The organism is bacterium (assembly GCA_004322275.1).
Lineage (GTDB): Bacteria > Desulfobacterota > Deferrisomatia > Deferrisomatales > BM512 > SCTA01.
Map to the genome: position 1 here is coordinate 1 of SCTA01000023.1, position 47,207 is coordinate 47,207.

At 59.4% G+C, this 47,207-nt stretch carries 42 protein-coding genes; 35 read left to right on the forward strand and 7 right to left on the reverse strand.

All coding sequences use genetic code 11. The features are described from left to right. Both EPN96_07530 and EPN96_07535 read left to right on the forward strand, forming a co-directional pair. Nucleotides 1-101 (forward strand): IS1595 family transposase (locus EPN96_07530; protein ID TAL16854.1); only part of this gene is annotated, 101 nt, incomplete at its 5' end. A 249-nt stretch (nucleotides 102-350) separates the two neighbouring features. Beyond that, nucleotides 351-809: a hypothetical protein gene (locus EPN96_07535; GenBank protein TAL16855.1), complete on the forward strand. Its 459-nt coding sequence runs from the start codon at nucleotides 351-353 to the stop codon at nucleotides 807-809. A gap of 89 nt (nucleotides 810-898) precedes the next feature. Here EPN96_07535 and EPN96_07540 read toward each other — a convergent pair whose 3' ends face one another. Continuing rightward, nucleotides 899-1,324, reverse strand: coding sequence for a DUF4079 family protein (locus EPN96_07540; GenBank protein ID TAL16856.1), 426 nt, complete (start codon nucleotides 1,322-1,324; stop codon nucleotides 899-901). A 337-nt stretch (nucleotides 1,325-1,661) separates the two neighbouring features. On the opposite strand from EPN96_07540, the gene EPN96_07545 reads away from it, so the two are divergent. The 7 genes from EPN96_07545 (at nucleotide 1,662) to EPN96_07575 (ending at nucleotide 11,720) form a co-directional block, all read left to right on the forward strand. Next, the gene (locus EPN96_07545; protein ID TAL16857.1) at nucleotides 1,662-2,333 is read left to right on the forward strand and encodes a transposase; all 672 of its coding nucleotides are present in this window, start codon (nucleotides 1,662-1,664) and stop codon (nucleotides 2,331-2,333) included. Between the two features lie 133 nt (nucleotides 2,334-2,466). After that, the gene (locus EPN96_07550; GenBank protein ID TAL16858.1) at nucleotides 2,467-2,748 is read left to right on the forward strand and encodes a hypothetical protein; all 282 of its coding nucleotides are present in this window, start codon (nucleotides 2,467-2,469) and stop codon (nucleotides 2,746-2,748) included. Between the two features lie 81 nt (nucleotides 2,749-2,829). Continuing rightward, the gene (locus tag EPN96_07555) at nucleotides 2,830-3,243 is read left to right on the forward strand and encodes a PaaI family thioesterase (protein ID TAL16859.1); all 414 of its coding nucleotides are present in this window, start codon (nucleotides 2,830-2,832) and stop codon (nucleotides 3,241-3,243) included. Then, the gene (locus tag EPN96_07560) at nucleotides 3,240-3,728 is read left to right on the forward strand and encodes a DUF805 domain-containing protein (GenBank protein TAL16860.1); all 489 of its coding nucleotides are present in this window, start codon (nucleotides 3,240-3,242) and stop codon (nucleotides 3,726-3,728) included. Before EPN96_07555 ends, EPN96_07560 begins: the two co-directional genes overlap by 4 nt. A 517-nt stretch (nucleotides 3,729-4,245) precedes the next feature. Further along, complete coding sequence (locus tag EPN96_07565; protein ID TAL16861.1) at nucleotides 4,246-6,171, forward strand: hypothetical protein; 1,926 nt, start codon at nucleotides 4,246-4,248, stop codon at nucleotides 6,169-6,171. Nucleotides 6,172-6,296: 125 nt separating this feature from the next. Then, the gene (locus EPN96_07570; protein TAL16862.1) at nucleotides 6,297-11,075 is read left to right on the forward strand and encodes a hypothetical protein; all 4,779 of its coding nucleotides are present in this window, start codon (nucleotides 6,297-6,299) and stop codon (nucleotides 11,073-11,075) included. A gap of 84 nt (nucleotides 11,076-11,159) precedes the next feature. Next, on the forward strand, nucleotides 11,160-11,720 hold the full coding sequence (locus tag EPN96_07575; GenBank protein TAL16863.1) for a hypothetical protein: 561 nt from the start codon (nucleotides 11,160-11,162) through the stop codon (nucleotides 11,718-11,720). Between the two features lie 279 nt (nucleotides 11,721-11,999). On the opposite strand, the gene EPN96_07580 is transcribed toward EPN96_07575, so the two are convergent. Continuing rightward, entirely contained in the window at nucleotides 12,000-13,400 is a 1,401-nt protein-coding gene (locus tag EPN96_07580; protein TAL16864.1) for a sigma-54-dependent Fis family transcriptional regulator, read from the reverse strand. Nucleotides 13,401-13,792: 392 nt separating this feature from the next. Here EPN96_07580 and EPN96_07585 point away from each other — a divergent pair, with 392 nt between their 5' ends. Further along, nucleotides 13,793-14,278, forward strand: a complete 486-nt coding sequence (locus EPN96_07585) for a PaaI family thioesterase (GenBank protein TAL16865.1) — start codon at nucleotides 13,793-13,795, stop codon at nucleotides 14,276-14,278. A 76-nt stretch (nucleotides 14,279-14,354) separates the two neighbouring features. On the opposite strand, the gene EPN96_07590 is transcribed toward EPN96_07585, so the two are convergent. Further along, a complete protein-coding gene (locus EPN96_07590; protein TAL16866.1) occupies nucleotides 14,355-15,233 on the reverse strand; it encodes a hypothetical protein in 879 nt (292 codons plus the stop codon). Nucleotides 15,234-15,930: 697 nt separating this feature from the next. Here EPN96_07590 and queA point away from each other — a divergent pair. The 7 genes from queA to EPN96_07625 all read left to right on the forward strand — a co-directional run bounded on the left by queA (nucleotide 15,931) and on the right by EPN96_07625 (nucleotide 24,274). Beyond that, complete coding sequence (gene queA / locus EPN96_07595) at nucleotides 15,931-16,962, forward strand: tRNA preQ1(34) S-adenosylmethionine ribosyltransferase-isomerase QueA (protein TAL16867.1); 1,032 nt, start codon at nucleotides 15,931-15,933, stop codon at nucleotides 16,960-16,962. A gap of 11 nt (nucleotides 16,963-16,973) precedes the next feature. Then, a complete protein-coding gene (locus tag EPN96_07600) occupies nucleotides 16,974-18,116 on the forward strand; it encodes a tRNA guanosine(34) transglycosylase Tgt (GenBank protein ID TAL16868.1) in 1,143 nt (380 codons plus the stop codon). A gap of 189 nt (nucleotides 18,117-18,305) precedes the next feature. Further along, on the forward strand, nucleotides 18,306-18,650 hold the full coding sequence (gene yajC / locus EPN96_07605; GenBank protein ID TAL16869.1) for a preprotein translocase subunit YajC: 345 nt from the start codon (nucleotides 18,306-18,308) through the stop codon (nucleotides 18,648-18,650). A gap of 87 nt (nucleotides 18,651-18,737) precedes the next feature. Further along, a complete protein-coding gene (gene secD / locus EPN96_07610) occupies nucleotides 18,738-20,567 on the forward strand; it encodes a protein translocase subunit SecD (GenBank protein ID TAL16870.1) in 1,830 nt (609 codons plus the stop codon). Between the two features lie 18 nt (nucleotides 20,568-20,585). Then, a complete protein-coding gene (secF, locus tag EPN96_07615; protein ID TAL16893.1) occupies nucleotides 20,586-21,506 on the forward strand; it encodes a protein translocase subunit SecF in 921 nt (306 codons plus the stop codon). A gap of 267 nt (nucleotides 21,507-21,773) precedes the next feature. Further along, a complete protein-coding gene (gene recJ / locus EPN96_07620) occupies nucleotides 21,774-23,507 on the forward strand; it encodes a single-stranded-DNA-specific exonuclease RecJ (protein ID TAL16871.1) in 1,734 nt (577 codons plus the stop codon). Nucleotides 23,508-23,701: 194 nt separating this feature from the next. Further along, nucleotides 23,702-24,274: a hypothetical protein gene (locus tag EPN96_07625; protein ID TAL16872.1), complete on the forward strand. Its 573-nt coding sequence runs from the start codon at nucleotides 23,702-23,704 to the stop codon at nucleotides 24,272-24,274. A gap of 52 nt (nucleotides 24,275-24,326) precedes the next feature. Here the strand turns inward: EPN96_07625 and EPN96_07630 are convergent, their stop codons facing one another. Beyond that, nucleotides 24,327-24,716, reverse strand: a complete 390-nt coding sequence (locus EPN96_07630) for an osmotically inducible protein OsmC (GenBank protein ID TAL16894.1) — start codon at nucleotides 24,714-24,716, stop codon at nucleotides 24,327-24,329. 225 nt (nucleotides 24,717-24,941) lie between these two features. Here EPN96_07630 and EPN96_07635 point away from each other — a divergent pair, with 225 nt between their 5' ends. Together EPN96_07635 and EPN96_07640 are read left to right on the forward strand one after the other, a co-directional pair. Then, entirely contained in the window at nucleotides 24,942-25,907 is a 966-nt protein-coding gene (locus tag EPN96_07635; GenBank protein TAL16873.1) for a DUF1722 domain-containing protein, read from the forward strand. A gap of 274 nt (nucleotides 25,908-26,181) precedes the next feature. Then, nucleotides 26,182-28,050, forward strand: coding sequence for a response regulator (locus EPN96_07640; protein TAL16874.1), 1,869 nt, complete (start codon nucleotides 26,182-26,184; stop codon nucleotides 28,048-28,050). A 280-nt stretch (nucleotides 28,051-28,330) separates the two neighbouring features. Here EPN96_07640 and EPN96_07645 read toward each other — a convergent pair whose 3' ends face one another. Together EPN96_07645 and EPN96_07650 are read right to left on the reverse strand one after the other, a co-directional pair. Next, a complete protein-coding gene (locus EPN96_07645) occupies nucleotides 28,331-28,615 on the reverse strand; it encodes a hypothetical protein (GenBank protein ID TAL16875.1) in 285 nt (94 codons plus the stop codon). Between the two features lie 43 nt (nucleotides 28,616-28,658). Next, nucleotides 28,659-29,228: a class I SAM-dependent methyltransferase gene (locus tag EPN96_07650; protein ID TAL16876.1), complete on the reverse strand. Its 570-nt coding sequence runs from the start codon at nucleotides 29,226-29,228 to the stop codon at nucleotides 28,659-28,661. Nucleotides 29,229-29,494: 266 nt separating this feature from the next. Between EPN96_07650 and EPN96_07655 the strand changes: the two genes are divergently transcribed. The 16 genes from EPN96_07655 to EPN96_07730 all read left to right on the forward strand — a co-directional run bounded on the left by EPN96_07655 (nucleotide 29,495) and on the right by EPN96_07730 (nucleotide 45,244). Then, on the forward strand, nucleotides 29,495-29,953 hold the full coding sequence (locus tag EPN96_07655; protein ID TAL16877.1) for a hypothetical protein: 459 nt from the start codon (nucleotides 29,495-29,497) through the stop codon (nucleotides 29,951-29,953). Between the two features lie 112 nt (nucleotides 29,954-30,065). Next, a complete protein-coding gene (locus EPN96_07660; GenBank protein TAL16878.1) occupies nucleotides 30,066-30,623 on the forward strand; it encodes a DUF2318 domain-containing protein in 558 nt (185 codons plus the stop codon). A 9-nt stretch (nucleotides 30,624-30,632) separates the two neighbouring features. Beyond that, nucleotides 30,633-31,790 (forward strand): ABC transporter permease, encoded by a 1,158-nt coding sequence (locus EPN96_07665; GenBank protein TAL16879.1) that lies wholly within the window; start codon nucleotides 30,633-30,635, stop codon nucleotides 31,788-31,790. Between the two features lie 13 nt (nucleotides 31,791-31,803). Continuing rightward, on the forward strand, nucleotides 31,804-32,478 hold the full coding sequence (locus EPN96_07670; protein ID TAL16880.1) for an ABC transporter ATP-binding protein: 675 nt from the start codon (nucleotides 31,804-31,806) through the stop codon (nucleotides 32,476-32,478). 198 nt (nucleotides 32,479-32,676) lie between these two features. Further along, nucleotides 32,677-34,647, forward strand: coding sequence for a response regulator (locus EPN96_07675; GenBank protein TAL16881.1), 1,971 nt, complete (start codon nucleotides 32,677-32,679; stop codon nucleotides 34,645-34,647). Nucleotides 34,648-34,914: 267 nt separating this feature from the next. Beyond that, entirely contained in the window at nucleotides 34,915-35,622 is a 708-nt protein-coding gene (locus EPN96_07680; protein ID TAL16882.1) for an MgtC/SapB family protein, read from the forward strand. Nucleotides 35,623-35,744: 122 nt separating this feature from the next. After that, nucleotides 35,745-36,626: an AAA family ATPase gene (locus tag EPN96_07685; protein ID TAL16883.1), complete on the forward strand. Its 882-nt coding sequence runs from the start codon at nucleotides 35,745-35,747 to the stop codon at nucleotides 36,624-36,626. After that, entirely contained in the window at nucleotides 36,598-37,050 is a 453-nt protein-coding gene (locus EPN96_07690) for a hypothetical protein (GenBank protein ID TAL16884.1), read from the forward strand. Before EPN96_07685 ends, EPN96_07690 begins: the two co-directional genes overlap by 29 nt. Continuing rightward, the gene (locus tag EPN96_07695; protein ID TAL16885.1) at nucleotides 37,050-38,000 is read left to right on the forward strand and encodes a hypothetical protein; all 951 of its coding nucleotides are present in this window, start codon (nucleotides 37,050-37,052) and stop codon (nucleotides 37,998-38,000) included. The genes EPN96_07690 and EPN96_07695 overlap by 1 nt, the downstream gene beginning before the upstream one ends. Nucleotides 38,001-38,071: 71 nt before the next feature. Further along, nucleotides 38,072-39,535, forward strand: a complete 1,464-nt coding sequence (locus tag EPN96_07700; GenBank protein TAL16886.1) for a CRTAC1 family protein — start codon at nucleotides 38,072-38,074, stop codon at nucleotides 39,533-39,535. Nucleotides 39,536-39,659: 124 nt separating this feature from the next. Continuing rightward, nucleotides 39,660-40,634: a hypothetical protein gene (locus tag EPN96_07705; protein ID TAL16887.1), complete on the forward strand. Its 975-nt coding sequence runs from the start codon at nucleotides 39,660-39,662 to the stop codon at nucleotides 40,632-40,634. After that, on the forward strand, nucleotides 40,631-42,442 hold the full coding sequence (locus EPN96_07710; protein TAL16888.1) for a hypothetical protein: 1,812 nt from the start codon (nucleotides 40,631-40,633) through the stop codon (nucleotides 42,440-42,442). Before EPN96_07705 ends, EPN96_07710 begins: the two co-directional genes overlap by 4 nt. 40 nt (nucleotides 42,443-42,482) lie before the next feature. Further along, nucleotides 42,483-43,046, forward strand: a complete 564-nt coding sequence (locus EPN96_07715) for a hypothetical protein (GenBank protein ID TAL16889.1) — start codon at nucleotides 42,483-42,485, stop codon at nucleotides 43,044-43,046. A gap of 138 nt (nucleotides 43,047-43,184) precedes the next feature. After that, the gene (locus EPN96_07720) at nucleotides 43,185-44,336 is read left to right on the forward strand and encodes an RNA methyltransferase (GenBank protein TAL16890.1); all 1,152 of its coding nucleotides are present in this window, start codon (nucleotides 43,185-43,187) and stop codon (nucleotides 44,334-44,336) included. A 10-nt stretch (nucleotides 44,337-44,346) separates the two neighbouring features. Further along, on the forward strand, nucleotides 44,347-44,658 hold the full coding sequence (locus EPN96_07725) for a hypothetical protein (GenBank protein TAL16891.1): 312 nt from the start codon (nucleotides 44,347-44,349) through the stop codon (nucleotides 44,656-44,658). 376 nt (nucleotides 44,659-45,034) lie between these two features. Beyond that, nucleotides 45,035-45,244, forward strand: coding sequence for a hypothetical protein (locus EPN96_07730; protein TAL16892.1), 210 nt, complete (start codon nucleotides 45,035-45,037; stop codon nucleotides 45,242-45,244). A 57-nt stretch (nucleotides 45,245-45,301) separates the two neighbouring features. Here EPN96_07730 and EPN96_07735 read toward each other — a convergent pair whose 3' ends face one another. Next, nucleotides 45,302-46,387, reverse strand: coding sequence for a PQQ-dependent sugar dehydrogenase (locus EPN96_07735; protein TAL16895.1), 1,086 nt, complete (start codon nucleotides 46,385-46,387; stop codon nucleotides 45,302-45,304). Nucleotides 46,388-47,207: the final 820 nt, after the last annotated feature.

Below are 47,207 nucleotides of genomic sequence, written 5' to 3' on the forward strand. Positions count from 1 at the left end.
TTCACCTGTTTTTGAAGGAATGCGAATGGCGTTTCAATAACCCTGACCCAAAAGTTCAATTAGCTCAGGTAAAACAACTGGTTAGAGACTATTTAGGCTGATTATCTAGGACAGCCCCAAATATTTTTCTTCCCCCCTGCCTTGCTCACCTGCGTTTGGAGAGATAGATTTTAGGTGTGGGTATTGTCCCGCAACGCACGACGAGAGAAATATGACAGCAAGCGTTTTTTCTCGAACCCACGCCGCCACGAATCTTTCGCCAAGTCCCGCCCAAAACGTCACGACAGTGCTTTGCGCCGTCCTCAGGGACTCGGCGCGGGCGCTTTTTACGGTCACTCCAAGGAGCTCAAATGGATAAGAAGGTAGGAGTCTGGCTCGACCACGAAAAGGCTTTCCTCGTTGCTATCGACGGAAAAAAGGAGACCCGCACTATGTTTCCCTCGGACGTGGAGAACAAAACCAAGTCCCACGGGGGGTACAAGTACCCCGGCGTCGCGGGCGGCTTTGAAATCGTCTCGGAGCAGAAGATCGAGAGAAAGCGAAGGGAACACCTCAAGAGCTGGTACAGGGAGCTTATCGCCGAGCTCGGTAAGGCCGACAGGATATTCCTTCTCGGCCCCGGCAGCGCGAAGACGGAGTTTTTGCACGAGATAGAGAACAACAGGGATCTGGCCGACAAGGTCGTCGCCGTCGAGCCCGCCGAGGGGAAGATGACCGAAAACCAGATAGCCGCCGCGGTGAAGACTTTCTTCGGGAACAGCAAGGCGGGGGAGGCCGTCCCGCAGTACCGCAAGGCGCCCGGAACGTAATATTTACGGCTGCGAAACCCCGTATTCGGCGGCGCGACGCCCTGAATACGGGGTTTTCCGTTTCATTTCCCGATTGCTGTCCAAGAGAATTACCCCGCCCTCATGGCCAGCAGCAGTTCGAGCCCCGTGCGTATCTGAAAGACGCACATGCCGAGGGTGAGGGCGTTTAAACCGCCGTGAATCTTTGGCAGGTGCGGGTGTTTAACAAAATTGCGTTCGAGAATTCCCCCGGTGACTATGCCCGTAACAAGCAGCGGCGCGATGGCGACGCCCAGCGTGCCGTGGAGACCCGTGACGAGAACCTGGCCGTAAAGCCCGTAAACGTAGCCGAGCCCGATTATGATCCCCAAAAGCAGCCCGGCTGTGGAGATCTTTCCGGCGAGTATGTGGCGCTTGCGGTTGAAGGCGAAGGAGGAGCCGGGCTTTTGCGGGCGATGCCTGCCCATGCCGGTTATCCACCCGTAGATCATCACCAGCGTTAAAATTCCCTGAAAATATGGGTGAAAATAAAGCATCCGTTCAAGACCTCCCGCTTGAAATTCCAACCAGCCCAAATGATATCCATTGAACTTGGCAAATGACAGCGCGAAGTTGCCCCGCTTTTCACCGCGTGACGGAGGAGGGAGCGGGGGACCCGATTAAAACCCCATTTGATGAGGCAAATAGTCAAATAGTGGGGACCGGCCTTAAAAAAATAGCAATTGCCCTCAATTTGTGTTTTTCCTATTTCCGCTAGGTCAACGGAGGGATGTCAAGGGTTCACTATTTATATTTTAATATTTTCGCGTGATTTTTAAGGTTTTTTTTGAATTTTTTTCTTCACAATTTAGATTTTTGCGGCATATTTCTTACATGGTTAGAATAGCAAGAATAGTTGTACCCGGATTACCGCATTACGTCGCCCAGAGGGGTTACGAAGGCCAACAGGCGTTTTTTGGGCCTGAGGACTACGCCCTCTACCTTCGCCTCGCTTCCGAGGCACTCGACGAGAACAAGGTGAAAGCCTTGGCCTGGTCGCTTTTATTCAACCGCGTCAGCCTTCTCGTCGTTCCTTCGAGCGAGGAGGGGCTGGCAAGAGCTCTCGGTGAGGTTCACCGGCGTTACTCAAGGGAGGTCAACGCCCGTCTCGGGCGTGAAGGCCGCCTCTGGCACGCCCGGTTCAACTCCTTTACCATTGAGGAGCCCCTCATTGCCGAGACAGCCAAGTACGTAGAGCTACAGCCGGTGAGAACCGGGCTTGTGCTCACCCCGGCGGCGTATCCGTGGTCCTCGGCCACCGCGAGGCTGGCAAAGACCGCCGATCCTCTCGGCGCTCCTGCGACGCTCCCCGGAGTCCCGGACTGGTCGAGTTACATAACGGAACCCGTTTCAAAGGATTTCGCCAAGAAACTCGCCCAGCACGAGTCTACGGGACGCCCGATGGGGACCGAACCTTTCATCCTCGGACTCGAAGGCAAGCTCGGCAAGCGACTTCGCCCGAGAAAGAGGGGAAGAAAGCCAAAGATTCCGCGCATAGAGGACTAGTCCTCTATGCGCCCAGGTGGTAACATGCCCCTGGAAGGACTCAAAAGGTTCTTCCGGGGGCTTTTTATTTCCTGAAAACCCGCTTCCCTCGCGCCCCCCGCGCGTAGCGGAACAAACCGGAATTGAGGTCAAGATGAGAAAACTCCTGATACTTGTTTCCCTCGCGGTGCTTTTTGTCTCTCCGGCGCTGGCGCTCGATTCTTCCGCGATACGGGATATCGAACGGGCCGATTCCATGAAGGAACTCATCTCCGAGGCCGAGGATATCGCCAAGGACGCCACCTTCAAGACTCCCGCCGACGCCGAGGAGGCCAAACTCATAGCCATCGAGTTTCAGGCCTATATGTCCTACATAGCGGTGAGGCAAAACGCCCTTATGGCGCTGGAACTTGAAAAGCAAAAAGCCGCGAAGTAGATTTCATAAGTCCGCAGAAAACATTCTGAATACGGCTTCTTCGAGGGCGGTCGAACCGGCGGGCAAGGGGTATTGTGGAAGATGAAAGAAAACGAGATGTACCAAAATGCCCTCAATATCTTCTCTACCGTGGGGCTGGCGCGATTCTTGGGGATGGAGCTTGTCGCCGTCGCCGACGACGAGTGCGAGCTCTCGATGCCTGTTGACGAAAGGCACTCCAACTATATAGGCGGGCTCCACGGCGGCGCGGCGGCGGCCCTGCTCGATACCGCCGCTTTTTTCCCCGGCTCTCTTCTGCCCTCCGGCATAAAACTGGCGACGGAGGGCATAGAGGTCCACCTCTTCCGGCCTGTGCCGCTGGGCGAGAAGGTTTTCGCCCAGGCGAAGATACTGCGAAGCGGCAGAAGGATAGTCACCGTGGAGCTGACCCTGAGGATGTCCGGAGGTAAACAGGCCGCCCACGCGATAGCCACTCTGGTGGACATAGGCGAATGAGCCGCGTAAAGCGCCTTTCGTTTAGCGGTTGCCAAACCTTCCCTGTAACCTTAAAATCGTCCGGATTGAAAACTGACGTTTTTAAGCTATCGGGCAAAATTGAGGGTTTGATGTTCAACCGCACGGGCACGATAAAATTCATGAACTTTCAGGGAAGGATCAACCGTTTCCAGTTCCTGATAGCTTCTGTCGGCCTCTACGTCCTCATGGGGGCTTTCATCTACTTCGCGATGGAAACATGGGGGTTCTTCGAGAAGTTTTACCTCGTCTTTCTCTTTCGCGTGCTCGCGATTTTTCTCGTCTCCATCTTCTCCCTCTCCTTCCTTTCAATCATGGTGAGAAGGTTTCACGACATCGGAAAGCGGTGGTTCTTCACACCCCTGATAATCGTCCCGATCTACAACGTATACCTCTTCGTCATCCTCTATGTGAGGGAGGGGGAGGGGGAGTTGAACGAGTTTGGACCGCCGGTGGGAGCGGCCTGACGCGCGATGTCCGGCGCATCCTTTCCGTCCCCGGCGGCGTCATGTCCTCGCTCAAGGTCGCGCCGTAGCGCTGCTACCGCCTCGCCCTTTCGCTGCGGGATTCCTTGCCGGGAGCGGAAAGCCGCGCCGCCCATTTTATTGCGTCATTCCCGCGCACGCGGGAATCCAGAGGTTCCGGACTTCCCGCCTTCGCGGGAGTGACGGGTTGCTGGATCCCCTCTCGTTTCGGGATTCCTCGCCTACCCCTCCACCCCCTGGAGATATCGTCTTGCCCCCAAGGTGCACGGCCTTTGGACGGCGTCAAAAAATCCTCTTGACGCATAGGGAAAAGTTTCTCAAGGGAAGTCCGTCTTTTTAGCTTCAGGTAATTTCATAATCTGCCGATGCTCTAATTTTGGACAAAGAACTTGCTTTGGGAGCATAATTACGCCTGTATTCCAGGAGCACGGATTCTTTTGTGAAGCGGCGAAAGGTTTTTCGCCGGGGCAATGGTCAGCCGACCTGCGGGCGGAGCAAAATGAACAGATTCATAGCGATTAAGGCCTTTATCGCCGTTTTCCTGCTTTCCACAGTTCTATGCACGGTTTCCCCGGCGCGTGAGCCATCCACCTTCGAGAGGATAAACTCCGCTCAGGCGAGGGGAGAGGTCACGAGGGGCAGGGCCGAGCTTGAAAAACTGCGGGATATGTTCGCTCCCGAAAGGGTTTCGCCCTTCTTTCGCAGCCTCGGCGAGAGAAAAAGAAGTCTCTGTGCGACGATGGCCCTCCGGGGGGCGATAGATGCCCTGCCGCTCATGGACCCCGCCGAACAGGAGGAGGCGCGCTCGTATCTCCTTCCCCGCACCGCCGCAGCCCTCCCTTCACTCCCCAACGCCTACAACACCCTGCACTTTTCCATCCAGTGGGGCGACGACTTTCCCCTTACCGACATAGACGGCACGGTGCCCGCGCCGGACGCGAACGAAAACGGCGACCCGGACGTGATAGAGCGCTGGGCCAACTACCTCGAATACTCTTACACCACCCTCAGCGAGAATTACGGCTTCCCGGTGAACGTCCTTTCCGGAAGGGTGAAGGTGGTAATCGCAAACACCTCCGACCTCTCGGTTTACCGCCTTTCGGCCGGTTTTTTCGGGCTGGCTACGGACGCCTCGCCCCAGCCGTGGCTGATGGTCAACAACACCTTCAACTGGCCGGGTTTCACCATCGAGAACGACGACCCGGATAATCCCTACTGGGGAGCGATGAAGGTTACGGGCGTCCACGAATTCTTCCACGTCCTCCAGATGCTCTACACCCCCTCCGCCTGGATTGGCACCTACGACGACTGGTTCCTGGAGGCCTCCTCGGTCTGGAGCGAGGACAAGGTCTTCGACGAGGTTAACGACTATTACAGCTTCTGGAATAACAGCTCCGACCAGTGGATAAAAAATCCCGAGTCGGGCCTCCAGATAAGCCGCCCCTACGGCGACGGCGTCTACGAGCGCGGCATTTTCTGCTTCTACCTCGACGAGCACACCGGCGGGCCGGATTCGATGGCCCGCGTCTGGGAGCTGATAAAGAGCGGAAAGCGGATTCTCTATTCCAATTCCTCAAACAACGCGGTCACTAACGGCGCGCTGGAACTGTTCGCCCTCGAAAAGGCGCTTGACGGCGTGGACGAGCTTTACCTCGGCTTCGCCTCGGCGAATTCCATAATGGATTACGAGGAGGGCGCTTTCTATCCAAGGCCGAACCTTCGCTCGACTTCGAGCATCGAAGTGGTCGCTAGTACTCTGTCACCGGACTATCTCGGGGCGTCCTACCGCAGGGAGAACGGGACCAACGGACCCGTGAGGGCCACAGTCACAGGCGCTCCCGCCGACAACTGGGGGATAACGGGGGTAATCCAGAGGGGGTCGCCCGCCTACGCGCTCTGCCTCGCCTCAAAGGGAACCGCCGGCTTCGCCTCCTTCCAGTTCGACGAGGCCCAGTCCTCCGACCTTCTCTTCGCCGCTCCCGCCTACCTTAAACCGGCGGGGGTTTCCCAATCTTTCAGCGTCGAAAAGCCCACGCCCAGCCCGGTACAGGGCACCGTCCCACCCGCTCTCACCTCGGCGGATGTCTCTTCCTCGCCGGTCACCGGGGGGATAAACGTTTCATGGACCCCCCTCGCCTACGGCGGAACGGTAATGCGATACAAGCCCGTGACCTCCGGGCAGTGGCAGACGAAGACCGTCGTCGCCCCCCTCGGAGAAACTACAATCTCGGGGCTCGCGGGGGAGACAAACCACAACGTCGAGATTTGGCTCTATGACGCCAGAGGCGTCGAGGGAGGCCATTTCTCCTTTACCGCCCTTTCCGGCCCCGCCCTGCCTCCGGTGCCGCAGGCCGAAAAGATAATCGTCCCTCCCGCCACCGGCGGCGGAGGCGGAGGCGGATGCTTCATCGAAGTTATCTTCTGAGCGGATGGAGTTGAATTTAAAATACTTTGTACTAGAATATAAAAGTCACCTTTCTCACTGTTTTTTTAAGGCGGGAGTCCTTTTGGTTTCCGCCCCGGATTAACCCCAAGGAGAAGGAGTACGCTATGTTAAGGGCACTGAAGTTCACTCTTTTGATGGCCATTTTTCTCGTCCTGGCCGTCGCCTGCGGCGGCGGAGGAGGAGGAGACAACGGGGGGGGGACTGAAAATCAGGCTCCCAGCGCAAGCGCAGGTCTCGACCAGACCGTTCTGGAAGGGGCGACGGTAACGCTTAACGGCTCCTCCTCGACCGATTCCGACGGCACCATCGCCGCCTACTCCTGGTCGCAGACCACCGGGCCTTCCGTGACCCTCTCCAGCGAGTCCGCGGTTCAGCCGACTTTCACGGCTCCCGCCGTTGACGCCGCCACGGTCCTGACCTTCACCCTCACGGTTACGGACGACGACGGCGCGACCGATACGGATACCGTAATCGTCACGGTAAACGACATCGGCTCCGGGGAAAATCTGACCCCCACCGCCAGCGCGGGCCCGGACCAGACGGTCGATGAAGGTGCCGCCGTCACCCTTAACGGAAGCGGTTCCTCCGACCCCGACGGCACCATAGCCGCCTGGTCCTGGGCGCAGCTGGCAGGGCCTTCGGTGACCCTCTCCGACGCCGGAGCGGCATCGTCCACCTTCACGGCTCCCCTGGTAGACACCGCGACGGTGCTCACCTTCGAGCTCACCGTGACCGACAACGAAAGCGCGACGGCTTCCGACACCGTCACGATAACGGTCAACAACGTCGCGCCCGTCGTCCCCAGCACCACCATCAACGGCGTCCTTCGCGACCGTGACGGAGCCCCCATCGCGGGCGCTACCGTCGTCCTCCAGGAGCAGGGCGCTTTCTCGGCCGGCGCTCCCCTGCCCAGGGCAAACAGCAAATACTCCCGCACCGCCCTTATAAACGCCGCCCGCGCTAAAGCCCTCAGCTCCACGGCCCGCATGGCGGCGCTCACCTCCATAGCCTTCACCGTGACCGACGAAAACGGCTTCTACACCTTCGCCGACGTAGCCATACCCGAAAGCGGCAAGCTCCTCATCTCCTTCGACAAGAGCGGCTACGCCAGCTATCAGGAACTCCTGACGCTCACCGCCGACGCCATGATCACCGTTCAGGCCATGATGGCCCAGGCCTACGTCGCCCCGGTTCAGGACGCTTCCGCCGTGATTACCGTTACGGCGGATTCCACCTCCACCGGCGTTGACAACGCGGGCATGAACCTCACCGTTCCCGCCGGTTCGCTCCTCGATTCCAGCGGAGCGCCCGTCACCGGAGACGTACAGGTCGAAGTGGCCGTCGCCGACCCGGCCAACGAGGCCGACCGCGCCATCTTCCCCGGCTCCTTCGCCGCCGCCGACGCGGGGCAGGACCTTAACAACCCGGCAACCACCCTTGAATCCGTGGCCTTCGCCGAGATAACGATCCGCGACGTGGCCACCGGCGAGGAATACACCACAATCGACCCGGCGAACCCGGCAACGGTGGAGTTTCTCCTTCCCGTGGGCATACAGGACGGAACCATCCTCAATCCCAACACCGGCGTTGCCTACGTGGCCGGCGACAAGATTCCGTGGTGGTCCTACAACGAAGACATGGGCGTCTGGGAGCGCGAGGACGCGAACCCGAACGACCTCATCACCGACCCGGCCGACCCCGCCTACGACGCTGACGTCGTCGCGAGGGCCGACGGCCTTTACGTGCAGGCGAACGTCGTCCACTTCACCTGGTGGAATGGCGATCACCCCATCGACCGCTCCTACCTCAACGTGCACGTCAACGACGACTCGGGCAATCCCCTGCCGAACGTGCTGGTAAAGGTTAACGGCGTCACTTACAATTCAAGAGCCCGCTCGGGCGTCACCAACGCAAGCGGAGACGTTAACGGCCTCATCGTCAAGGGCTCCGTCGTCGCCAGCGTCACCGAACAGTGCCAGGTGACTCTGGTCTTCAACGGAATAGAGTATCCGCAAAGCGTAATGGACACTCCCCCCCAGGAGCAGACCGTCAGCGTTACCTACGTCATCGGCATTCCCGGAACGATTCAGGGAACCGTGACCGACGCCGGCGGAAATCCCCTTTCCGGCGTCCTCGTGTACACCGACCTCATGGGCAGCCTGAGGACAGACGCCTTGGGCCAGTACTCGATAAAGGTTCCCTACGATAGACTGGTGAACGTACACGTCAACGGCGCGGTCGTCGAAGACCGGTCGGGAACCGCCACCGTAGCGACCCCGGTAGTCACCCTCGACTTCACCTTCCCCGCCATCGACCTTACCTCCATACTGGCGAAGCTCGAAGGCGACGAGACTACTCCCGGCGACCCGATCGGCGCTTACAAAGACCTCAAACAGCTTGCCGACAGCGGGCAGCTTGACAACAACGGGCGCGCTCTCTGGGCGGTCCTCTCCTTCTTTGAACTAGCCGAACAGGCCAAGACCTCCGGGACCTCCCTCAACACTCTCATTGAATCCGTGGGACTTAAGGCTTACGACGACCCGGTAACCGGAGAATTCCGTATCGTTTCCGTCACCGAGGCATGCCTCGAATGGGATTACAGCGCTCCCGGCCCGGTCTGCTCGGTCGCCAACCCCTTCTACAACCCCGACTTCACGATGACCGCGATCCCCGATTATCAGAATCTGGCGCAGCTTATTCAGGCCAAGATCGACTACTCAAGGGCGATCCTCGCGCAGATAAACGGGCCGGTTACCCTCGTCGTAGACGGCATGGAGGTCGACGACAGCGACATAATCGGTCTCAACGCGGTCCTGGACCTCGCTGACGGCCTCCTCGAATACATCCAGGGCTATCAGTTCACGCTGAATACCTACGCCGAAAACGGCGACCAGCAGTTCAGCCCCCTGAACCTCCAGGACCTCCTCCAGAGGCCCGACGTGGCTACCCGTTTCGCGAACTCCAAGGCCCTTCTCAATCAGGTGTTCGACGGCGTAGTGGCTTACCTCGACGCGATGGAGCTCGAGACGGATATTCAGTCCGACGACATAATCTACATCGACGCCGAGATGGCTGTGCAGCTCCCGAAACTGCTCGAAATGCTTGACGGCTTCAAGGCCTCCGTCAACTCCACCACGGGCTGGGTCAACGTGCCCATCTACGAATGGGACAACAAGCGCATCACCTCCGCGGTAATGGGCAACGACGGAACCTTCACCATCGACGAGACCGCCGACCTGTTCAAGGGCTATCTGAAGCTCGACCTCTCGACGATCTTCGACCCGGCCAGGATGTTCGACGGCAGCAAGCTCGCCGCCGACATAACCTCCGGCGCTTTCACCGTAACGCCTGTAGACGATTTCTACGGCCCCCGGAACCCGGATTACTTCGCGATAACCTTCGCGCCCGAGAGCCACGCGGGGACGCTCATTACGTCGGTCTTCGGCGACGCCGAGTTTGCTCTCAGGGACAGCAGATACGCCACCGACGGAATCGGCGGCTTCGCTATCGAACCCGATACCAGGATTCTCCTGCCCTTCACGGCGACGGCAGGAGGAGCCCCGGAGTTCACTTACTACTTCGACTCTTTCCTTAACACCTGGGTGAAGGAAGAGCTCGGCCTCTCCGAGGAGAAGTTCGACAACCTCGGCGTAAGCCTGGGCTTCCCCTTCGACACCGGCACGGACGTTTCCTGGACCGAAACCAACGTCCCCGCCAGGGTTGATATGTGGGGAGACAGCTGGAGCCAAAGCGATACCCGCCCGATGGGGCTCGCCTTCACCTTCTCCTACCTCTATAGCGGAACCCTCTGGAATTCGCCGCTGACGGTTGGCGCGACCTGGACCAACGACAACATGTGGGTGCAGGGCTATCAGGGTTACACCGCCACCTCGACGGTTACCGCCATTGAAAGCGTGACCGTTCCTCTCAACACTTACGCCAACGCCATCAAGACCGTAACGGTGATCTCCGGCGCCGGCACCTCCTGGGAAGGCGCCCCCGCCCCCGCGGGAGTAAACAACTTCATAAACGGCACCCGCACGACATGGCACGCGCCGAACATGGGCATAGTCAAGATGGTTTACGACCATGCCGACGGAAAGCAGACCGTGGCCGAACTTACCTCGCAGACCGACGGAACCGGCGCTCTTATCGCCAACTACGTCTACTTCAGGGCGAAGGAGGGCGGCTACCGAACCTACACGCTCACCAACCCCTACGACGCTCCCGCCACGGTCTCTACGGAAACCTGCACGGTGCAGGCCAACGATCCGCTCCAGCCCCTGTACAGAAACTGGTGGACGGCGATGCCCGAATCCATCGCCACGGGCTATAACGTGGTCTGCACGATAGACCCCGGCCCCGCGCCCACCACCTGGTATCTGGACTCCGACGGCGACGGCTTCGGCAGCCTCTTCGCAACCCCCGTGTTCGCCGTAGACCAGCCCGCCGGCTACGTAGCCAACCCCTTCGACTGCGACGACAGCGTCGCGGCGATAAACCCCGACGCGACGGAGATACTGGGCGATTTCGTCGACAACAACTGCAACTTCCAGACCGACGAAGACGGAACCCTCTTTACCTGGTACTTTGACGGCGACGGCGACGGCTGGGGAGACCCCTTTAACTTCACCTTCTCCGATGTCCAGCCCGGAGGATACGTCAGCCAGCCTGGCGACTGCAGCAACTGGGACCCGAGCGTCAATCCCGGCGCAACGGAGATAAAGGACTGGCTGGACAACGACTGCGACCAGCAGGTAGACGAAGGCTTCTCCCAGTCGCAGGGCTTCTTCAACTTCAACCTCTACCGGGCCGACGAAGACAACGGCCCCTTTGGCGGCGGAGGAGGCACCCAGCCGATGGGGCCCCGTCTCTTCAAATAACCGCCTCGAAGCGCAACAACCGTAACTGAAACACGCGGGACGGCTCCGAAAAGGGCCGTCCCGCCCTTTCTTTGGCGAGGCAGCTTGAAAAAGGGAATTAAAACGGCGCTAATCGCCGCTCTGGCGGTAATTGCGGTGCTTTCGGTCTTGTTCGCTCTTCGCCCGGAAAGGAAGGAAGCCGCAGGGGCGGGGAAAGAGGGGTTCCACGGAGTAAGGGGAGCCTTTAAGGAGTTCTCCTTCGAGGAGTATTCCGCCGACGGCAAGAGCGGCTACGTGGTAAAGGCGAAGGAATCCTTCGTGCGCGATCAGAAATTCATGAAAGTTCTGCGCCTGGGGGCCAAGCGCGAAAACGTCCTCCAGGACGCGGAGGTGACCATACTCAAGGACGGCGCTCCGGCAGCCGTTGCCGCCGCCCCCAAGGGGGTCTACTACCCCGTTACTGGGGCCGTGCGGCTGGAAGACGGAGTGACGATAAAGACGGGAGATATGGCCGTCGCCTCCTCCGTCGCCTTTTTCAAGAGGGAAGGGACTATGGAGCTTCCCGGCGAGTACAGCGTCACCGGGAAGGACGGGAGTTTGTCGAAAGGGAAGGTCTTCCGGGGCACGCCGGAGGAATTTTTAAAGCTGCAGGCGAAAGCAAACTGAAATTGTTCAAACCGCAGGTCGCTTTGAGCGCAGCGAAAGGCGACAAATCCAAAAAACAAATACAACAGTTAATGTATTTCTCGGCTTTCGTTCCCCAAGCCGACCTGCCCGGATTTCCGTTCCCGGCAAGGAATCCCGGAGCGAAAGGGCGCGAAGTCCGGCAAACTATTTCGGCGAAGGGCAAGGAGCCCGCAGGACGCGCGACGAGACAGTATCGGGAATACGGCGAGGAGCGCGACCGAGTAGCGACGCAGCCATTCGCCGAAAGAGGAAGCCGGGTCAGACGTCGTGGCGTGAAACCCCGTGCTCCTTCAAAAGTCCATAAAGCCGTGCCCTGCCAAGCCCGGAGAGGCTCGACGCCAGTTCCATATCCCCCTTTGTCCTTCGCATAAGCTCGATAATGTACTCCCTCTCCACGCTGCGCAGGGCGTTCTTGCGATAGCTGTTAAAGGGGAGAATATCCCTTTTTACCTCCTCTTCACCGGCTGATGGCAAAGCAGTAGCGTCCTCGTGCGCGAAGTGGCGCGCCCGCACCCTCTCGGGCAGGTGAATCGCGAAGAGCTTGCTGAACCCTTCCGCCCTCGAAAGCGACGCCTCCACCGTCTGCATAAGCTCCCGCACGTTTCCCGGCCATTCGTAAGCGGTCAGTTCCTCGCAAAAATCGGGCGAAAAAGCCTTCTTCGAGCACTTGTTGGCATAGCAGACCTTGTGGAGGTGGTAATCCGCCAGCGGCACTATGTCCTCGGTTCTTTCCCGCAGGGGCGGCAGGTGGATCGAGATCGACCTGATGCGGTGCAGAAGATCGAGCCGGAAAGTCCCTTTTTCGACCAGCTTGTCGAGGTCGCGGTTGGTCGCGGCTATTATGCGGAAATCGCAGGTTCTTTCCCCCACGTCCCCGACCGGACGGAAGGTTTTTTCCTGAATCACCCTTAAAAAGCGCTTCTGGATATCCTCGCCCATCTCGCCGACTTCGTCCAGAAAGAGGGTTCCGCCGTGGGCGAGCTGGATGAGCCCCTCGTGGTCCGACTCCGCCCCGGTAAAAGCCCCCTTGATGTGGCCGAAGAGTATGGATTCGGCCAGCTGCGAGGGTATCGCAGTACAGTCCACCACGATAAATCCCTTGTCCCTGCGGGCCGAGCTGTTGTGGATGGCCCTGGCGATAAGCTCTTTTCCAGTGCCGGTCTCTCCCGTGAGAAGCACCGGGGCGTCCGACTGCGCGGCATGGGCCGCCTCGACCAGACAGCGCTTTATCTTCGGTGAATTACCCACGATGCCCGCGGTGCGCAGTGCGCTCTGGGCGGTTGCGGTCTTCTTTTCGGAGCGGAAGGTCATCGCCCGGTCCACGGCGAGCATGATGCGGCTGAGGGGGTCGGATTTGCTTATGTAATCCCACACGCCGAGAAGGAGAGCCTGCTTGGCCGCGTCGTCGTCGGGATTTCCTGTAATTACGATAATCTGGGGAGAGTCGGGGGCCTCCTCGACCGAGGTTATCGCGTCGAGCCCGTAGCCGTCGGGAAGATGAACGTCGAGGAGAAGTACGTCCGGGACAAGCTCCCTCAGCCCTTCCTTGAGTCCGGCCAGTTTGTGGATGACAGTCGCGTCGTGTCCTTTTTTTGTGAGAGCGCGGGCAAGGAAGCCGGAAAAACTCGGGTCGTCGTCCAGAATCAGAACTTTCGCCATAGAAATTCCTTGTCGGTTTGTTGACTTTGGGGCTTACGGACACGCCTTCGATTTTACCTGAATCGACCTCTATTTCAAACAAGGTTCTGTTCCAATTTTGAATCACTACACGGTTTTGAAACCGTTTTAGATTTCTTTCATTTCAGGCTGATGGTTTTGATATAGTGAAAAACAGACCGGAAATTGACAACGCAGGACAAGACGGATACGAAATGTCAACTTTAATGGCTTTGATAGTTTCCGCGGTATTGCCCCTCGCAATAAACAAGATGCTTCCCGAATCGACGCCCTTCTGGGTGACTGCGTTATTGGGGCTGATCGTTTCGGTTTTTGCTTTCTATCATACGCGAAAGTTTTTCAACGATTTGAAGCCCTGACCTTTGGAGCGAAGAATGGAACGGCGGCTGCCAAACAGCGACTGGTGCTACGTCTGCGGAGAAAACAACCCTCTCGGGCATCACGTAGTCTTCACGACCGACGGCGAAAGGGTGCGGACGCGCTACAAGCCGGAGGTTCATCGGCAGGGGTATCCGGGCGTAGTCCACGGCGGCGTACTTTGCACCATCCTCGACGAGACGATGGGCTGGTCCGCCTCGCTGAAAAGCGACAGGCTTTACGTCACCGGCGAGCTTACGGTGCGTTTCCTTCGGCCGATGCCCGCCGGAACGGCGATGATAATCGAAGGCCATGCCGGGAGCGTGACAAAGAGGCTGGCCCACGTCACCGGCGAAGTGAGGGATGAAAACGGCGTCGTCTACGCCACCGCCGCGGGCAAATACCTGCCGCTGAGCGCCGAGAAGACCAAAGAGGTGGACGACAGGCTCAACTACCGCCCCGATACGGTGTCGCTGTTCGGAAGGGAAAAGCAGGAGGAATGACTTTCTCAAAAGTCATTCCTCCTCCCGTTTAGTGCGGTGCTTATAGCTGATGCGCTTTTATTGACTCCCCGAACCTTTATTTAGCTAAAAGATTCGCGAAGGCGTTGCTCGATATGGAGTAGAGGATCGAGAAGCGGGCCTCGGACGGCTTTCCATATATTGTGGATGAGTCGATCGTCCCCCTGAATACAAAACAGGTGTTTCTCGTGCCGACTCCGGGTATCTGGACCTGGGCGTTGGCAACCGCGCGGTTTTCAAGGTCTTTGTCCTCGCCTCCGGCCGAGTCCCTCCAGAAGCGGTCTCGGGAGTAAAGAAGTTCGAGATAACCGTTGCAATCCGAGGGCTCATTGGCGAAGTTCTCTTCCAGGAACGCGAATATATTCCACCTTAGGCCCAGGAATGCCTTTGCCCTTGCGTCCACGAACTGGATTTCTTCGCTTTCGCCGTTGGGAACTGTCCGCACCCCTCCGCCGAAAACGATGGAGAATGCGGGATTGTTCCAGCTTTCGCCCAGAGGGTGATACAGAAAGGCGTATCTGCCTTCCACAGTGGATCCGCCAGACTTAAACGGGTTGTCCGTTCCCTCAGTGTCGCCTTCTTCGGCCACCTTGCCCATATAGGCCAGTCTGAAATCCAGCCCGCCGCTCAACCTGGAGTAGTGCCTTGTCATGGTGGACACCGCCACCTCGGGTTTCAGAACATAGCTTCCGTCCGCGTTAAGGGAATAAGAACCCCCAAGATCGAATCTGATTCTGCTCTTCGGCAGCACCGTGAGGATATTTCTTCCTATTACTGCGGGGGTTGCCTGAAGAGGCTTGCACTCGTAGTTGATCTCCGCCTGCCCGCCTGTCTGGAGCAAATTCATGCCTGTAAGGACAAGGTGGAAAGCAGTCTCTTTGTTGGCCGGGATAGAAACGTATTCGCTGCCGCTAAACTGTGTGGTACCGTCTTTCACCCTTCTGGTTATCTGGTCGGGCCAAATGCGCCACTCAGGCGGGATCTGAATTCCAGCCGGAGGTTGCGACGGAGCCGGGGACTCGGTTCCAGGCGGGGGTTGAGCCGGAGGTTGCGACGGAGTTGGAGGCTCGGTTCCAGGCGGGGGTTGAGCCGGAGGTTGCGACGGAGCCGGGGGCTCGGTTCCAGGTGGGGATTGAGTCCCGGCTTGTTGGGTCTCGGCTTGGGGTGTTTCCGCCGCCGGGGCGGTCAGGAAAATCTTGTAATCTCCCGCATTTTTGGCCTTTACTACGAGTTGGGGGGCATCTGACGCAAGCCACCTTACCCTGAACGACGGCGCTTCGTAGTCATCCGCATAAGAGGCAAGCGGCATCAGGAAGGCGGCGAGCAGCACCGCAAACAACGGATTCCGGATAAAAGAACGTTCTTTCGGCCTCGTTTCCATCTTGTCGTCTCCCCGTTTTAAATTTTTATAAGGGTATATTTAAAAAAATATTTTAAATGCGTAAAAATACCATTTGCATCGCGTATTTTTTAGTCAGCTAATTATAGAATTCCAGCAACAGTTTCGCAAAATAAATTTTAACGCTCGTCCCTTTTAATTTTGATCCCTTTACCGTTGACTCCCTCCGCTATGGTGGTTAGCTTCAAGGCTGCAAAGGCGGGAAATCAGCTTTGAGGGATTTGGCGGAATTTTGATGAAACTGACCGATTTTACCTACGACCTCCCCGAGGAGCTTATCGCGCAGGAGCCCGCGCACCCCCGCGATTCCAGCAGGCTTCTCGTCCTCGACCGCGCCACGTCTTCTCTCACCGATTCCGTCTTTTCTTCTCTTCCTTCCTTCCTTTGCGAAGGCGATCTTCTCGTAGTGAACGATACCCGCGTAATTCCGGCGCGTCTCTGGGGGCGAAAGCCCTCCGGCGGAAGGGTGGAGGCGCTGCTACTCAAGCGCCTCTCGGAAAGGTCGTGGGAAACGCTCCTTCGCGCCTCCAAGCGCTTCGGGGTGGGTTCCGAGGTTATTCTTTCGGGTGATTCCTCCCTAAGGGTCGTCTCCGTCCTCGGCGAGGGGCGCTACGTGGTGGAGCTTTCGTCGGAAGACTCCCCGGAGGAGGCGATCGAACGGCTGGGCGAGATGCCCCTGCCGCCCTACATCCGCCGCTCTTCCCCCCGAGCGGAGGACAAGAGGTGGTACCAGACCCTCTTTTCCTCGCCGGAGAAGGCCGGCAGCTCCGCCGCGCCGACGGCGGGACTCCATTTCACCGAAGAGGTGAGGGAGACGCTGCGGGCGAAGGGAATCACCTTCGCGCATGTCACCCTTCACGTCGGCCTCGGGACCTTTTTGCCGGTGCGGGCGGAGAATCTCTCCGACCATAAAATGCACTCAGAGGTCTTTGAACTGACCGAAGAGAGCGCCGCGCAGATCAACCGGGCGAAAGAGGGGGGGAGGCGCGTCGTCGCGGTTGGAACCACCTCGGCGCGCGTCCTGGAGCACTGCGGGAGGAGCGGGCGCGTTATTCCCTCGACGGGGGAGACGAACCTCTTTATCCTTCCCGGCCACGAGTTTAAAATCGTGGACGCGCTGCTGACCAACTTTCACCTGCCGGAATCGACCCTTCTGATGCTGGTGTGCGCTTTCGGAGGCAGGGATTTTGTTCTGGACGCTTACCGCCACGCCGTCAGGGAAAGCTATCGTTTTTATTCCTACGGCGACTCAATGCTTATTAAGTAACCGGAAGGACTATGGAAGACTTTAGGCCATCTTTTAATCTGCTTGGCCGCGACGGCGAAACCGGCGCGCGGCGCGGGCGTCTTTCCCTCCTCCACGGGACGGTGGAGACACCCGCCTTCATGCCGGTGGGGACGCTGGGGACGGTGAAGGCAATGACGCCGGAGGAGGTGGAGGCGCTGGGGGCCGAGATAATCCTCTCCAATACCTACCATCTCTACCTGCGCCCCGGCCACGAGGTGATAAGGGAGCTTGGCGGCCTCCACAGGTTCATGAACTGGAAGCGCCCCATCCTGACCGACTCAGGCGGCTATCAGGTGTTCAGCCTCAACGACCTTCGCAAGATCTCCGAGGAGGGGGTCGATTTCCGCTCCCATCTGGACGGCTCCTCCCACATGCTCACCCCTGAAAAAGTCGTAGGAATTCAGGAGGCGCTGGGGTCGGACGTTATGATGGTGCTCGACGAATGCCCGCCTCACCCCTCCACCCGCGACTACCTCGAAAAGTCCCTCGCGCTCACCAACCGCTGGGCAAAGCGCTCGCTTTCGGCGAGAAAACGTCCCGAACTGGCCCTTTTCGCGATCATCCAGGGGGGAATGGAGCCCGATTTGCGCCGGAAGGCCGCCGAAGAGCTTTCGGCGATGGGCTTTGACGGCTACGCAGTGGGCGGTCTCTCGGTCGGAGAGGGGCAGGAGCTCATGCTTTCGACTCTCGACGCCGTCACTCCCCACATGCCGGTGGAAAAACCCCGGTATCTGATGGGTGTCGGCACCCCTTCCGACATCGTGGAGGCAGTGGCGAGGGGCATCGACATGTTCGACTGCGTGCTCCCGACCCGGAACGCCCGCAATGGAATGTTCTTTACATCACAGGGCAAAATTGCTATAAAAACCGCGCGATTCGAGCGGGATAAGGCGCCTCCGGACACGGCTTGCGGCTGCTACACCTGTAGCAATTACTCACGCGCCTACGTGCGTCATCTTTACAGGTCGGGAGAGATTTTGGCTTCCCGCCTTATCACCCTCCACAATTTGTATTACTATCAAAACCTCATGAAGCGCATCCGGCAGGCCGCCGGGGAGGGGCGCTACGGTGAGTTTTTGCGGGAATTTAGGTCCGGCCCCGAAAGCTTGAACGAACGCGGAACTTCGGTTTAGATGAAAAGCGTGATTTCCTGACGGTTTCACGGTTTGAGGTTTAGTAAAAAAAACGTCGCGAGAAGCACCGTATTCAAGGAGCCGCGCAGCAAAAGGCGAGGCAGTAGCAGCGCTACGGCGAGCCCTTGAGCGAGCGCGCGACGCAGAAGAACGGTGCTCGCAGCAGTTTTTTTAAAAGGAGGATTTTAAATGTTTGCTTTTTTGGTCGATACCGCGCACGCAATGGGCGCCCCGACGCAGCAGGGGGGCGAAGCCCAGAACCCGATAATGTCCTTTATTCCGCTGATCCTCATCTTCGTAATCTTCTACTTCATGCTGATCCGGCCCCAGCAAAAGCGCCTGAAGGAACACAAGGCGATGCTCGCGTCGGTCCAGCGCGGGGACGATGTCGTCACCACCGGCGGGATAATGGGCAAGGTCACGGCGCTGGCCGACGACAGCCTCACCATAGAGATCGCCAAGGATGTCCGCGTGAAGATCAAGAGAGACGCCGTCGTCTCGATTGACAAGGCGACCAAGGAAAAATCCGAGTAATAACGATTTTGCCCTCTATCGGGCTCCCCTGCGGAGCCGGCCGCCGCTAACGCTTTGCGGCGGCCTGTTTAGAGGAGAGGAGACAATATGTCCCAGGGTTGGAAATGGCGTCTGGGTTCAATCGGCGCGGCTACCCTTTTGGGTTTCCTGTTCGTCCTGCCGAGCCTTCTGCCCGACGGCGTGACGCCGCCGTCGTTCATGCCGCAAAAACGCATCGCCAAAGGGCTCGACCTCCAGGGCGGCCTTCACCTCGAATTGAAGGTGCAGACCGAAAAGGCGGTGGAAAACTCCCTTAACCGCACCGCCGAGGATATCTCCAAGGCCCTTCGCGACGAGCGGGTGCGCGTGCGCGGTGTTGACGTGACTCCGGCCAGCATCGTCCTTGCCGTGCGCGGGGAAGACGGCGGCAAAAAGGTGGTCGAGCTTCTGGAGAAGCGGTTCGGCAACCTGAAGGTCGATGGAAGGACCACCGAGGGCGAGGATGAGAAGTTCGTCCTCTCCTACACCGACGACGAGAAGAAATCGATCGAGCAGTACGCCATCGACCAGGGCATAGAGACGATACGAAACCGCATCGACCAGTTCGGCGTGGCCGAGCCGGTAATCGTCCCCAGGGGCAACGGCGAGATTCTCATCCAGCTCCCCGGCCTCGGGACTCTCTCCGCCGACACCGTTTCGGGCTGGCTCAGCGATAAAATGGCCAAGGACGGCGTCGCGGGCGAGGTAAAGGCTGGCGGAACCGACATAGAAGTCACCTTCCCCAGCGAATCCGTCGCCGATTCTATCGTTGCGGACGCTACCGGCAGGTTCGTCGGCCTCGTCCGCGAAAAGCGCGAGGTCATGCCGGACGGCAAGGTCAAGGTCCTCTTCGCGCTGGCCACCAGCAAGCGGGCGAAAAAGCTCATCGGCCAGACGGCTCAGCTTGAGTTTCGCCTGCTGAACGAAGAGACCCCCGTCGAGACCGCCATGTCTACCGGAACTCCCGCGGGTTCCGAGATACTCTACGGCAAGAAGAAGATCGACATCCGCACCGGCAACGAAGTCGGGACGGCCCCGGCCTACCTGGTTCAAAAGCGCGTCATCATGACCGGCGAAGTGGTTCAGAACGCGATGATGAACGTGGACCAGAACCGCGCCGAGTATTACGTCCTCATGGAGTTCGACAAGCGCGGCGAGCAGATCTTCGGCGACGTAACCAGCGCCAACGTCGGCAAGCGGCTGGCCATACTGCTCGACGGAGTGGTGCAGTCCGCCCCCGTCATCCGCGAGGCGATTCTCGGCGGAAGGGCCTCCATCAGCGGCACCTTCACCCGCGACGAGGCGAGAGACCTCGCCATCGCCCTGCGCTCCGGCTCTCTGCCCGCGCCCGTGGAGGTGTTGCAGGAGATCGAGGTCGGAGCCTCCCTCGGAGCCGACTCCATCGCCGCAGGCAAGATGGCCTCGTCGATGTCGCTACTCCTCATCGTCGCCTTCATGATCTTCTACTACAGATGGTCAGGTTTCATCGCCGACCTCGCCCTTATCACCAACATGATAATCATGCTGGGGCTTCTGGCGGCGGTCGGCGCGACCCTCACCCTTCCCGGCATCGCCGGTCTCGCCCTCACTATGGGCATGGCGGTTGACGCGAACGTTCTGATACTCGAACGAATACGTGAGGAACTGCGCATAGGAAAGTCGGTCCTTAACGCCATCGAAAGCGGCTACGACAAGGCTTTCTCGACGATTATCGACTCCAACCTCACCACCCTCGTCGCCGCGGTTGTCCTCTACTTCATGGGGAGCGGCCCGGTAAAGGGCTTCGCGGTAACTCTCTCCCTCGGCATGGTTTCAAGTATCTTCACCGCGATCGTCTTCACACGCGGATGCTACGAGTGGTATCTCTCGAAGCGTTCGGTGAAGCGTCTCAGCATATAAGGCGGGAACCGCATCATGATCGAACTGATCCCACCCGGAACAAAGATAGATTTCATCGGGAAACAGAAGATCGCCATCGCGATAAGCATCGTCATCATCCTGGCGGGCATCGCGAGCATCGTCCTCAAAGGAGGCGTCCGCTACGGCATCGACTTCTCCGGCGGCACGATGGTGCAGGTGGCCTTCAAGACTTCGGTTTCCGCCGACCAGATACGAAGCGCCCTCACGGGGGCGGTGGAGGGCACTCCGGTAATCCAGGAGACCCTCGGGAAGTCCAACGAGTTCATAATCCAGCTCGAACGCATGCCCTCGGAACTCGGCGGCGTCGAAAATCTGGTTTCCGAGACCCTCGGCAAGGCCTTCGGGGCGGACAACGTCTCCGTCAGCCAGGCGCAGATGGTCGGGCCCAGAGCGGGAGCCGAGCTTCGCCAGAAAGCCCTTCTGGCGATAATAATCTCCTGGGCGGCCATTCTCCTCTACGTCTGGTGGCGCTTCGAGATTCACTGGGGAATAGGCGCCATCGTAGCGCTGGTCCACGACGTCCTGATCACGGTCAGCGTTTTCTCTTTTCTTAACAAACAGTTCGATTTGCAGATAATCGCGGCGCTGCTTACGATCATCGGCTACTCGATCAACGACACGATAGTCATCTTCGACCGCGTCCGCGAGAACATCAAGAAGTACGGCTCAAAGTACACGATAACCGAGCACTTCAACATGTCGATAAACGAGACTCTGGGAAGGACCATCCTCACCGCGGCGACAGTCTTTTTCTCGGTGCTTGCGCTCTTCTTCTTCGGCGGCCCGGTCATCCACGACTTCTCGCTGGCGCTGCTCGTCGGTTCGATAGCGGGCACCTACTCCACGGTTTACATCGCGAGCCCGGTGGTGCTCTACGTACAGAAGAGGTGGAGGGGAGCGGAGGTTTCTAAGTTCTAAGAGTCGGCGCATCCTTTCCGCCCCCGGCGTCGTCATGTCCTCGCTTGAGGACTCGCCGTAGCGCTGCTACTGTCTCGCCCTCTCGCTGCGGGATTCCTCGCCGGGAACGGAAAAGCCGCGCCGGGGAAAATCTGACTTGGGAACTGCAAAAGCGAAGTGAACCTCCTCGCCTTTGTCCTCCGAAGCAGAAAGACGAAGGAGGACGGCGGCAAAATCCTTTGCCGTATTAAAAACGATCACTCCGGGCGCTGACCGGCGAGGACGAATTTGAAAAAGCGCTGGCTGAGCAAACCCCAAAACCCCGAAGCGGCGGAGAAGATCTCCCGCAGCCTCGGGGTTTCGCCGCTTCTGGGGAGGATACTCGCCGCACGGGGGTTTTCTTCGGCTGAAAGCGCGGACGAGTTCCTCTCCTCGCGACTCTCCTTCCTGCCCGATCCCATGTCCATACCCGGCATGGAGCGGGCTTGCGAGCGGATAACCGCTGCGATCTTCGCCGGTGAGCCGCTCTGGATTTACACGGATTTCGACGCCGACGGAGTGACCTCGGCGGCGCTTCTGGGCAACTTCTTCTCCTCCATAGGCGTCAAGTGGCGCGCCCGGCTGCCCCGGCGCGACAAGGAAGGGTACGGCCTCCACGCCGATCCCCTCCGGGAGATAGCCGCCGACGGCGGCGGGCTGGTCATAACCGCCGATTGCGGCATCTGCGACGTCCAGTCGGCCTCTCTGGCCAAAAGCCTCGGCCTCGGCCTCGTTATCACCGACCACCACAACCCCTGCGGCCAGCTTCCCGACGCCGACGCCGTCGTAAACCCCAAAATCGAAACCTCCCTCTACCCCGACCCGATGATAGCCGGAGTGGGAGTCGCGTGGAATCTCTGCGTCGCCCTGCGGAAGGTTCTGCGCGAGAGGGGTTGGTTCACCGAACTTCGGCCCGAGCCCGACCTTCGTGAATTTCTCGATCTGGTCGCCCTCGGCACAGTCGCCGATCTCGTGCCCCTTCGCGGGGTAAACCGCATACTCGTCCGGGCGGGGCTCGGCGCGATGAACAAGAATCCCCGCCCCGGCATACTTGCCCTCGCGGAGACGGCGCTCCTCCGTAGCGAATACCGCGCCAGCCATCTGGCCTACCAGCTCGGCCCGCGCATAAACGCCGCCGGAAGGATGGAGAGCCCCCATCAGGCGCTCGATCTCCTCATGTCGGACAATATGGAGGAGGCGAGGCTGCTTGCCGCCGACCTCAACCGTCTCAACACCGAAAGGCGCGCCGAGGAGACCTCCTCCTTCCAGAATGCAAAGGACAGGGTTCACCAGAGCGGCTGGCTGCAAAGCAGCCTTTCCCTCGTTGTCGCGGGCGAGGACTACCACCCCGGAGTTGTCGGCATCGTCGCCTCGCGCCTCGTAGAGAAGTTCCAGCGCCCCTCTGTGGTAATCTCGGCGACGGGGGATATCTGCAAGGGGTCGGCGAGGACGGCGGGAGAGCTCGACATCTACGATACGCTGAAGGAGTGCGAGGGGATGCTTCTGGCCTTCGGCGGCCACAAGGGGGCGGCGGGAGTGACGATAAAAAAGTCCGGCATACCCGCCTTCCGGGAGAGCTTCGAGCGGGCGGTCAGAAGGCGCGTCATCGAAGAAGACCTCGCCCCGACCCTCGTCTCCGACGCCGAGGCGAGCATAGAAGAGCTTACCCTTCCCCTGGTCGCGGAACTCACCCGCCTGGAGCCCTTCGGCTACGGAAATCCTTCCCCGCAGGTCATCCTCCGAAATCTGGAGGTCGCCGAGGCGGGTCACATGGGCGAGGGGGGAAACCACCTGCGCCTCAGGCTCGCCAGCGAAAACCGCTCCATCGAGGCGGTGCTGTGGAACAGCGCCCACGAGGTCGAGGGAATCAGGCCAGGCGTCAGAGTCGATACGATAGGGACTCCCCGCACCCGCACGCGGGGCGGCAGAACCTACGTTCAGTTTCATGCGCTTGACATAAAGGTGTCGGAAGAACAAAGTTAAAGTCCGGCTTCCTCTTTCGGCGAATGGCTGCGTCGTTTCTCGTTCGCGCTCCTCGCCGTATAAAACGATACTGTCTTCGTCGCGCGCCCTGCGGACTCCTTGCCCTTCGCCGAAATAGATTGCCGGAGTTGTGGGTGCGTGGCTATTAAATCTGATGATTATTACGGCATACAGCCGCTACAGGGAGGGTAAAAATGAAGAAAACGCTCATCGCAATCGCAGTGGTTCCGTTTCTGCTCGGGTTTTGCGCCCCCTCGCACGCCACGACCGGCAACCTCAACTTCCTCGTCGGCGGAAAAGCCCTCGAAAAGAACGACTGGGAGCCGCTCGAAGACCAGACCGCGGTCTCCTTCCACCTCGACGTTACCCCCGAGGGGTGGCCGGTGGCGCTCGCCCTGGACTACCTCGGAAGCGCCGCAGAGGAAGAAAATTATGCGAACAGCGGTTTTGATCTCGCGGCCTCGACCATCGAACTCGACTTTGGCGTCAGGAAGTTCTTCGGAGACGAGACGGACGTGGCTGGGTTCGTAGGCGGCGGTCTCGGTATCATCGGGGCCGAGGCTGAGGTCACCTTCGGCGGGGCATCGGCCTCCGAAGACGATTCCGCCCTCGGCTTCTGGATCGACGGGGGAGTTCAGGGAAGGTTCTTCGATTCCATGAATCTCGGCCTCGACCTTCGCTATTCCAAGGCGGAGGTGAACGTCGGCGGCGTCAATGTCGAAGCGGGCGGCTTCACCACCGGCGTTTACATCGGCTACGGCTGGTAACGAATAAAGGTCTGGATGCTAAAAGGCCGCCCGAAAAGGCGGCCTTTTTCAATTACATCATCACGGTGGTAATCTCGAACTCCGGCGGGTCCTTTATCGCCCTCTTCACGGTGCACTGATCCATCGCCTTCACAATCGCCTGCTCGTACTTTTCCGGAAAGCCGTCCGGCAGTTTCAGTTCAAGCCTAACCTTCTCAAGTTTGTGCGATTCCTGATTGGTTTCAAAGGCCGCGATAAGCTCCATCCCCTCGGTGGCTATCTCCCTTTGCTGGCAGAAGCGTAGCGCGAAAAACCCCGCGCAGGTGGCGATGGAGGACAAAAAGAGCAGGTAAGGGGAGGGGGCGCTGTTGTCGCCGCCGGAGGTTACCGGCTGGTCGGTGCGTACTGTGAAAGAGCCGACGGAGGCCTCCACCGCCATTGGCCCAGGGAAGGAAACCTTCATAAGCATCTTTTAAAACCTCCCGGTAATGCACGTCCAACTTGAAAAAAATACTTCCACTGCCCAAAGGATACACCTTTTATAACACAAAAAAGGCGCAAGTCTCACCTTCGGAGCCAAATAATTTTTTTCGTCTACGGCTCAGGCCCCCCTATGCCTGCGGCGGTTTGAGGGTAATATTCACTCATTCAGGAGATTAAAAAACCCTGCCGCGCAGCCGCAGTGAAAATGCATCGGGACGATATGGAAACTCGAATTACTCTGGGGGTAAGCGCCTGCCTTCTGGGCGAAAACGTCCGCTATGACGGCGGCTGCAAGCTCGACCCCTATCTCGTTCACACTCTTGCGAGGTTCGCCAGATTCGTCCCCCTGTGCCCCGAGACGGAATCGGGCATGGGAGTGCCGCGCGAGCCCGTGGACCTCTGGGCCGGAGGCGGCGGAGAGGTGCGCGCCGTCGGGAGAGAGAGCCTGGCGGACTATTCACGCTCCTGGCGGGAGTGGGCAAAAGCAAAGGCCGGGGAACTGGAGGGGGAGGACCTCTGGGGGATGATCCTGAAAAGCCGTTCCCCCTCCTGCGGCCCGCAGGTAGAAATCCGGGAGGGGTGCGGCCAGAAGAGACGCACGGGAATGGGTTTTTTCGCCGAGGAGGTGGCCCGCTCCCTTCCTCTGGTGGTGGTGGAGAGCGAGGAGAGCCTTTACGACCCCGGCAGGCGGGAAAACTTCATCGTCCGCCTCTTCGCCATGCGCAGGCTGAAAAAGCTTGTCGAGGGGGAAAAGACAAGGGGAAGGCTCGTCGATTTTCACACCTGCGAAAAACTTCTCTTGATGGCGCACTCCGCCGAAGGCTACCGGAGCCTCGGCAGAACCGTCGCCCGGCCGACAAAAGAGCCTCTGGACCGGGTCTACGAAGCTTACCGCGACGGTTTCATCGGCGCGCTCTCCCACCGGTCTACGCGGGCGAAGAACTGCAACGTCCTTTTGCACGCCGCGGGTTACTTCAAGAGAAACCTCGACGTCATAGAAAAGGGCGAGCTCGGCGAGGCGATAGAGGGCTATCGCGCCGGGCTGCTCCCCCTGACCGTTCCCATGACCCTCCTTAACCACTGGAACAGGCGCTGGCGTCACCCCTGGCTCGGCGCGCAGAGCTATTTGAATCCCCATCCGCTGGAATTGCGTCTTAAGTGTCTCGCCTGAGGCGCTGACAGCTTCGGCTTTTGCCGCGGGGCTTCGTCGCTTCTCGGGAGCGCTCCTCGCCGTATAAACGATACTGTCTTCGTCGCGCGCCCCGCGGGCTCCTCGCTCCTTCGCCGAAATAGTTCATATTCGCCGTACAGGGGAATTCATAAAATTTTGCGTTCCCGGCGGTTAGGCGAGCTTATTTCTTGATGCTAAAAGAAGTTACCGTTAGACTTAAACGTTGGGAAGTTATGTTTAATCCGATTTTTGGCGGGACCAAAATCAGGGGAATATGAAACAAAGAGCGATGGTCGCCGACGTCGATGCCAGCGCGAGCCGGATTCTGGAAGTCCTGTTATCCGGTTTCGATTACGATCTGGTGGTGGTGAAGGATGACGAGACTGCCTATAAAACCTTCGTCGAGTACGGACCCGACGTTGTTTTCGTGGATACCCTTTTGCCTCGCAAGGGCGCTTTCGAGCTGATAAAGCGCATACGGCAGACGGAAGGGGGCGACAGGGTGAGCGTGTACGTCACGAGCGCTATTCGCGGCGGGTCGCTCAAGGAGGAATCTCTCAGCGTCTGGGGCGCGGCCGGGTACCTGCCCAAGCCGCTCGAACTGGACATTCTGCGCTCGCAACTGGCTCCTTCCCTATCCACCAAGTCCGCCGACTCCAAAGGCGGCGGGCAGGGCGAGGAGGAGGAGGTTCCGGAGCAGGGCGAATTCGCGCGCTCGAATTTCCCGATGATATTCGCCTCCCTGCTTCGCCGCGAAGCCCCGATACGGCTCGCGGCGGGTCTCGGCAAAGTGAGAAAGGCCGTACACTTCGACAACGGCAAGATTATCTTCGCCAGATCAAACCTCCTCGCCGAAACCCTCGCGAGTTACCTGCAGGACAAGAACTTCATAGACGAAAACCAGTACCGCGAAGGGGTTCGCGTCTCCATAGATCAGAAAAAGATGATCGGGGAGGCCTTCATATCTCTCGGCGCGGTGACCAGGGGAGACATCGACGCGGCCATACGCAGCAACATCGAGGAGAAGGTCAAGAACCTCTTCACCTGGAAGAGCGGCTGGTACAAGATAATGCCCCACGCCGATCCCCCCGCCGAGATACCCGGCGGCCCCATCGAGGGATGGAAGCTCCTCTGGGACGAGATAAACACCCCCGCCGGCCAGACGCACCTGAGCGAGTATCTGACGAAACTCGCCTCACGCAAGATAATCGAGGGGCCCTCCCCTTCGGAGATTCTCGACGTGACCGGCTTTTCGCAAAAGGATTTTGAAAAAGTTATCGGTCTCGCCAAAGGGAGGCCGGTGGTCGAAGCCTGTGAAGACGTGGGGATGAGGAAGATGAACCTCCTTTATTTCCTCGTCCTCTCCGGTTATCTGGAGGTGAACGAAGAGACCTCCGCCTCCGGGCAGGGCAGCGAGGGGTTTGAAGAGCTAAAGCGCAGGGAACTCTCCCGCAGGCTTGCGTGGATGAGCGGGCGCAATCACTTCCAGATACTGGGGGTTCAGATGACCGCCTCCGACGCCGAGGTGAGCGCCGCGTACGGAAAGCTTGTCGGCGAACTGCGCGCGGGCGAGGACAAGCTCTCGGGCGGGGGCGAGGCCCGGCGTCTTATCGGCGAACTCTCCGAGATCGCAGGGAAGTCCCTGGAGGCGCTTTCCACCAGGACAAAGCGCGACGATTACATCGAGAGCCTCAAGCACGGCGGAGACGTACCCCTGAGCGCCGAAGACCGGATAAAGAAGGCGGAGAACTCCTACAAGGAGGGTGTCACCGCCCTCAAGTGCCAGCGGTGGGACGAGGCGATAGACAGGCTTGGCTGGGCGGTGGACATGAACCCTTCCAACGCCGAATACCTCATACGCCACTCAGAGGCGCTTCTCATGCGGGAAGGCGGGGACAAGCAGACGACCCTGAACCGCGCCGAAAGCAACCTCCGGAAGGCGCTCGAAGCCGAAAGCGAGAATCCCGAGATCTACTACCTCCTCGGCAGGGTGCAAAACGCCAAGGGCAAGGCCCCGCAGGCTATCGAATACCTGCAAAAGGCCCTCTCGCTAAAGCCCTCCTATCAGGCTCCCGCCCTGGAGCTGAAGAAGATGAAGGATCAGTCGAAGGGGGGGTTTTCTCTTTTCGGCAAGCGCCGCTGAGGCCCGGCTTCCTCTTTCGCCGAAGGGCTGTGTTGGCTTCGGCTTTTTCCGCCATGCATCGTTGCCGCCTGCGCCGGACGCTTGCCGTAGTCACGCTACTGTCTGCGCGCCCTTGCTCGGCGGCGCCTCGCCTGACGAAAAAATCCAAAGCCAAATGAAAAAGCAAGGGTTTTGCCTTGCTCTCTCACCGGGTGATTCTTCTCCGGGCCATAGGCTTATTCAGTACGAAAAAACCGCCGGAAGGCGGTTTTTTCGTTGCGGTTAACGGCGGGCGAACTTTTTATTTCAGGTCCGCGTAGCAGCGGGGGCATTTGGCGACTTTGGGGTCTTCCAGAGCGGCCCCGCAGGCGCTGCAGTAGAAAGAGGCCATTCCCTTGCGGGTGCGATACGCCTTGCGAAAAAAATAAAAAGCGAAAGGCAGGAAGAGCCACCCGAAAATCAGGCTATGGAAGAGCCAGGTCAGAAAAAGAAGCATCAGGCCGATGAACACAAAAAGCCTGTAGTCCTCGCTGACGGCCTGACCCGTCGCGCTCCCCTCAACCCTGTCTCCGATGCGATCCTTCATTTAATCTCCGTCAGAGGAATTAGTCCGAGACGCTACTTATACCCTATGGCTTTTGAAAAAGCATCAGATAGGTTGAGGTCCCCAGTTCAACGACCTTGCCCGGCGCGAGTCCGAAGGGCGCGGTGAGGCGAAGAAGGTCTTCGGGCGAAAGGCGTATCTCCAACGGGGGGCCGGGCCTGGAGTCGATCTTTTTGAACTCCACGAGGGCGAGCCAGCCGCCCTTCCGAAGCGCCCGTACGGCTTCCCCAAGCGCACCTTGCCCGGTCCCTCGCGCCGTGAGGTCGTGGAGCACCGTGGCCATCAGCGCAAGGTCCGCCTCGCCGTCACGGACGGCGGACAGGCCGGAAAGGTCGGCGGTTTCGGCCCGTACGTTCGTCAAGCCGAGTTCGGAAGCGGTCCGGTTAAGCTTTTCAACGCCCTCGCTCCAGAGGTCGAAGCCTCGCACCACGGACAAAGGCCCCAGCCTCCCGGCCAGCCGGAGGGCGTAGCTCCCCGAGCCGCAGCCGAGGTCGAGCACCTCCATTCCCGGAGCTAGGGGAAGCGACGAGTAGAATATTTCAAAGTCGATCAGGTCGATGCTCGACTTTCCTGCCTCATGCGGTATTTCGGTCATATTTCTTGTCTCCTGAAAGGCTTTGGTTGCGGTTGTCAGTATAGAGCATCGGCAGCGTTTTGTCGCTTTTGCGCTTCACGGAGCCAACGCCCTCAACCTTTCAGTCCGGCAAACCGCGAGTATTATTATGTTCAAGGCTGTATCCCGAAGCAAAGTCCCTGCATCAAATAACGTTAAGGGGGCTTGGACGTGAAACCACTTGAGGACTCAATAGGCCTCCTGACGCACAATTGAAGAGAATACCCTCTTTTGCCGATTATAAGCTTATGGTTTCTACAATCGAATCCGTTGACAAAGGCCTTGAAAGAACCCATATTAAAAACATGGTGAACAACGTCACGCTAAAACTGAAAAAGGCCTTTCTGGTCTTTCTGGCGGTCGCCTTGGCTTCCGTCGCCTTCGCGGGCGTCGTGCCTGTCTGCAAGGGGTGCTGCTGCTGCGTGAAATTCGCCGGTGAAGTGATGAGTTCCGGCGCGAAGAAGTGTTGCTGCGCCGAGAAGGCCGGGGTAACCGGCGGGTGCAACCCCAAGACGAAGAGCAAGGGTTCAAGCGAAGCCGCCTACGACTCGGCGAGACCTCTCGAAAGCCGCGACATCGCTTTGACGGCGGTAATCGGCCACACCCAACCCCCCCGGCTCCATGCCACGGCGGGGAAAAACCTTTCCCTCGCGGGCAATGGGCCTCCCTCCGCCCTCCACGCCCGAATCCAGCGCTTCGACTGCTAAATCTCCCTTCTTAAAGCTTCCCCAATCCCGGTAAAGACGCCGGTAACGGTTAATTTTGTCAGATCGCCGGGAGCGCAGCTTGCGCCCCGTCAGGATATTTGGAGAAACGATCATGTCTAACGACATCAAAAAAGATAAATTCGCTGAAAAACGCGCCGCCGTAGAGGGTAAATCCTCCGGCAGCCTCAAGCTTTTCGTCATCGGGGCGGCCGTGGTCGCCCTCGCGGTGGCCTCCCTCGTCGCCTACTCCAGAACCGGAGACAAGTCCGGTGAAGCGGCAAAGGTGCAGGCGGCGACGCCCGTAAACGAATCGGGCGTCGTCGTCTCCTTCCCCCTTGCCGATTTTGAAGGCGGGCAGGCGAAGTTTTACGAGCACAAGACCGCCGACTCCATCACCGTCCGCTATTTCATCGTCAAGAGCGACGACGGCGTGACGAGGGCCGCCTTCGACGCCTGCGACGCCTGCTGGCCCCACGGTAAGGGCTACAGCCAGGACAAAAAGGAGATGGTCTGCAACAACTGCCAGATGCGTTTCCCGACAAGCAAGATCAACGAGGTCAAGGGAGGGTGCAACCCCTCGCCGCTCGCCCGCACCGTCGAAAACGGGCAGCTCTTGATAAAGGTCTCCGATATCGAAGCGGGCAAGTCCTACTTCAATCTGAAAAAGTAGGGTAGCGCCATGCGGCTCACCGATATCGCCCTTCTGAACCTGCGGCGGAGGAAGGCGAAAGCCGCCTTCCTTCTCACCGGTCTTCTCATTGGCGTAACCACCGTCGTCGCCCTCCTTTCCATTACGGAGGCGATGTCCAGAAACGTCAACGACAAGCTGGAGCGCTACGGCGCGAATATACTCGTACTGCCCAAAAGCGAGACGCTCTCCCTTACTTACGGGGGCATCTCTCTCGGCGGAGTCTCCTTCGACATGAAGGAACTGAAGGAGGAAGACCTCGCCAAAATCCGGACTATAGAAAATTCTGCGAATATCGCCGCCCTCGGTCCGACCGTTCTCGGCGTGGCGGAGCTTTCCGGCCAGAAGGTGTTGACGGCGGGAGTGGATTTTTCCGTCTCTCACGTCCTCAAGCCCTGGTGGAAGCTTGTCGGAGATATTCCAGCCGGAGCCGGTGTCGTAGCCGGTTCGGAAGCCGCCCGAGTCTTTTTTCTGATACCCGGCGAGACGGTGAAAATCGCAGGCAAAGACCTGAAGGTTACCGGGGTTCTCGAACCCACAGGCTCCCAGGACGACCAGCTCCTCTTTACCGACCTTAAAACCGCCCAGGAGATATTCGGAAAGAAGGGAACCGTCTCTCTGGTAGAGGTCGCGGCGCTCTGCAAGGATTGCCCGGTTTCGGACATGGTTAACCAGATAGGGCGGATAATACCCGACGCCAACGTCATGGCCATCCAGTCGGTGGTCAAGTCGAGGCTGGAGACGATAGAGCACCTGCGCCGCTTTTCCTACGGCATAAGTGCGGTAGTTCTTTTCGTCGGCGGCCTCATGGTGCTGGTGACGATGATGGGAAGCGTCCGCGAGCGCACCGCCGAGATAGGCGTCTTTCGCGCCATAGGCTTTCGGAAATCCCACGTGATGCGAATAATCTTCACCGAATCGGCGATAGTCTCCCTCCTCGCGGGAATACTCGGCTATCCGGCCGGGCTCGCGGTAACGGCGGTTGCGCTTCCCTTCTTCGCGCCGGGGGAGGGCGCGGGAGTCGCCTTAGACCCGGTGCTGGCGCTCTTTGCGGTTTCCATCTCACTCCTTCTGGGTCTCGTGGCCTCCATCTACCCGGCGGTAGCCGCCACCAGGATGGACCCCAACGAAGCCCTGCGCGCGCTTTAGAAGGAGAACGAAGATGAGCTTACTGATAGTAAAAAACCTGCAAAAATCCTACGGCTCGGGCGATTCCGAGGTAAAGGCGCTCCGCGAGGCCACCTTCGAGGTGGAGGAGGGCGAGTTCGTCTCCATAATGGGCGAATCGGGGTCGGGGAAATCCACCCTGCTCTCGATCCTCGGGGCTCTCAACACTCCCACCGCCGGAAACCTGAACGTAGCCGGGGTGGAGGTCTACAAACTCGGTCAGGAGAAGAGGGCGGATTTTCGGCGCGAATTCCTGGGGTTCGTCTTTCAGAACTTCCGCCTTATCCCCTACCTGACGCTGGGGGAGAACACCATGCTACCCCTCGCGACCCTCTCCATCTCGAAAAAAGAGAAGGTCGAAAAGGCGCGAAAGGCGCTTGAGCACGTGGGGCTGGCGAGCAAGATGAACCGCCTGCCGAGCCAGGTCTCCGGCGGCGAGCAGGAGAGGGCGGCGGTCGCAAGGGCCATCGTCAACGAGCCCCCGATACTCCTCGCGGACGAGCCCACCGGCAACCTCGACTCCCGCACGGCGGGCGAGGTGATGGGAATGTTAAAAGAGCTTAACTCCCACGGCACGACCGTCGTCATGGTCACCCACTCCGAGAAATGCGCGGCGATAGCCACGCGGCATCTTCTTGTCGCCGACGGAGTGGTGAGCGAGATGCGCTGAGAGCTTCTAATCGTTCCTTCAACTTTTCCAGATAACTCAAAACCCCGCGTAATTGCGGGGTTTTGAGTTTGGGGCCCTGCGGGTTTTTAAAATCGGTCTTAAGAAATTTGTGAGAGAAACCTCCGGGACTTTTATATATACTCCTTCGGACTCGGTTACAGGCAGGCACTTCATGAAGGGTTCCGGACTCAAGTTTTGATGGATAGCGAAAAAAAGGAAGAGAAGCCGAAGGTTTTCACCCTCGCCAGCGACGAGGGCAGGTACAGGCTTCTGGTTGAGAACGCCCACGTGGGCATCTGCGTCTGTCAGGGCGACAGGGTCTGTTACGCGAACAGGGCTTTCGCCGCCATGACTGGCTACACCCTCCTTGAACTTACCTCCCATAGCCTCCTGCGCATCGTCCACCAGGAGGATCACCCCCACGTAATCCGTGAATACTCCCGCCGCATGCGCGGCGAAAACGAGGCCTCAAGCTACGAGTTTCGCGGAGTGACCAAAGAGGGGCGGGTAAAATGGCTCCTCATGAGCGCCATCCGCATCGACTGGGACGGCAAACCCGCGGCTCTCGATTTCGTCACCGACCTCAGCGACCGCCGGTACATGGAAGAGACGCTCCGGAAAAGCGAGGCGCGCTACCGCTCCCTGACCGACGACGTCCTCGACAACTCCGCGGTCGGCCTCGTGATTCTCGACGGCGAACTGAAAGTGGCCTGGGCCAACCGCACCTTCGGTGAATTTTTCAGCATTCAAAGGGAGCTGACTATCGGGCTTTCGGCCGGGAGGGTGCTTGAGACCCTTCAAAAAGCCGCCACGGACCCCTCGGGTTTTCTCCTTTCGGCTAGAGACGCGCTGAAAGGTGAAGGGCGGACGGCCACCTTTGAATTTTCGGCGAAACCGGCTCCGGGGAAAGAGGAGCGCCACATTGAGTGCCGGACGCAGCACGTCGGGGAGGGGCTTTTCAGCGGCGGGCGCATACTCCATTTTTACGACATCACCCCCCAGAAGACGGCGCAGCTTGAAAACGCCGCCATGCAGGCGAAGCTCCTCCAGTCGCAGCGGCTGGAGACGGCGGGCACCCTTGCCTGCGGCATAGCGCACGACTTCAACAATATACTCCAGTCCATCTGCCTCAACGCGCATCTTTTGTCTTCTCAAAGCGCCCTGGCGGAGCAGGACCAGCTCTATCTTTCGCGCATAGATTCCGCCGCCGGGCGGGGGACAAAGCTGGTAAACCAGCTACTCGCTTTCAGCAGGGGAATGCAGGCTTCCTTCGACGCCATATCGCTTTCGGAGGCTGTTTTAAAAGGCGTGGAGATGCTCGGCTGGATATTGCCCGAAAACATAAAGGTGGTGACCGAATTGTCGCCGGAGGAGTGCGCCATTCTCGGCGACGAGGGGCAGATAGAGCAGATACTCCTGAATCTGGCGATGAACTCCAGAGACGCCATGCCGGAGGGCGGAGTTTTCAGGGTAACGGCCGGGCCGGTGAAGGTATCGGGGAGAAACAGGGAGGTGGAGCCGGGGGACTACGTCCTTCTCACAGTCGAGGACAGCGGTCACGGCATGGAGGAATCCACTCTTTGCAGAATCTACGACCCCTTCTTCACCACGAAGGAGGTCGGCAAGGGCTCCGGTATAGGCATGTCGGTCGTTTACGGCATCGTAAGAGACCACGGCGGTCAGATTTTCTGCAACTCGACGCCCGGAAAGGGAACCGTCTTCAGCATTTACTTCAAGCGGGCAGGCGTAGCGCGTATCCACCGGAAGGCAAAGGCGGCGGAACCGGAGGTTCTGCCCGGAAAGAGAGAAGGGGTGCTCGTGGTCGACGACGAGCCCTTCATCGCCGAGAGCCTTTGCGACGTACTCAAGGCGAACGGCTACGAGGCGCTGGCGGCCAACAGCGGCGAGGCTGCGCTGGAACTCTACAAGGAGCAGTCCGGAAAGATCGACCTCGTCGTCCTCGATCTCGGCATGCCGGGCATGGGGGGTAAAGAGTGCCTCGAATGCCTCAGGAAGATGGACGGCGAACTGAAAATTATCGTCGCCAGCGGCTACGACGCGGCCACTCACGCCGGGGAAGTGAAAAAACTCGGAGCCAAAGCCTTCATCTCCAAACCCTACAGCATCTCGGGGCTTCTCAGGACTATCGAGGAGATACTGGAAGGGTAGCGCCGGACGGCTTCGGCTTTTGCCGCGATGCGGGCGTCGCTTCTCGCTCGCGCTCCTCGCCGTAGGCCCGCTACTGTCTTCGTCGCGCTCGCTGCGGGCTCCTTGCCTCGCGCCAAAATCCTTTGCCGTATTTAAAACCTGAAACGGATCCGCGCCGCCCCGCCCTTCACAACTGAAGGCCCGCGCAACAATCCCCTTTCCGCCAACCTCCCGAATCTGTAATATTCAAGGGTAAGAATTCTCTTTGCCAGTGGCGGTAAGGATTCCATGCTCCAGTTCACCGTTCCCGACGATACCTTCGAGATGATCATCCGCCTTTCCGCCGCTGCGGCGGCCGGAGGGGTGATAGGCCTTGAGCGCTACATTCAGGGGCGCTCGGCGGGGCTTCGCACCCATGTGCTTGTCTGCGTGGGCAGCGCCCTTTTCACCCTCTTTTCCCTCATCGCGCCTCGTTATAACGAGGTCGCGGGAGCCGGCGCGGACCCCGGAAGGATCGCCGCGCAGATAGTCACCGGCATCGGCTTTCTCGGCGCGGGCGTCATCCTGAAACAGGGGGTGACTGTGCGCGGCCTGACCACGGCGGCCTGCCTCTGGGTTGCCGCGGGGATAGGCATGACGGCTGCGGGGGGCCTTTACTTCCTCACCCTCTTCGTCACGGCGCTCACGGTGGTCACGCTCTTCGGCCTGAATCTTTTCGAGATGAAATTTCACAACACCATCTACCGCCATGTAATGGTGGTGACGGACCTTGGCGAGGATGTCTCGGAGATAATCGAGAAGGTCAACTCCTCGGGCGTCACCGTTTTCGCCTGCGATTCGGCGCGCAATTTCGAGACGGGCAGGATGACCGTGGACATGGAAGTGCGCCTCCTTCGGCGCGGCTCGACTCAGCCCATCGCCGACAAGACGCTAAAGGCGCTTCAAGCCTCCGGTATTCCGGTGCATTCTTTCTCGTGGAGGCGCGAAGCCTCTTAGCTTGTTTCTTGCCCGCTCCTTGGTTATCCTCTCCCCTGCCGATTCAACCTTGACAAGTTACGGCACGGCCCTTGCTTTTTAATTGCCGACTGTCTGATTCCCTTTCATATAAGGTTTCGCATATGCACAGAAAACTTGAAAAAATATTCTACGAGGTAAAAAAGCCCACCCTGAAATGGGACGACATCGGTGGTTTCGCGGATGTGAAGAAGATCGTGAAGGAAATGGTCTCCCTGCCGCTGATGAAGCCCGAGCTGATGGCGAAAGTCGGGCTTGAGCGCCCCGCCGGGGTGATGCTCTGGGGGCCGCTCGGCGTGGGTATCACCATGCTGGCCGAGGCCGCCGCCACGGAGGCGGGCGTCTCCTTCGTCTACGTTTCAGGGCAGGAGATGCTCGGAAAGCCGGAGCAGATCTCCGAAGCCTTCCACGATGCGGTTCACGAGGCTCCCTGCGTGCTTTTCATCTCCGACACCGAGTGGCTCTGTCCGCGCGCGGGTTGTTCCTACGAGTGGGGGCCGGGAAATTTCCGCGGAATCCCGCCCACCTTCGCCGACAGGGAACTGTCAGAGCTCTTCATCCGGGAGATCGACGCCATTCAGGCCCACAAGAACGTGATGCTTGTCGGCTCCTGCTACCGCATCGACACGGTCGATCAGGCGATAATCAAGGAAAAGCGCCGCTTCAACCGCAAGATCTTCGTCCACCCGCCGAAGGCCATAGACCGCGAGGGGATGATCAATATCTATCTTAAGAAGATGCCCTCCGTCGACCCGAAGGTGAGCGCGAAGGAGCTTAGCCTGCGCACCGAGGGGTACGTGGGCTGGGACGCGGAGAGCCTTTGCAAGCGCGCCGCGCTGGAGGCGGTGAAGGACGATCGGGACGTTGTTTCGATGGCGGATTTCGAGGCGGCCCTTTTGCAGGTCACTCCCTGGCTGACCCCCGACATGACGGAAAAATACAACGAGATTGACAAGAATGACTGCCCCCATCACTACGCCTTCTGAGAGGGACGACTTCTACGCCTTTTTAAAGCGCCTTCACGGCCATCGCTGCCCCATGTCGATTCTCGGGGCGAGGCTGGGGCTGGCGGCGCGTGAGAGGGTGGGCAGACACGGCGAGGACGGCGACGTGGCGGCGGTCTATTACCACCGCACCTGCGCCATCGACGGCATTCAGGCCGCGCTCGGCACCACCTCGGGCAACACCAACATCGAAGTGCGCCCCGAGGGGATTCACCGCCTCGAAGCGGTGAACAAGACAAAAAGAATGTACGTCACCGTATCCCTGACGGAGGAGGCCCTCGGCCGCGGCAGGGAGTACGGCGAGCTGCGGCGCTCCGGCGGCGACAAGGCGAGGATGGAAGAGATTCTCAAAGGCCTCGAATCCGCGCCGGAGAGCGAACTGATTTGCATCGAGGCCCATAGCTGATGGAGCTTGCCCGCGAGTTTTTCCGCATCGTCCTCCAGGAAGCGGGGAAGATGTGGTGGTTCACCCTTCTCGGCATAACCATCGCGGCCCTGATAAAGACCTACCAGCTCGACCGCCACATAAGGCAGTACGTCGGAAAGTTCGGACACTTCTCGATACTGGCGGCAGTGGGGATAGGCCTGGTCTCGCCCCTTTGCTCCTGCGGCATACTACCCGTGATTATTCCGATGGCGCTCGCGGGAGTGCCTTTGCCCCCGCTGATGGCGCTGCTCACAACCAGCCCGGTTATGGACCCCACCTCGTTTGTCCTCACGATGGGGGCTCTCGGGCCGGAGCTGGCCTGGTGGAAACTTGGGGGGGCCGCCTTTCTCGGACTCCTCTCGGGGTACGCGACGCATTTTTTTATAAGGACGGGCATTTTTTCTGGAAACCTTATCAGGCTAAAGCCAGTACATAACGAGAAGGGCGATCTTGCCAGCGCCTATGAGATCGGGTGCGCCAACGGAATCTTTCTTCGCACCATGAAGGTTGTGCAAAGAGAAAGCAAATTCCGCTTTTTCCTCGACAGGTTTTTCGACATCGGGGTCTTCGTGGGTTTCTGGGTTCTGATGGCGATCTTCATCGAGGCGGCGATTCACATCTTCGTACCGGTGAGCGCCGTAACCTGGCTGGTAGGAAAAAAAGGACCCTTCTCCGTGGTCTGGGCGGCGCTGATAGGGATTCCCCTGCCGCTCCATCAGATACCGGCGATTCCGGTGCTGGCGGGGTTAAAGGCGAAGGGGATGGCGGTTGGCGCGGATATTGCTTTTTTAATGGCGGGCCCGGTAACGTCGATTCCGGCGATGGCCGCTCTTTATGCGATATTTATTCCCAGAGTTGTGGTAGCATTTATCGCAACAGGGTTATTGGGCTCCATCTTCCTCGGCCTTCTGCGGATGGCTGTTGGTTGACGGATTTTAAGACAGCAAACTGAACGATAGACGGATTATCGACACATACACCCTTTGAAAGGAGACGGCTTATGAGACGGCTCGCTATCTCTTTACTCGCCGCCACGATGGCTGTTCCGGCGCTGGCCGCCAGCCCGATCTTCACCGACATAACCGCAAAGTCCGGCACCGGCGACCCCGGAAACGGCAAGGGAGTGGCTTTCGCCGACATCGACAACGACGGCGACTGGGATCTCTACGTTTCCAACAAGGGCGGCCCCAACAAGCTCTTCCGCAACGACGGTAAGGGCGAGTTCACCGACATCACCGCGCAGGCGGGCGACAACGTCGGCGACGCGGGCTTCGTCATGGGCTCGGTCTTCTTCGACTACGACAACGACGGGTGGGTGGATCTCTACCTCCCTAAGGGCGGCCGCTACGAGATTGAAGCCAACCGCCTCCTCAGGAACGTCGGCGGCAAGTTCGTGGACGTGACGGAAAAGGCCGGAGTAGGCTCCAAGGAATTCACCTACGCAGCCGCCTCCGCCGACTACGACCACGACGGCTATCTCGATCTCTACCTCGCCAACTACGGCGTCAACAAGACCAACACCCTCTACCGCAACAACGGCGACGGCACCTTCACCGACGTTACCGCCAAGGCGGGGGTGGGCGACCGCTCCTGGTCCTGGATGGCCACCTGGGCCGACGTGAACGGCGACGGCTGGGACGATCTCTACGTCGTCAACGGGCGCTACCCCGCCGGTGAGCCGAACACCCTCTACATCAACAACGGCGACGGCACCTTCAAGAACGTCTCCCGCGAATCCGGAGCGGACGATCCGAACTGGGGCCTCGGCGCAGCCTTCAACGATCTCGACAGGGACGGCGACCTCGACCTGTTCGTCTCCAACTACGTCGGGCCGAACGCCCTTTACTACAACGACGGCGCCGGCCACTTCACCAAGGCCGATCCCGTCAAGGTCGGGCTCAATCACGTTGGCTGGGGCAAAGGTCCCTCCTGGGGCGACGTTGACAACGACGGCGACGTAGACCTCTACGAAGGCGACTGCAAGGCCGCCAACCAGCTCTACATCAACAACGGCAAGGGCGTCTTCACCGACATGACCAAAGACAACCCCGCTGTCGCCTGCGCCGCCGTCCGCTCCAAGGGCACCGCCCTCGCCGACATCGACAGCGACGGCGATCTCGATCTCTACGTCATCAACTGGGCCGCTCCGAACGTGCTGGCCCTCAACAACACCGATAACGGCGATTACCTTAAGGTTCGCCTCACCGGCAGCGTCTCCAACCACATGGCGGTCGGTTCCCGCGTGTGGGTGCGCGACGGTAAGAAGCTGGTCGGCATGAGCGACCTCCAGACCTCCTCGGGCTTCTGCTCGCAGCCGCCCCAGGAACTCCACTTCGGCCTCTCCGCCGCCAGGACCTACACCGTCGAAGTCCGCTTCCCCAGCGGCCTTCGCAAGGTGGTCGAGAACGTAAAGGCCGGGCAGACCATCACCATCGAGGAGCCCGGTGAAGTGGCGAAGCGCTAATCCGAAAAGCATTTCAAATAAAAGAAGGTCGCGGCTTCGCGGCCTTCTTTTTTGCCTTCTCGCCGCCCTCGCTTTTTTCGGGTGCGGCGCCCGAAAAGCGGCGGTTGAGACGGGAGGCGGCGGTTTGACCGGCTCCGGGCTCATCGTCGAGGGGCTGGTGTCGCTCGAAAACAGGGGTTTCACCGGGGCCAGGGTCTACGCCTACCTTCCGGAATCCTTCACCGGGGGTGGCGAGCCGGTTCCGGCGGGAACCGCCGAAAGCGGGGTCAACGGGCGCTTCTCGATGGAACTTCCGGAGGGGAAATACATCCTTCTGGCGAGGGCTCCGGGCAAATTCGCCTGGTTCGGCAGAAACCCCCTTAAGGTCTCCGCGCACCAGCGCGGCCTGAGCCTTCCTCTCGTAGCGGCGGAGGGAGTGACCACCGCCGCCGTGGCGGAAGGCGAGGAAAACATCAGGGGGAGGGTGCTCCTAGGCGGGAAACCGGCAGCGGGAGTGCGGGTTTCCGCCCATCTTCGGGCCGACGCGGGCTTTCGGGGCCAGCCCTACGCCTCCAGCGCTCTGACAGCCTCCGACGGTGAGTACAAACTGGCGCTCGATCCGGGGGTTTATTTTATCACGGCCCGTAAGCGCGCTACCGGCCTCGAAGTCGGCCCGCTCACGCCCGGCGACCTCTTCGGCGTCCTTCCCGAGCTGCCGCTCAAGGTCGGCCGGGGCAAAGAGCAAAAAAGCGACATAGAGCTCGTCGAGCTTCCCTCCTACGAGCAGCAGGCCCGTTACAGGACGCGCTTCGCGAAGCTGGAGGGGACGATTCGCACCGGCGAGGGCAACCCCGCAGAGGGTTTTCGCGCCTGTCTCTACGACAATCCGAGAATGCTCGGCGAGCCTCTCGCCATCTCGGCTCCAACCGGCCCCGACGGCAGGTTTACCATCTCCGTCTCGGTGGTCGGGCGCTACTACCTTGGCGCGCGCGAGCACCTCGGCGGCCCGCCGGTAAGCGGGGAGAGGGTCGGCTTCGCCAGGGACGCTCCGGAGGGTTACGAGATTGCGCCCGGCAAGGTCTTCGAGTCCCTCGAAGTCATTCTGGTGGTCGCGCCGTGAAGAGAGCCGCGTTTCCGGTGCTTCTTTTCTTTCTCGCGGGGTGCGCCTCCCTGCCTGCCCAAAAGGGAGGCGACAATCGGGAACTTAACTGGTCCGGAGAGATTCGCCTCGACAAGACCCTCAAACTTTCGCGCGGCACGAGTCTCACAATCGCGCCCGGCACCGTTATCCGCCTCGGGTGGGCCGACGAGGACGGCGACGGCCTCGGCGACACCTCCATTCATCTGGAGGGCGGCAAGCTGACCTCCCTCGGCACGCCGGAAGCGCCGATACTCTTCACCTCCGGGCAGGCCCCGGCCCAGGCCGGTAAGTGGGGCGAACTCCGGGTGGATTTCGGCTCGGTGGAGCTGAAATACACCGTCATTGAGGGCTCCACGCGGGGGCTTCACCTGCACTTTTGCAGCGGCCTCGTCGAGGATTCGATCCTCCGGCAGAACCACGACGGCACGCGGATAGGCGAATCGACGATGGTTTTTCGCCGCTGCCTCTTTTCCGGTCAGGAGGGGAAAGGGTTCAACTCCCGCGCCTCCAGAAACCTCGTGGAAAACTGCCTTTTCAGGGGCAACAAGCGCGGCATCTTCCTCTTCGAGGGTGACGAGGGCAGTGTCTTTAGGGACAACGTTTTCACCGGCAACGAGATACCCTTCCGGCTCGGCGATTTTTACGAGGGAGAATTGAAACTTGCGCCCAACAGGTGGGACGACCCCACGGACCAGTACCGGCCCGAAGGCTCCACCGCCCGCGTAGAGTTTGTAAACGCGCCGGTCACGGGCGCGGGGCCCGAAAACTGGCCGCTTCTTTGGGTCAAGTGGAAAGTCCCGATGGAAGGCTACGCCGACGCGCTGACGGCGGACGAAAGCGGCGTCTACGCGGTGTCTTTCGGCGGAGAACTCAAGCGGCTCGCCCTCTTCGACGGCTCGCTCCTCGCCTCGGCGAAGCTTCTCGACACCCTCGATTCCCCGCCGGCTCCCGGAAGGGTAAACAATAAACCTTATCTGGCCGTCCAATGCTGGAACAGGGGAATTTACCTCCTCGACGGCGAGACCCTGAAAGAACTGGACAGTTTCGTCGAAACATCTTCTCCCGCGGACGACCACCGCCAGTCGTCGCCGCTGATTGCGGGCGGGAAACTCTTCGCCGCTACCTGGGCGGGCAAGGTGAGGGGGTTCGCGATAACCGGCGGGGGGCTTGAAAACCTTTGGGAATTCGCCGCCGGAGGCCCCTTCCGGGGGGACCTCGCCCTTACGGCGAGAGGAGAACTGCTCGCCCCCTCCGGGGACGGGTCGCTTTACGCTCTCGGGATGGACGACGGCGCTAAAAAGTGGGAGTACAAGGCGAGAGCGCCCCTTCTTTCCGGCGCGGAAATTTTTGAGGAAAAGGTTTTTATTGCCGATAAGGGGGGAGTTCTGCATTCGCTCGGCGAAAACGGAAAGCTTCTCTGGAAGAGCGCTCTTTCCGGCCCCGCGTGGTACGCGAGGCCGCTTCTGGCCGAAGGGGTGCTCTATCAGGGCGACGATGACGGAGGTTTGTCCGCCTTCGACCCCGCAAGCGGCAGTCTCCTCTACCGGGTTCGCCTGGAAGGGGGAATAAGGTCGAGACCCGCGCTGGCGGGAGGGACGCTCGCGGTAGCCACCGCCAAGGGGTTTCTCTACCTTCTTCGCGCAGCGGACGGGTTTATTCTCGACAGGCTTGAGATCGGCGAATCGTCGCTCGCCTCGCCCGCCGTCCTCGGAAAACTCCTCTTCGCGGGCTCGCGGCCCGGCATGATTTTTGGATTAAACATTGAGAGTGCGGGAAAAAAGAATTAAATTACCCCGAGTGAAACGGAACCAAGACCCGGAGAATAAAATGTTCAGAAAAATAATACTTCTTCTTGCTGTGGTGTTTGCTTTCGCGCAGCTTTCAAACGCCTGCGTGGGCAAATCGCTGATCATCGGCACCGACGGCACCGTCAGGTCGAAGGTCGTAGCCAACGTGCTCGCCATCCTCATCAACGAGAGAACCGGGACAACCGTTGAGATCTCCGATTACGACGGCCCCGAGGGTCTTTTCAAGGAGATGACCACCGGCGACGTGGACCTCGGCCTCATGTATGCCGGAGAAGCGCTGATTCGGGGCCAGCAGCCCCTTCCCCCCGACCCAAAAGGGGCGCTTGAGGCGGTGAAGAACTATCACCAGGAAAAGTTCAACCTGGTATGGCTCCCCGAGCTGGGCTTCTCCGAGAGCGGCAACCCGTACTCGCTCGCCGCTTCCGTCGCCCAGAAGCACACCCTTAAAAAGTTCCCCGCCCTCTCAAGGCTCATCGCCAAGACGCAGGGCAAGCTCTCCGACAAGACCGTAGACGCCCTCGGCAGCGCCCCGAGCATTTCAAAAGCAGTGAGAGATTTCCTTAAAGCAGAAAAACTAATCTGACCGCAAAAGCGTTTGTGAATATAAAGAGGGCGTAAATCAGCGCCCTCTTTTTTTTTGTCCTTACGTAGCGCCGAAGAGCATGTGAACTCCGGGTGCAAAGCGGGTATACTTTCTTAACCGCAAACTTTCAGGAGTATTATGGAGACGCAAAGAGAAAAGGGTTTCGTTTTTTTCGCTGTCTGCAATCCGGGCGCGGAAGAAGCGCTTCACAACGAGATGAAGGAGCTTCGCTTCTTCGGGCTCGAAAGGCAAAGCGGCGGGGTCAGTTTCCGCGGGCAGCCTTCCGAGGGCTGGAGGGCGGTTCTAACCCTTCGCGTAGCCGTGCGCGTCTACCGCGAACTCGGGCGCTTTCGGGTTCCCGACGCCGCCGCGCTCTACAACGGCGTCTTCGGGCTGCCGTGGGAGAAGATAATCTCCTCCGTGAACACCATTTCGGTGGACGCGAAGGTGTCGGAATCGCCAACTCTGACCCATTCCGGCTTTACCGCCCTCAAGGTCAAGGACGCCATCGCCGACGCCCTGCGCGAGCGCACGGGGGAACGCCCGAACGTCGACACCAAAGACCCCGACGCCAGAATCTTCGTCCTTGTCCACCGTGACAGGTGCATCATCTCGCTCGACCTCGCGGGGCGCTCCCTCCACCGGCGCGGCTACCGTCAGGGAAGCGTCGAAGCGCCGATCTCCGAGTGCCTCTCTTCGGCGGCGGTCCGCTACTCGGAATGGGACGAAAAATCACCCTTCCTCGACCCCTTCTGCGGCTCCGGGACGATAATGATAGAGGCGGCGATGAAGGCGGCCAGAATCATGCCCGGCTCCCTCGGGAGCAGGTACTCCTTCATGCGCCTCCCCGGTTTCGACGAGTACAGGTGGGAAAAGATGCTGAAGGAGGCGAGGGAAGGGGTGAATATTCCCAAAAAACTCATAATGATAGGCTCCGACATCGACCCCGCTGCGGTAGAAGCCGCGAAGGCGAACGCCGGGGGCGCAGGGGTCGGAGAAATGATCAGGTTCGAGGTCGCCGACGCCGGGGACTTCTCGCCCAAAAAGGGGTGGGGGGCGACTATAATATCAAATCCTCCCTACGGAGAGCGCCTCGAAGACGAAGAGAGCCTGATTCCCCTCTACAACCGTTTCGGCAGGGCTCTTATCAGCAAGTGCTCGGGCTGCGCCGTACACCTCTTCATGACCTCGCAGCGCCTCAGAAAAGCCATGCTTTTAAAACCGGAAAGATACTGGCCGCTGACCCACGGCGGCCTTGACGCCAGACTTTACCGCTTTTTGGTAAAATGAGACTCATTCCATGACCTGCGAATGCGACAACCTCCTGAAAACCGGCTTTTGCGTCCTCACTGACGGCGAGGGCTGGACTTTGGAGGGCGGATATTCACTGTACAGCCTCCTCACCGGAAGGAAAGAGGTTTTTTCGGGGATGAAACTGGTAATATCCGTAAACGGCGAGGACTACGCCTCCGAGGCGCGCTGCTTTACCGGAATACCCTATGAAACCCTCCTCGACGAGGTTTCCGTCCTTCTCGCGAAAGACCGCCTTACCCTGGTGCGTGAAGGGCTCGTCAGGGAATTTTCCACCGGCGGCCAGTCAGCCCTCTCTTAAGCGGCAATCCCGGCTTGCCCCCGATTTATCCCCGTAAATCGCCTCCCCGAAGCCTGCCGGTACCCCCCCACCCCTACCCCTGTTCCAAAAGCGGTTTGAACCGGCGCGCCTGTTTTCGACCCGAATTTAGGTACTCTCTTAAACCTCTAGCCGGAAGGTCGGGAATGCCGTATTTACGCCAAGTGAAGGTAATCACTTGATGTCGAAACTCAAAAAATTTTTGAAATCGCTCTTCCTGTTTTACTGAGTAAAATAACACGAGAAAAAAAGGCGGGTTTTTTGCGTTTTTGCTAAAAAAAGTTTAGCATCGCCAACATCGGAACATTCATATTTCATTTTATCGGCCTCTTGCATAAATCTTATCGGAGAGTGGCAAATGTCCTACGGAAAACAGAGTTCGGCAGAGTACAAGAAAGAGTGCGGCACCTGCGAATGGTGGTCTTGCGGTTGCTCGGAATCCGCGCACGTCGGCGCGTGTTTCTCAACCTTCCCCTCGCTTGGCGTGGACGACACCGGGCAATGCCAGTGCGTCGGCGAGAGCGATTCCTGCGAGCAGTGGACGCCCAAAGACGGCGACAGGCATTAACATCCCCTGCGTTTTCTGAAACTTAGCCGCCTCCCTGCAGAGGCGGCTTTTTTCATGTCATTTTTCGCTGCGGCCCGGGAGTATCCGCCAGACCTCTCCCTCTTCTTCGTCCGTAAGCGCATAGAGGTAGCCGTCGGGCCCCTGCCGTACGTCGCGGAGGCGCCTTCCGGGGGTCGGTATCAGCCGCTCCTCCGCAACCACCTTTTCCCCCTCCAGAGTCAGCCTGACCAGCATCTCTCCCCTCAGGGCCGCGACGAAAAGACTTCCCTTCCAGCCGGGATAGCGGTCGCCGGTATAAAAAGCCATTCCGGCGGGGGCTATCGAGGGCGCCCAGATGCGAATGCCGTCCTCTATTCCCGCTTTTCTCACTCCCTGGCCGATCTTCGCGCCGGTTACGTACTCCGCTCCGTAAGTGACCACCGGCCAGCCGTAGTTTCTGCCCGGACGGACTATGTTTATCTCGTCACCGCCCTGCGGGCCGTGCTCGCTGATCCACAGCTCTCCGGTCGCGGGGTTAATCGCCGCGCCCTGCACGTTCCGGTGGCCGTAGGAGAATACCGGCGAGTCTGACTTCGCGAAGGGATTGTCCGGGGGTATTTTGCCCTCAGGGGTCAGCCGGACGATCTTCCCCAGTTCGTTTTCAAGGTTTTGCGCCTCGTAACGCCGGACAGATCTTTCACCTAGAGTGACGAAAAGCCCCCCTTTGGAGTCGAAGACGAGCCTTGAGCCGAAGTGGGCCTGGCTCTCCACCGGGGGAGACTGGCGGAAGATTACCTCGACCTCGCGGAGTCCGTTCCCGTCGAGTCTGCCGCGCGCCACCGCCGTGCGGTTGGTCCTTCCCGGACCCCTTTCGCTGAACGAAAGATAGACGAAACCGTTTTTGGCGAAATCCGGATCCAGAGCCACGTCGAGCAGCCCTCCCTGTCCCTGCGCGTAGACCTCGGGAACGCCCGCGAGGGGAGGGGAGAGACTCCAGTCAGCGCCCAGCAGCCTGAGAGTCCCCTGTCTTTCGGTCACCAGTTTTCTTCCGTCGGGTAAAAACGCCATACCCCAGGGATGGGAGAGCCCTTCGGCCACGACCTCCTTTAAAAGCGTACTCTCGGTAACCGGCACTTCGGCGGGCTTTTCGACCGCCCCCGCCATTCCCAGCAGGAAAACCGACAAAACCACGATTCCGATGCTCGAAGCCTTGCGAAATACCGCCATGACGTATCCTCACACGCCTCCCCCGGATTTTTACCTAAAATATAGTCCGAAGGGCGGGAGGATGCGACTTAAGGGGTAATCTTTGAGTATCAGGGGACGGCTTCGGCTTTTGCCGCGGGGCTTCGTCGCTACTCGCTCGCGCTCCTCGACGTAGTCACGCTACTGTCTTCGTCGCGCTCGCTGCGGGCTCCTTGCCCGGCGGCAAAATCCTTTGCCGTATATAAAGGCGGATTTTGTGAAATAGACAAACTACCTTCGAGCCGCGTAGGGTGGGCTCGGCCCACCAAAACTGATAAAATATAAATGTAATTATATAGTTGCGGGGCTATCCGCCCCGCGCCCCGGACCCCATCTTCTTTTAGCGCCAAAAGAAGATGGGGGAGAAGAAAGGCGCGCCCCCTTTCCGCCAAAGCGCTCGTTCGTCACTCGGCGAGCTCAAATTCGCTGCGGCTCAGGTTGAGCTCGGAACATCCTCGCTCTCTCACTCGCTGGCGCCGGAGGGCGTGGGGAACGTAAAGAAGGCTCGCACACGAGAAGGCTTGTTTTTATCTCGTGTGCTCGAAGGTATTTTGTTTACAACTATCCAAACCATACGTGTAAAAATCTACCTTCGAGTCCAAAAACATTTCATGATCTCGTTTTTGGACGAGCCATCCTTTCGTCCTCCCCGTGGCCCGTAGGTGACGCAGGGAGCGGAGGCGGAAAGGGCGGCGGGGGGGTCTTAGTGAGCGCAGCGAACGAGTGCCCCCTCACGCCC

What these genes read in the sequence shown, in the direction of transcription:
- EPN96_07535 (TAL16855.1), top strand. Translation starts at nt 351, where the DNA reads ATGGATAAGAAGGTAGGAGTCTGGCTCGACCACGAAAAGGCTTTCCTC.
- EPN96_07695 (TAL16885.1), top strand. Translation starts at nt 37,050, where the DNA reads ATGGAGCTTGCCCGCGAGTTTTTCCGCATCGTCCTCCAGGAAGCGGGG.
- EPN96_07570 (TAL16862.1), top strand. Translation starts at nt 6,297, where the DNA reads ATGTTAAGGGCACTGAAGTTCACTCTTTTGATGGCCATTTTTCTCGTC.
- EPN96_07635 (TAL16873.1), top strand. Translation starts at nt 24,942, where the DNA reads ATGCATCGGGACGATATGGAAACTCGAATTACTCTGGGGGTAAGCGCC.
- EPN96_07540 (TAL16856.1), bottom strand. Translation starts at nt 1,324, where the DNA reads ATGCTTTATTTTCACCCATATTTTCAGGGAATTTTAACGCTGGTGATG.
- EPN96_07600 (TAL16868.1), top strand. Translation starts at nt 16,974, where the DNA reads ATGGAAGACTTTAGGCCATCTTTTAATCTGCTTGGCCGCGACGGCGAA.
- yajC (TAL16869.1), top strand. Translation starts at nt 18,306, where the DNA reads ATGTTTGCTTTTTTGGTCGATACCGCGCACGCAATGGGCGCCCCGACG.
- EPN96_07650 (TAL16876.1), bottom strand. Translation starts at nt 29,228, where the DNA reads ATGACCGAAATACCGCATGAGGCAGGAAAGTCGAGCATCGACCTGATC.
- EPN96_07690 (TAL16884.1), top strand. Translation starts at nt 36,598, where the DNA reads ATGACTGCCCCCATCACTACGCCTTCTGAGAGGGACGACTTCTACGCC.
- EPN96_07700 (TAL16886.1), top strand. Translation starts at nt 38,072, where the DNA reads ATGAGACGGCTCGCTATCTCTTTACTCGCCGCCACGATGGCTGTTCCG.
- EPN96_07565 (TAL16861.1), top strand. Translation starts at nt 4,246, where the DNA reads ATGAACAGATTCATAGCGATTAAGGCCTTTATCGCCGTTTTCCTGCTT.
- EPN96_07715 (TAL16889.1), top strand. Translation starts at nt 42,483, where the DNA reads ATGTTCAGAAAAATAATACTTCTTCTTGCTGTGGTGTTTGCTTTCGCG.
- EPN96_07735 (TAL16895.1), bottom strand. Translation starts at nt 46,387, where the DNA reads ATGGCGGGGGCGGTCGAAAAGCCCGCCGAAGTGCCGGTTACCGAGAGT.
- EPN96_07720 (TAL16890.1), top strand. Translation starts at nt 43,185, where the DNA reads ATGGAGACGCAAAGAGAAAAGGGTTTCGTTTTTTTCGCTGTCTGCAAT.
- EPN96_07675 (TAL16881.1), top strand. Translation starts at nt 32,677, where the DNA reads ATGGATAGCGAAAAAAAGGAAGAGAAGCCGAAGGTTTTCACCCTCGCC.
- EPN96_07655 (TAL16877.1), top strand. Translation starts at nt 29,495, where the DNA reads ATGGTTTCTACAATCGAATCCGTTGACAAAGGCCTTGAAAGAACCCAT.
- EPN96_07640 (TAL16874.1), top strand. Translation starts at nt 26,182, where the DNA reads ATGAAACAAAGAGCGATGGTCGCCGACGTCGATGCCAGCGCGAGCCGG.
- EPN96_07555 (TAL16859.1), top strand. Translation starts at nt 2,830, where the DNA reads ATGAAAGAAAACGAGATGTACCAAAATGCCCTCAATATCTTCTCTACC.
- EPN96_07560 (TAL16860.1), top strand. Translation starts at nt 3,240, where the DNA reads ATGAGCCGCGTAAAGCGCCTTTCGTTTAGCGGTTGCCAAACCTTCCCT.
- EPN96_07665 (TAL16879.1), top strand. Translation starts at nt 30,633, where the DNA reads ATGCGGCTCACCGATATCGCCCTTCTGAACCTGCGGCGGAGGAAGGCG.
- EPN96_07585 (TAL16865.1), top strand. Translation starts at nt 13,793, where the DNA reads ATGGAACGGCGGCTGCCAAACAGCGACTGGTGCTACGTCTGCGGAGAA.
- EPN96_07680 (TAL16882.1), top strand. Translation starts at nt 34,915, where the DNA reads ATGCTCCAGTTCACCGTTCCCGACGATACCTTCGAGATGATCATCCGC.
- EPN96_07725 (TAL16891.1), top strand. Translation starts at nt 44,347, where the DNA reads ATGACCTGCGAATGCGACAACCTCCTGAAAACCGGCTTTTGCGTCCTC.
- EPN96_07630 (TAL16894.1), bottom strand. Translation starts at nt 24,716, where the DNA reads ATGAAGGTTTCCTTCCCTGGGCCAATGGCGGTGGAGGCCTCCGTCGGC.
- EPN96_07580 (TAL16864.1), bottom strand. Translation starts at nt 13,400, where the DNA reads ATGGCGAAAGTTCTGATTCTGGACGACGACCCGAGTTTTTCCGGCTTC.
- EPN96_07670 (TAL16880.1), top strand. Translation starts at nt 31,804, where the DNA reads ATGAGCTTACTGATAGTAAAAAACCTGCAAAAATCCTACGGCTCGGGC.
- EPN96_07545 (TAL16857.1), top strand. Translation starts at nt 1,662, where the DNA reads ATGGTTAGAATAGCAAGAATAGTTGTACCCGGATTACCGCATTACGTC.
- EPN96_07685 (TAL16883.1), top strand. Translation starts at nt 35,745, where the DNA reads ATGCACAGAAAACTTGAAAAAATATTCTACGAGGTAAAAAAGCCCACC.
- EPN96_07625 (TAL16872.1), top strand. Translation starts at nt 23,702, where the DNA reads ATGAAGAAAACGCTCATCGCAATCGCAGTGGTTCCGTTTCTGCTCGGG.
- EPN96_07645 (TAL16875.1), bottom strand. Translation starts at nt 28,615, where the DNA reads ATGAAGGATCGCATCGGAGACAGGGTTGAGGGGAGCGCGACGGGTCAG.
- EPN96_07660 (TAL16878.1), top strand. Translation starts at nt 30,066, where the DNA reads ATGTCTAACGACATCAAAAAAGATAAATTCGCTGAAAAACGCGCCGCC.
- EPN96_07730 (TAL16892.1), top strand. Translation starts at nt 45,035, where the DNA reads ATGTCCTACGGAAAACAGAGTTCGGCAGAGTACAAGAAAGAGTGCGGC.
- EPN96_07550 (TAL16858.1), top strand. Translation starts at nt 2,467, where the DNA reads ATGAGAAAACTCCTGATACTTGTTTCCCTCGCGGTGCTTTTTGTCTCT.
- secD (TAL16870.1), top strand. Translation starts at nt 18,738, where the DNA reads ATGTCCCAGGGTTGGAAATGGCGTCTGGGTTCAATCGGCGCGGCTACC.
- queA (TAL16867.1), top strand. Translation starts at nt 15,931, where the DNA reads ATGAAACTGACCGATTTTACCTACGACCTCCCCGAGGAGCTTATCGCG.